Annotated in this window: 54 protein-coding genes and 5 pseudogenes (2 of these 59 running past the window's edge); 34 read left to right on the top strand and 25 right to left on the bottom strand. The window is 64.9% G+C overall.

What is annotated here, in order from left to right; genetic code table 11:
- From A2G96_RS30335 to A2G96_RS34205, 11 genes and pseudogenes are all read left to right on the top strand, one after another.
- Positions 1 to 775, top strand: the end of a protein-coding gene (locus A2G96_RS30335; protein ID WP_062803814.1) for an FAD-dependent oxidoreductase. The gene continues 1355 nt to the left of window position 1, outside the view; 775 of the gene's 2130 nt are visible here — the last part of the coding sequence; the start codon falls outside the window, past its left edge; the stop codon is at positions 773 to 775.
- Positions 772 to 1947 (top strand): acetyl-CoA C-acyltransferase, encoded by a 1176-nt coding sequence (locus A2G96_RS30330; RefSeq protein ID WP_062803813.1) that lies wholly within the window; start codon positions 772 to 774, stop codon positions 1945 to 1947. Before A2G96_RS30335 ends, A2G96_RS30330 begins: the two co-directional genes overlap by 4 nt.
- Before the next feature lie 45 nt (positions 1948 to 1992).
- Complete coding sequence (locus tag A2G96_RS30325) at positions 1993 to 3276, top strand: acyl-CoA dehydrogenase family protein (RefSeq protein ID WP_062803812.1); 1284 nt, start codon at positions 1993 to 1995, stop codon at positions 3274 to 3276.
- Between the two features lie 119 nt (positions 3277 to 3395).
- Positions 3396 to 4181: an SDR family NAD(P)-dependent oxidoreductase gene (locus A2G96_RS30320; protein WP_062803811.1), complete on the top strand. Its 786-nt coding sequence runs from the start codon at positions 3396 to 3398 to the stop codon at positions 4179 to 4181.
- 16 nt (positions 4182 to 4197) lie between these two features.
- A complete protein-coding gene (locus tag A2G96_RS30315; protein ID WP_082819190.1) occupies positions 4198 to 5001 on the top strand; it encodes an SDR family oxidoreductase in 804 nt (267 codons plus the stop codon).
- 51 nt (positions 5002 to 5052) lie between these two features.
- Positions 5053 to 6096 (top strand): NADP-dependent oxidoreductase, encoded by a 1044-nt coding sequence (locus A2G96_RS30310; protein ID WP_197672310.1) that lies wholly within the window; start codon positions 5053 to 5055, stop codon positions 6094 to 6096.
- 132 nt (positions 6097 to 6228) lie between these two features.
- A complete protein-coding gene (locus tag A2G96_RS30305) occupies positions 6229 to 6639 on the top strand; it encodes an acyl-CoA thioesterase (RefSeq protein WP_062803808.1) in 411 nt (136 codons plus the stop codon).
- 414 nt (positions 6640 to 7053) lie between these two features.
- A complete protein-coding gene (locus A2G96_RS30300; RefSeq protein WP_062803807.1) occupies positions 7054 to 8127 on the top strand; it encodes an aromatic ring-hydroxylating dioxygenase subunit alpha in 1074 nt (357 codons plus the stop codon).
- Complete coding sequence (locus A2G96_RS30295; protein ID WP_062803806.1) at positions 8124 to 9089, top strand: PDR/VanB family oxidoreductase; 966 nt, start codon at positions 8124 to 8126, stop codon at positions 9087 to 9089. The genes A2G96_RS30300 and A2G96_RS30295 overlap by 4 nt, the downstream gene beginning before the upstream one ends.
- Positions 9090 to 9139: 50 nt before the next feature.
- Positions 9140 to 9263, top strand: a pseudogene (locus A2G96_RS32920) (transposase); the annotation flags it as partial.
- 304 nt (positions 9264 to 9567) lie between these two features.
- Positions 9568 to 9771 (top strand): annotated as a pseudogene (locus A2G96_RS34205) (LysR family transcriptional regulator); the annotation flags it as partial.
- A 346-nt stretch (positions 9772 to 10117) separates the two neighbouring features.
- Here A2G96_RS34205 and A2G96_RS34200 read toward each other — a convergent pair.
- A pseudogene (locus tag A2G96_RS34200) lies at positions 10118 to 10255 on the bottom strand (4-hydroxybenzoate 3-monooxygenase); the annotation flags it as partial.
- Positions 10256 to 10268: 13 nt separating this feature from the next.
- Positions 10269 to 10640 carry a hypothetical protein gene (locus A2G96_RS30285; RefSeq protein ID WP_174549334.1) on the bottom strand — a complete coding sequence of 124 codons (372 nt, stop codon included), beginning with the start codon at positions 10638 to 10640 and terminating at the stop codon, positions 10269 to 10271.
- A gap of 270 nt (positions 10641 to 10910) precedes the next feature.
- On the opposite strand from A2G96_RS30285, the gene A2G96_RS30280 reads away from it, so the two are divergent.
- The 3 genes and pseudogenes from A2G96_RS30280 to A2G96_RS34480 all read left to right on the top strand — a co-directional run.
- On the top strand, positions 10911 to 11744 hold the full coding sequence (locus A2G96_RS30280; RefSeq protein WP_062803804.1) for a p-hydroxycinnamoyl CoA hydratase/lyase: 834 nt from the start codon (positions 10911 to 10913) through the stop codon (positions 11742 to 11744).
- Between the two features lie 68 nt (positions 11745 to 11812).
- Entirely contained in the window at positions 11813 to 13264 is a 1452-nt protein-coding gene (locus tag A2G96_RS30275) for an aldehyde dehydrogenase (protein ID WP_062804221.1), read from the top strand.
- 15 nt (positions 13265 to 13279) lie between these two features.
- Positions 13280 to 13501 (top strand): annotated as a pseudogene (locus tag A2G96_RS34480) (feruloyl-CoA synthase); the annotation flags it as partial.
- A gap of 17 nt (positions 13502 to 13518) precedes the next feature.
- On the opposite strand, the gene A2G96_RS30270 reads toward A2G96_RS34480, so the two are convergent.
- The 8 genes and pseudogenes from A2G96_RS30270 to A2G96_RS30235 form a co-directional block, all read right to left on the bottom strand.
- Positions 13519 to 14022: a MarR family winged helix-turn-helix transcriptional regulator gene (locus A2G96_RS30270; RefSeq protein WP_062803803.1), complete on the bottom strand. Its 504-nt coding sequence runs from the start codon at positions 14020 to 14022 to the stop codon at positions 13519 to 13521.
- 346 nt (positions 14023 to 14368) lie between these two features.
- Entirely contained in the window at positions 14369 to 14803 is a 435-nt protein-coding gene (locus A2G96_RS30265) for an HU family DNA-binding protein (RefSeq protein ID WP_062803802.1), read from the bottom strand.
- Positions 14804 to 15649: 846 nt separating this feature from the next.
- Positions 15650 to 16492, bottom strand: a pseudogene (locus A2G96_RS30260) (ISNCY family transposase); the annotation flags it as partial.
- A 141-nt stretch (positions 16493 to 16633) separates the two neighbouring features.
- Positions 16634 to 20083, bottom strand: a complete 3450-nt coding sequence (locus tag A2G96_RS30255; RefSeq protein WP_062803801.1) for an adenylate/guanylate cyclase domain-containing protein — start codon at positions 20081 to 20083, stop codon at positions 16634 to 16636.
- A 228-nt stretch (positions 20084 to 20311) separates the two neighbouring features.
- On the bottom strand, positions 20312 to 21019 hold the full coding sequence (pgl, locus tag A2G96_RS30250; RefSeq protein ID WP_231909705.1) for a 6-phosphogluconolactonase: 708 nt from the start codon (positions 21017 to 21019) through the stop codon (positions 20312 to 20314).
- Entirely contained in the window at positions 21012 to 21866 is an 855-nt protein-coding gene (locus tag A2G96_RS30245) for an SDR family NAD(P)-dependent oxidoreductase (RefSeq protein ID WP_062803799.1), read from the bottom strand. Before A2G96_RS30245 ends, pgl begins: the two co-directional genes overlap by 8 nt.
- 32 nt (positions 21867 to 21898) lie before the next feature.
- On the bottom strand, positions 21899 to 22726 hold the full coding sequence (locus tag A2G96_RS30240; RefSeq protein ID WP_062803798.1) for an SDR family NAD(P)-dependent oxidoreductase: 828 nt from the start codon (positions 22724 to 22726) through the stop codon (positions 21899 to 21901).
- 9 nt (positions 22727 to 22735) lie between these two features.
- On the bottom strand, positions 22736 to 23611 hold the full coding sequence (locus A2G96_RS30235; RefSeq protein ID WP_257734537.1) for an alpha/beta hydrolase: 876 nt from the start codon (positions 23609 to 23611) through the stop codon (positions 22736 to 22738).
- Between the two features lie 87 nt (positions 23612 to 23698).
- Between A2G96_RS30235 and A2G96_RS30230 the strand changes: the two genes are divergently transcribed.
- Entirely contained in the window at positions 23699 to 24316 is a 618-nt protein-coding gene (locus A2G96_RS30230; RefSeq protein WP_062804220.1) for a TetR/AcrR family transcriptional regulator, read from the top strand.
- A 613-nt stretch (positions 24317 to 24929) separates the two neighbouring features.
- On the opposite strand, the gene A2G96_RS30225 is transcribed toward A2G96_RS30230, so the two are convergent.
- The 3 genes from A2G96_RS30225 to A2G96_RS30215 all read right to left on the bottom strand — a co-directional run bounded on the left by A2G96_RS30225 (position 24930) and on the right by A2G96_RS30215 (position 25898).
- Positions 24930 to 25121: a type 2 periplasmic-binding domain-containing protein gene (locus tag A2G96_RS30225; RefSeq protein WP_231909703.1), complete on the bottom strand. Its 192-nt coding sequence runs from the start codon at positions 25119 to 25121 to the stop codon at positions 24930 to 24932.
- Between the two features lie 65 nt (positions 25122 to 25186).
- Positions 25187 to 25369, bottom strand: a complete 183-nt coding sequence (locus A2G96_RS34475) for a type 2 periplasmic-binding domain-containing protein (RefSeq protein ID WP_062803795.1) — start codon at positions 25367 to 25369, stop codon at positions 25187 to 25189.
- A gap of 136 nt (positions 25370 to 25505) precedes the next feature.
- Entirely contained in the window at positions 25506 to 25898 is a 393-nt protein-coding gene (locus tag A2G96_RS30215) for a MarR family winged helix-turn-helix transcriptional regulator (RefSeq protein WP_197672309.1), read from the bottom strand.
- A gap of 318 nt (positions 25899 to 26216) precedes the next feature.
- Here A2G96_RS30215 and A2G96_RS30210 point away from each other — a divergent pair, with 318 nt between their 5' ends.
- Positions 26217 to 27437 carry an ABC transporter substrate-binding protein gene (locus A2G96_RS30210; protein WP_062803793.1) on the top strand — a complete coding sequence of 407 codons (1221 nt, stop codon included), beginning with the start codon at positions 26217 to 26219 and terminating at the stop codon, positions 27435 to 27437.
- A gap of 43 nt (positions 27438 to 27480) precedes the next feature.
- The gene (locus A2G96_RS30205; RefSeq protein ID WP_062803792.1) at positions 27481 to 29103 is read left to right on the top strand and encodes a long-chain fatty acid--CoA ligase; all 1623 of its coding nucleotides are present in this window, start codon (positions 27481 to 27483) and stop codon (positions 29101 to 29103) included.
- A gap of 364 nt (positions 29104 to 29467) precedes the next feature.
- On the opposite strand, the gene A2G96_RS30200 is transcribed toward A2G96_RS30205, so the two are convergent.
- Positions 29468 to 29764: a hypothetical protein gene (locus A2G96_RS30200; RefSeq protein WP_062803791.1), complete on the bottom strand. Its 297-nt coding sequence runs from the start codon at positions 29762 to 29764 to the stop codon at positions 29468 to 29470.
- A 320-nt stretch (positions 29765 to 30084) separates the two neighbouring features.
- Here A2G96_RS30200 and A2G96_RS32910 point away from each other — a divergent pair, with 320 nt between their 5' ends.
- Complete coding sequence (locus A2G96_RS32910; RefSeq protein ID WP_082819154.1) at positions 30085 to 30474, top strand: GNAT family N-acetyltransferase; 390 nt, start codon at positions 30085 to 30087, stop codon at positions 30472 to 30474.
- Between the two features lie 5 nt (positions 30475 to 30479).
- On the opposite strand, the gene A2G96_RS30195 is transcribed toward A2G96_RS32910, so the two are convergent.
- The 4 genes from A2G96_RS30195 to A2G96_RS30190 all read right to left on the bottom strand — a co-directional run bounded on the left by A2G96_RS30195 (position 30480) and on the right by A2G96_RS30190 (position 33104).
- Positions 30480 to 30746, bottom strand: a complete 267-nt coding sequence (locus A2G96_RS30195; protein ID WP_062803790.1) for a hypothetical protein — start codon at positions 30744 to 30746, stop codon at positions 30480 to 30482.
- 144 nt (positions 30747 to 30890) lie between these two features.
- Positions 30891 to 31064 carry a hypothetical protein gene (locus A2G96_RS33775; RefSeq protein WP_154676094.1) on the bottom strand — a complete coding sequence of 58 codons (174 nt, stop codon included), beginning with the start codon at positions 31062 to 31064 and terminating at the stop codon, positions 30891 to 30893.
- A gap of 112 nt (positions 31065 to 31176) precedes the next feature.
- Positions 31177 to 31422, bottom strand: coding sequence for an amidase family protein (locus A2G96_RS34340; RefSeq protein ID WP_335340556.1), 246 nt, complete (start codon positions 31420 to 31422; stop codon positions 31177 to 31179).
- A gap of 527 nt (positions 31423 to 31949) precedes the next feature.
- Positions 31950 to 33104 (bottom strand): glycosyltransferase family 9 protein, encoded by a 1155-nt coding sequence (locus A2G96_RS30190; RefSeq protein WP_062803789.1) that lies wholly within the window; start codon positions 33102 to 33104, stop codon positions 31950 to 31952.
- A 378-nt stretch (positions 33105 to 33482) separates the two neighbouring features.
- Here A2G96_RS30190 and A2G96_RS30185 point away from each other — a divergent pair, with 378 nt between their 5' ends.
- From A2G96_RS30185 to A2G96_RS30170, 4 genes are all read left to right on the top strand, one after another.
- Complete coding sequence (locus A2G96_RS30185; RefSeq protein WP_062803788.1) at positions 33483 to 34157, top strand: alpha/beta hydrolase; 675 nt, start codon at positions 33483 to 33485, stop codon at positions 34155 to 34157.
- Positions 34158 to 34209: 52 nt separating this feature from the next.
- Positions 34210 to 35832, top strand: coding sequence for an ATP-binding protein (locus A2G96_RS30180; RefSeq protein WP_062803787.1), 1623 nt, complete (start codon positions 34210 to 34212; stop codon positions 35830 to 35832).
- A gap of 77 nt (positions 35833 to 35909) precedes the next feature.
- Complete coding sequence (locus A2G96_RS30175; RefSeq protein ID WP_062803786.1) at positions 35910 to 36503, top strand: sigma-70 family RNA polymerase sigma factor; 594 nt, start codon at positions 35910 to 35912, stop codon at positions 36501 to 36503.
- A 41-nt stretch (positions 36504 to 36544) separates the two neighbouring features.
- On the top strand, positions 36545 to 36760 hold the full coding sequence (locus A2G96_RS30170; RefSeq protein ID WP_062804219.1) for a zf-HC2 domain-containing protein: 216 nt from the start codon (positions 36545 to 36547) through the stop codon (positions 36758 to 36760).
- A 63-nt stretch (positions 36761 to 36823) separates the two neighbouring features.
- On the opposite strand, the gene A2G96_RS30165 is transcribed toward A2G96_RS30170, so the two are convergent.
- Together A2G96_RS30165 and A2G96_RS33610 are read right to left on the bottom strand one after the other, a co-directional pair.
- Entirely contained in the window at positions 36824 to 37204 is a 381-nt protein-coding gene (locus tag A2G96_RS30165) for a hypothetical protein (RefSeq protein ID WP_062803785.1), read from the bottom strand.
- A gap of 71 nt (positions 37205 to 37275) precedes the next feature.
- Positions 37276 to 37482 carry a hypothetical protein gene (locus A2G96_RS33610; protein ID WP_150124290.1) on the bottom strand — a complete coding sequence of 69 codons (207 nt, stop codon included), beginning with the start codon at positions 37480 to 37482 and terminating at the stop codon, positions 37276 to 37278.
- Between A2G96_RS33610 and czcI the strand changes: the two genes are divergently transcribed.
- From czcI to A2G96_RS30145, 4 genes are all read left to right on the top strand, one after another.
- A complete protein-coding gene (gene czcI / locus A2G96_RS30160) occupies positions 37481 to 37855 on the top strand; it encodes a cation efflux protein, CzcI family (RefSeq protein ID WP_062803784.1) in 375 nt (124 codons plus the stop codon). The genes A2G96_RS33610 and czcI overlap by 2 nt on opposite strands.
- Before the next feature lie 116 nt (positions 37856 to 37971).
- A complete protein-coding gene (locus A2G96_RS30155) occupies positions 37972 to 39189 on the top strand; it encodes a TolC family protein (protein ID WP_062803783.1) in 1218 nt (405 codons plus the stop codon).
- Between the two features lie 16 nt (positions 39190 to 39205).
- Positions 39206 to 40480 carry an efflux RND transporter periplasmic adaptor subunit gene (locus A2G96_RS30150; protein ID WP_062803782.1) on the top strand — a complete coding sequence of 425 codons (1275 nt, stop codon included), beginning with the start codon at positions 39206 to 39208 and terminating at the stop codon, positions 40478 to 40480.
- A gap of 13 nt (positions 40481 to 40493) precedes the next feature.
- On the top strand, positions 40494 to 43664 hold the full coding sequence (locus A2G96_RS30145; protein WP_062803781.1) for a CusA/CzcA family heavy metal efflux RND transporter: 3171 nt from the start codon (positions 40494 to 40496) through the stop codon (positions 43662 to 43664).
- 31 nt (positions 43665 to 43695) lie between these two features.
- Here the strand turns inward: A2G96_RS30145 and A2G96_RS30140 are convergent, their stop codons facing one another.
- Complete coding sequence (locus A2G96_RS30140; protein WP_062803780.1) at positions 43696 to 44091, bottom strand: META domain-containing protein; 396 nt, start codon at positions 44089 to 44091, stop codon at positions 43696 to 43698.
- 204 nt (positions 44092 to 44295) lie between these two features.
- Here A2G96_RS30140 and A2G96_RS30135 point away from each other — a divergent pair, with 204 nt between their 5' ends.
- Genes A2G96_RS30135 through A2G96_RS30125 form a run of 3 tightly spaced genes read left to right on the top strand, consistent with a single transcriptional unit; the run spans position 44296 to position 46589 of the window.
- Positions 44296 to 45450 (top strand): cytochrome P450 family protein, encoded by a 1155-nt coding sequence (locus A2G96_RS30135; RefSeq protein ID WP_062803779.1) that lies wholly within the window; start codon positions 44296 to 44298, stop codon positions 45448 to 45450.
- Between the two features lie 16 nt (positions 45451 to 45466).
- Complete coding sequence (locus A2G96_RS30130; RefSeq protein WP_062803778.1) at positions 45467 to 45823, top strand: antibiotic biosynthesis monooxygenase family protein; 357 nt, start codon at positions 45467 to 45469, stop codon at positions 45821 to 45823.
- A 10-nt stretch (positions 45824 to 45833) separates the two neighbouring features.
- On the top strand, positions 45834 to 46589 hold the full coding sequence (locus A2G96_RS30125) for a sulfite exporter TauE/SafE family protein (RefSeq protein WP_062803777.1): 756 nt from the start codon (positions 45834 to 45836) through the stop codon (positions 46587 to 46589).
- 117 nt (positions 46590 to 46706) lie between these two features.
- Here A2G96_RS30125 and A2G96_RS30120 read toward each other — a convergent pair whose 3' ends face one another.
- Positions 46707 to 47456 carry a carbonic anhydrase gene (locus A2G96_RS30120; RefSeq protein WP_062803776.1) on the bottom strand — a complete coding sequence of 250 codons (750 nt, stop codon included), beginning with the start codon at positions 47454 to 47456 and terminating at the stop codon, positions 46707 to 46709.
- A 287-nt stretch (positions 47457 to 47743) separates the two neighbouring features.
- Between A2G96_RS30120 and A2G96_RS30115 the strand changes: the two genes are divergently transcribed.
- Positions 47744 to 50263, top strand: a complete 2520-nt coding sequence (locus tag A2G96_RS30115; protein ID WP_062803775.1) for an esterase-like activity of phytase family protein — start codon at positions 47744 to 47746, stop codon at positions 50261 to 50263.
- Between the two features lie 54 nt (positions 50264 to 50317).
- Here the strand turns inward: A2G96_RS30115 and A2G96_RS30110 are convergent, their stop codons facing one another.
- Positions 50318 to 50515, bottom strand: a complete 198-nt coding sequence (locus A2G96_RS30110; RefSeq protein WP_062803774.1) for a DUF3606 domain-containing protein — start codon at positions 50513 to 50515, stop codon at positions 50318 to 50320.
- Positions 50516 to 50647: 132 nt separating this feature from the next.
- Between A2G96_RS30110 and A2G96_RS30105 the strand changes: the two genes are divergently transcribed.
- The 3 genes from A2G96_RS30105 to A2G96_RS30095 all read left to right on the top strand — a co-directional run bounded on the left by A2G96_RS30105 (position 50648) and on the right by A2G96_RS30095 (position 52442).
- Positions 50648 to 51745: an extracellular catalytic domain type 1 short-chain-length polyhydroxyalkanoate depolymerase gene (locus tag A2G96_RS30105; protein ID WP_062803773.1), complete on the top strand. Its 1098-nt coding sequence runs from the start codon at positions 50648 to 50650 to the stop codon at positions 51743 to 51745.
- A 68-nt stretch (positions 51746 to 51813) separates the two neighbouring features.
- A complete protein-coding gene (locus A2G96_RS30100) occupies positions 51814 to 52059 on the top strand; it encodes a type II toxin-antitoxin system Phd/YefM family antitoxin (RefSeq protein WP_012356952.1) in 246 nt (81 codons plus the stop codon).
- Positions 52056 to 52442 carry a type II toxin-antitoxin system VapC family toxin gene (locus A2G96_RS30095; protein ID WP_062803772.1) on the top strand — a complete coding sequence of 129 codons (387 nt, stop codon included), beginning with the start codon at positions 52056 to 52058 and terminating at the stop codon, positions 52440 to 52442. The genes A2G96_RS30100 and A2G96_RS30095 overlap by 4 nt, the downstream gene beginning before the upstream one ends.
- Positions 52443 to 52448: 6 nt before the next feature.
- Here the strand turns inward: A2G96_RS30095 and A2G96_RS30090 are convergent, their stop codons facing one another.
- Positions 52449 to 52757, bottom strand: a complete 309-nt coding sequence (locus tag A2G96_RS30090) for a 2Fe-2S iron-sulfur cluster-binding protein (protein WP_062803771.1) — start codon at positions 52755 to 52757, stop codon at positions 52449 to 52451.
- Positions 52750 to 53367 carry an IMPACT family protein gene (locus A2G96_RS30085; protein ID WP_062803770.1) on the bottom strand — a complete coding sequence of 206 codons (618 nt, stop codon included), beginning with the start codon at positions 53365 to 53367 and terminating at the stop codon, positions 52750 to 52752. Before A2G96_RS30085 ends, A2G96_RS30090 begins: the two co-directional genes overlap by 8 nt.
- A 268-nt stretch (positions 53368 to 53635) precedes the next feature.
- Here A2G96_RS30085 and A2G96_RS30080 point away from each other — a divergent pair, with 268 nt between their 5' ends.
- Positions 53636 to 55306, top strand: partial view of a PhoX family protein gene (locus tag A2G96_RS30080; RefSeq protein ID WP_062803769.1) — the 5' portion only. It continues 324 nt past the right edge of the window; 1671 of the gene's 1995 nt are visible here — the first part of the coding sequence; its start codon is at positions 53636 to 53638; its stop codon lies off the right edge, out of view.

The raw sequence follows: 55306 nt of genomic DNA, 5'->3' as shown, positions 1-55306 counted from the left end.
GGCGCCCGATGTGCTCACCACCGCGATGGCGCTGGGGCGCCGGCTGTCCAAGACGGCAGTGGTGGCACGGGTCTGCGAAGGCTTCATCGGCAACCGGATGCTGACGCCGTACCTCGTGCAGGCCGGCCTGCTGGTCGAAGAGGGCGCGCTGCCGCAGCAGGTCGACCGCGCGATAGAGCGCTGGGGCATGGCGATGGGGCCGTTCCGCATGGCCGACATGGCCGGGCTCGACCTGGGCGCCAAGATCCGCGCGCAGTACCTCGAACGCCATCCCGACGTGCCGTACTCCGAGCTCAACCAGATCCTGGTCGACATGGACCGGCCGGGCCAGAAGGCCGGACGCGGCTGGTACGACCATGTGCCTGGCCAGCGGGCGCCCGTGCCCAGCGCAGCCGTGCAGCAGGCCATCGAGGCGCATTCGCAGCGACTGGGCCTGGTGCGGCGTCGCATCGGCGATGACGAGATCGTCGATCGGCTGGTGCTCGCGCTGGTGAACGAAGGCGCCCTCCTGCTGGAGGAAGGCATTGCCCAGCGCGCCTCGGACATCGATGTCGTCTTCATCGCCGGCTACGGCTTCCCGCGCTGGCGCGGCGGCCCGATGTTCGCGGCCGAACAGCGGGGCCTAGAAGACGTCGTGGCCGCGATGAGGCGGCTCGGCGCCAGCGGGCCGGCCTACCAGCGCCGCGCGCAGGTCTGGCGTCCCGCACCTTGGCTGAGCCGAGCCGCCGAACGTCGGCTCGGCTGGTCCTCTCTCACCGAAGCGAGCCCAGCATGATAGAAGCAGTCATCGTCTCCACGGCGCGCACGGGCCTGGCGAAATCGTACAGGGGCGGATTCAACCTGACCCATCCCGTCACCCTGGGCGGGCACGTCGTTCAGCACGCGATCGAGCGGGCAGGCATCGCACCGGGTGACGTCCAGGACGTGATCTTCGGCAGCTCCTTTCTGGAAGGGGCCGGCGGCCTCAACATGGCGCGGCAGGTCGCGTTGCGCGCGGGTTGTCCCGTCACCACTTCGGGCCTGACCGTCAATCGGTTTTGCTCCACCGGCTTGCAGAACATCGCGCTGGCTGCGCAACGGGTGATCGCGGGCGAGGGCGACATCTACGTGGCCGGAGGCGTCGAGTCGATCACGATGGTGCAGTCGCAGGCCAACCTGTTCAACCTGAAGGAAGCCTGGGTCGAAGCGCACAGGCCCCAGGTCTACTGGGGCATGTTGGAGACCGCCGAAGTGGTCGCCAAGCGCTACGGTATCTCACGCGAGCGGCAGGATGAGTACGGCTTGCGCAGCCAGGTGCAGGCGGCACGTGCGCAGGCCGAAGGCCGGTTCGCCGAGGAGATCGTCCCGCTGGCGACGCGCATGGCCGTGGTGGAAGCCGACGGCCGCATCGCCACGCGGGCCGTCACCGTCGATCGCGACGAAGGCATCCGCGGCGACTCGACGATCGAGGGCCTTGCTGCCCTGCGCGCCGTCCGCCCCGGCGGCGTGGTGACCGCCGGCAACGCCAGCCAGCTCTCCGACGGTGCCTCGGCCTGCGTGGTGATGAGCGCGCAGGCCGCGAAGCGGCGCGGTGTGCAGCCGCTGGGCATCTTCCGCGGCTTCCAGGTCGCGGGGTGCGAGCCCGACGAGATGGGGATCGGCCCGGTCTTCGCCGTGCCCAAGCTGCTGGCCAAGGCCGGCCTGGGCGTCGACGACATCGGGTTGTGGGAGCTGAACGAGGCGTTCGCCGTGCAGGTCCTGTATTGCCGCGACCGGCTCGGCATCCCGGATGACCGCTTGAACGTCGACGGCGGCGCCATCGCCGTGGGCCATCCGTATGGCATGAGCGGCTCCCGCCTGGTCGGACACGCCCTGATCGAAGGCCGCCGGCGCGGCGTGCGCTACGTGGTCGTGACCATGTGTATCGGCGGTGGCATGGGGGCCGCAGGCTTATTCGAGGTTCTGTAGGACGACCGGCGCTGGCGAAATTTGCCAAGTCAAAAGGAGACGAAAATGCTGAAACTCAAAACTGAACTGCACTTGCCGGACGTTTGTCTGACCGGTTTCGAAACGCCGCTGTCTGAAGAGGAGCGCGCCGTTTTGGATACGCTTCATCGGTTTGCCAAGGAAGTGCTCCGCCCCATGGGCACGGCGCTGGACAAGATGACCGCGGAGCAGGCCATTGCCCCAGGATCGCCTTTTTACTCGGTTTTTGCAGAGTTCGCGAAGCTCGGCGTAGATCCCGCGCTGTTCGCTTCGCTACCAGCCGAGACGGCGTTGCGCATGGAATCGATGATCGCCGAGGAGCTCGGATGGGGCGACAGCGGGCTTGCTGTGTCGCTGGGCGTCGCCAACTTCCCTATGCAAATGGCTGTTGCGGCCGGCAAGCAGGAACTGGTAGAGCTGTGTGCCGGACGCATCGGGTGCTGGCTGGGAACGCAGCCCGACCGCGGCAGCGACTTCCAAGTGTTGGACATTGAACGCGATTGGCCCAAAGGCACGCCGGGTAATCAAGGCAACCTCTGGGCGAAGGTGGGCGACGACGAGATCGTGATCAACGGACAAAGCTCGGCCTGGGTCTCCAACGGCGCCGTTGCGCAAGTGGCGATCGCCTATATGGGCGCGGACTATGGCGATGGACGGCTCGACAAGAATGGCCGGCCGCACGGTGTCGGGGTGATCATCCCTCTCGACCTTCCCGGGGTCTCGCGCGGCAAGCCGCTTGAAAAAATCGGCCTGCGCGCGCTTCCTCAAGGGGAAATCTATTTTGACAACGTTCGTGTGCCAAAACGCTTTGCCGTCGCGTTGAAAGACGAGTTCTACGGCAATTTTGCTTCGGTGTGGTCTTACGCCGGAGCACACATGTCGCCCATATTCGTGGGCGTCGCCCGCGCGGCGTTCGAGATGGCGCTGCAGTACTGCCATGAGCGTAAGCAGGGCGGAAGGCTGCTGATCGATCATCAACTGACCCGTTATCGTCTCGGCGACATGCTGCGCCGGGTTGAAATGGCTCGCGCGACGTCTCGGCGCTCACTCGCGTTTGCACGCCTTTCGGAGCGGACCCACCCCTATGTCACCGCAGCCAACAAGGTGACGGTAACCGAAGAGGCGATGAAAGTGGTCCACGAGGCGCTGCAGCTTTTCGGCGGGGTGGGCACGACACGCGAATATCCCATCGAGAAGCTGTTCCGCGACACCCGCCCCTCCCTTATCGCGGATGGCGAGAGCTACACGGTGACCATGCGCTTTGGGCTTCTTTGTCAGCAGCTCTATGCGGAGGGTTGGTGCAATCCCTGATCCATCGAAATGCTGCGTAGGTACTCAAGCGCCTGGGTCTTACCTGCTGATCAGGCAGATCGCGGTCCTCTCAGGAACGCGTAAAAAAGATTGCAATGGCAGACACAAAGGAGACAAGCATGAAGTTGAGCAACAAGGTCGCACTGGTCACCGGTGCCGGCTCCGGCATCGGCCGCGGCACGGCACTGCGCCTGGCGGCCGAAGGCGCAAGCGTCGTCGTCGCCGATGTGCAACGCGCCAGCGCCGAGCAGACCGCGGCGCTGCTGCGCGAGCAGGGCGGGCGCGCCAGCGTCGAAGTGTTCGACGTGACCGACGACGCCGGCTGGGCCGCCGCGATCGCGCGTTCGGAGCAGGCCTTCGGTGCGATCCACATCGTATGCAACATCGCCGGCATCACGTCGCCGGTGGACTTCGAGGAACTGTCGCTAGAGAAGTGGAACCGCGAGCTGGCGGTGAACCTCACTGGCGTGTTCCTCGGCTGCCAACACGGCGTGCGTGCCATCCGGCGCAGTGCGCAGGCGGGCGCCATCGTCAACCTGGGCTCGGTGTCGGGGCTGCGCGGCGTGCCGAGCACGGTGGGCTACTGCGCATGCAAGGGGGGCGTCAGGGCGCTGACGCAGGCCGTGGCCATGCACTGCGCCCAGAAAGGCTACCCGATCCGCTGCAACGCCATTCTTCCGTCGTATGTCGACACCTCGATGTTCGACCCGGCCGTGCCGCTGTTTGGCGATCGCGCGACCATGCTCAACGCGTTCGCCCAGGACATCCCCATGGGACGTGTGGCAACGCCCGATGACGTTGCGCGTGCCGTCGTATTCCTCGTGGGCGACGACAGCGCAATGATCACCGGCACCGAGCTGATCGTCGATGGCGGGCACACCGCCCGACTCCCCACTCATTTTTGATCTTCAAAGTATGAACATGAACAAGATCGATGAAGGTACAGGCCGCGTGGCCGGCAAGACGGCGCTCATCACTGGCGGCGCCGCGGGCATCGGCGAAGCGATCGTGCGCATGATGTGCGCGCAAGGCGCGTCGGTGTTCATTACCGATATCGACGACGCCCGCGGCGAACAACTGGCGCGCGACACCGGTGCCCGCTACTGCCACCATGACGTGACGAAGGAGAGCGACTGGGCGCACGTTATGGCCACCATCGGTGCGGCCGGGCCGCTGCACATCCTGGTCAACAACGCCGGCATCGGCTCGGTGAACGGCATCGCCGATCCCGAGCACACGTCGCTCGCGGAGTGGCGCGAGATGCTGCGCATCAACGGCGAAGGGGTGTTCCTGGGCTGCCGCTACGGCATCGAGGCGATGAAGGCCCACGGCGGTGCGATCGTCAACATGTCGTCGATCGCGGCGCTCACGCCGATGCCGCAGCTGGCGCCGTATGGCTTCTCGAAGGCCGGCGTCGCGCAGTACACGCGTTCGGTGGCTTCGTACTGCCTGCAGTCGGGCTACCGCATCCGCTGCAACTCGGTGCATCCCGGGATGATGCAGACACGGATGCTCGAAGGGCTGTTCTCGACGTTGTCGCCCCAGGTCGGGGCCCCACCGGAAGCCCTGCGTGAGGCCTTCCTGTCGCGCATCCCGATGCGCGAGTTCGGTACCGCCGACGACGTCGCCTACGCGGTGCTGTACCTGTCCAGCGATGAAGCGCGATACGTGACTGGCACACGGCTCGTAGTGGACGGCGGCATCGAACTGACGCACGCCCCCTGAGGCACGCGGACCCAGAACAGAACGAACCCGATCAACACCCAGGAGATGAACGTGACCCGGAACTTGAACCAACCCGTTAACCGCCAATGGCTCATGAGCCGACGCCCCGTCGGTGACCTGTCCCCTGAAGACTTCCAGTACAAGGAAGGCCCGGTGCCCGAGCCGGGCGATGGCGAAGTGCTGCTGCGCACGCTGTACTTCGGCTTCGACGCGACCCAGCGGCTCTGGATGACCGAGGATGGTGGCTACATGCCGCCGCAAGCGCCCGGCACGCCGGTGCGCACGATGGGCATTGGCCAGGTCGTGACCTCGCGCCACCCGGATTACAAAGAAGGTGACCTGGTCGACGGCTTCATGACCTGGGAGGACTACCTCGTTGTGCGGCCGGAGAGCGGCCCGTGGCCGCTGCGCGTGCTGCCCAAGGCGAACTACCCCTTGTCGTGGAACCTCGGCATGTTCGGTGTGGGCGGGCTCACGGCGTACTTTGGCACGGCAGACGTGCTGCGCGTGCAGCAGGGGGACACCGTGGTGGTCTCGGCCGCCACCGGGGCCACCGGGTTTGTGGTCGGCGGAATCGCCAAGGCCCTCGGCGCGAAGAAGGTGATCGGCTTTGCCGGCGGCGCCGACAAGTGCCGCTGGATCGTCGAAAGCGGCCATTACGACGCGGCAATCGACTACAAGTCGGACGACATCGCCGTGCGGCTGCGCGAATTGTGCCCGGACGGCGTCGACGCCTACTATGACAACGTCGGTGGCGACATTCTCGACGAGATGTTCCTGCACATGAAGCCGCGCGGGCGCATGGTGATTTGCGGCGCGATGTCGCAGGGCTATGCGGACCTAAATTTCCAGGGGCCGAAGAACTACGGCCAGATCGTCACGAAGATGCTTCGCGTCGAAGGCGTGCATCTGTTCTACTTCGCCGACCGCATTGAACAGGGCGCGAAGCAGCTCGCCGAGTGGGTGCAGCAGGGCAAGCTTCGCGTCGAGGAGGACGTGCACGAAGGCTTCGAGAAAGCCCCTGCGCTCCTGATGTCGGTCTTCACGGGCAAGAACCCCGGCAAGCTCATCTTGAAGGCGGGCGACCCGGTATGAAGCATCGGGACGTCGGAGACCGAGTCTGTGTCGTGCTGCTGATCCTGGTCATCGCGGCGGGAGTGTTCGCTCTCGTCTCGATCGTCGGCAGCATGCCATGGTCGGATCTCGGCCGTATCCATTGAATGACCAATGAAAGAAGTCGTTTATACGATCAAGGTGGAGTTCGGTGACTGCGACCCCGCGGGCATTGTCTGGTTTCCGAACTTCTTTCGCTGGATCGATGCGTCCTCGCAGCACTTCTTCCTGGAGTGCGGCGTACCGCCCTGGCGCGAAATGGAGCGGACACTGGGTGTCATCGGAACACCTCTGGTGGATACACGCGCCACGTTCGTGAATGCCGCCAGCTACGGAGACACGCTGCGGATTCATACGTCCCTCACGGAACTTCGCGGCAAGAGCTTCGTGCAGCACCATCGCGTGATGCGCGGCGGCGATCTTGTCATGCAGTGCGAGGAGGTCCGCGTCTTCGCGCGGCGGCGCGAGGACGGCGGGATCGCGGCGGTGCCAGTGCCGCCCGGGATTCGCGCCGCTTTGGGCTGAGCAGTGGACGCCGAACTCGTAGAGGAAAGTAAGTCTGTGACAAACGTGCCGGTAAATGTATGGCTCTCGTTCGTAGCCGCCCGTGGCCTCCAGCACCAGCAGCACCACGCGCTTGCGCGCAAGCCAGCGCACGAGGTTGGCGTGACCGGCGTCGTTGATAGTGAAGCTGTGCGTCGTGGCATCCGAGCAACTGCCTGCTGAAGTTTGGATCAACCGACAGATATAAGGAGACAAATGATATTTTCGAATGGCGCCTGCGCCCCCGCCGATGCCGGCGAAATCACCGACAAGGGCTACATCAACTAGCGCGCCGTGCTTGCGCTGCGCGCAGACGACGTGAGCAGCCTCCATGCCGCCAAGCTACCGGCCGAGGTCATTCTTCCCACCCCCTTGCCCTTAGGAGGCTTCTTTGTCATGAGCACCTTCCTTCGCAACGTTTGGTATGTCGCCGCCTGGGACCACGAGGTCCCCGTCAATCGTCCGCTAGCCCGCACCATCCTGGGCGAGCGGCTCGTGCTGTTTCGCAATGACACCGGTGAGCCCCAGGCGCTGTTCGACCAGTGCCCGCATCGCTTCGCGCCGCTGAGCCGTGGCACGGTCGTCGACGGGTGCCTGCGCTGCCCATACCACGGGCTCGAGTTCAGGGGCGATGGCGCCTGCAGCCGCAACCCGCACGGCAACGGCGCAATCCCCAAGGCCGCACAGGTGCGCAGCTACCCGGTGGTGGAGCGATGGAGCGTGCTCTGGATCTGGATGGGCGAGCCGGGCCAGGCCGATCCGGAACTGATCCCTGAATTCCGAAGCATGGATCCTGAGACCCGGTGGGTCGGCAAGGACTACCTGCTGGCGCGCGCCGAATACCAGCTTGAAACGGACAACATCCTCGACCTGAGCCACATCGAGTTCCTGCACCCGGGCACGCTGGGCAGCGACGCCGTCAAGCAGGCGCAGACCGATGTGCAGCAGGAGGGCAATACGGTGTTCTCGCGGCGGCTGACGCGCAACGAGATCGTGACGCCCTCGCTGGCGCGGCGTTACGGCATCCCCGAAGACCAGCCGGTGGACCGTTGGCTCGATACGCGATGGAACGCACCGGCCGTGATGGAACTCTGGGTCGGCGTCGCGCCTGCGGGATCCCCCGATCCGCGCGCCGTAGGCAAGCAGGTGCCCTTCACCCATCTCTTCACGCCTGAGACGGCGAGCACCACGCATTACTGGTTCGCCACAAGCTATCCGCGGCGCATGGGCGAGGAAGGCCGGCTCCGGGCCGAAGCCGATGTCCAATACCTGCGCGAGCCCTTCGAGAACGAGGACCTTCCGATGCTCGAGGCGCAGCAGGCCGCCATCGGTGACTGTGATTTCTGGTCCATGAAGCCCATCCTCCTGCCCTCGGATGCAGCCGCCGTGCGCGCGCGGCGCGTGCTGACAGCGATGCTCAAAGCAGAAGAGCAATTCGCTCCGGAGCTACTGGGTGGAGGTGCCGCATGACGCAGCTGCTGAAGGTGCGCGTGGCACGAAAATCCATGCTGGCCGAGGCGATCTGCGGTTTCGATCTCGTGCCGTTGGTGAGAGAGTCCCTGCCGCCTTTCACGCCGGGTGCCCACATCGACGTGCACCTCCCCGGCGGCATCATCCGCCAATACTCGCTTTGCAACGACAGCGCAACGCCCGACCTGTACCGCATCGCCGTGTTGCGCGAAGCAGAAGGGCGCGGTGGCTCGGCGGCGATGCACGAGATCGTGCAGGAAGGTGACGTCCTCACGATTGGAGCGCCGCGCAATCACTTTCCCCTGGCGTCCGGTACCGGCAGCAGCATCCTCGTGGCCGGAGGCATCGGCATCACGCCACTGCTGGCAATGGTCCAAGAGCTCGCCAGCGCCAGGCGCGGCTTCGAGCTCCACTATTGCACGCGCAACGAAGCTCGAACGGCCTTCCGGGAGCTGCTCATGGAATCACGCTTCGCCGGCGGCGTGCATATCCACCGTGACGATGGCCCGGCCGACCAGCGCTTCGACCCGGCACAGGTGCTACAGCAGGCGCCGGGCGATGCCCATCTCTACGTTTGCGGGCCGGGCGGCTTTATCCAGTGGGTCTTGGACACGGCCACCCAGTGCGGCTGGTCGGAGGATCGGCTGCACAGGGAGTACTTCTCTGCCGCGGCGGTGTCCCGGACCGGATCCGACGCGGCATTCGACGTGGTGCTGGCCAGCAGCGGCAAGGTGGTTCGCGTCGCTGTGGGCCAGACCATCGTTCACGCGCTCACTACGGCGGGCGTGGAGGTGGCAACGTCGTGCGAGCAGGGTGTCTGCGGCACCTGTGTCACCCGGGTGCTCGATGGTGTTCCTGATCATCGTGACCTCTTCCTGACGCCGGATGAACAGGCGGCGAATGACCAGTTGACGCCTTGCTGCTCCCGCTCCAAGTCACCACGGCTGGTGCTCGATCTTTGACCTGTTCCACGCCTGTGTTGTCGGGCAGCTTGACGTGCTCCAGCGAACTCTGGGCGGGACTCGTGCCCAGGCAGACGAGCTCAGGTGGCAAGGTGAACCTGCACGGCATATCGAAGCGCGGCGACACGTACCTGCGCACGCTGTTGATTCACGGTGCACGGAGTGTACTAAGCCAGCAAACAGATAAGTATTCTGCGAACCAAAATATGCGCGATGAAATGGACGCCATGCAAAGGAACCGCGATGAAGCCGCGGCGTTGGCGAATGCCGAAGACGCCTCGGTCTGGCGTTGGTTTTCGGCGCTTCTTGAGGACCGCCGTGTGCGGTGGCGGTACATGTTTGGCTATTGGATAGTGTGCGTTGATCGGATGCGCGTGGCCTCTGAATTGACCTTCTACGATGCGATCAGGGTAGCCAAGGATGTGGCGGAGCATCGGGTTACCGGCGAAAAACGGCAACGTGTCCGCATTGGCGATTCCTGAGCGTTGCCAGGAACCGCGGCTTTCGCAAGGCGGCAGCGGAACTCGGGGTAACTCCGTCGGCCATCAGCCGGGCCGTGCGCGTTCTCGAACAGCGCATTGGCGCTGGGCTCTTCACGCGCACCACGCGCAGCGTTGGCCTGAACGGAGCCGGTCAGATTTTGGTGTGTCGAGGTCATGAGACGATTACGGAAATAACGTCCTATGACCGATGCAACAGTGACCAAGAAGAGCAAGAACCCAAAGGCGCCGAAGTGTGCCGACGCCGGAGCTGATTTTCGCTATGGGCGAGAACAGTTACAGCGCCGGGATTCAGGCTGCCGCTGCAATGCTTGCGGTAGTCGATCCTCCCAGTGCGGTGTTCTTGCCGCATCGTCTCGTCGTGCGGCAGTCAGCCTAAACGACGGCCCCATACCGCAAACTCGCGCCCGCTTCCCCGATTGCAGGGTTTTGGAGCAGGCGGCCTCGACAGCCTGCGGCGCATTCCGGCTCGCCGCACGAAAACACCGTTTGCGCTCACACAACCCGTGTGCAGGTTGCCGGCGATTCTCAAACCGGCACAGTGCCTGTGTAATTTTCCGCAAGCGCTGCAGACGCCGCTCGTGACGTCGTGACGTGTTCGTGTTCAGCGAGCTGCAAACGCTGCTCGAATGGCGATGCATCGTCGATACGATGCATCATCGAGGTCCGACGGGTCCACCTATTCGCTGTCGATGAAGCGCGACATCATGTCGAAATAGCTCGCATCGCGCGGAAACAGAAGGTCGGCCGGCTTGCTGTTGGCGTCGAGGACCCAGATACTGATGGCGGGCAGCGCCCACAGATAGGCTTGCGTCGCGCGCTGGAAGAGCAATTCGTCCTGCAACATGCGCGAGTTTTCTGGCATCGGATAGTCCTTCACGAATGGCGCGTCGGCGAGAGGGTCGTGGCGGGAGCCGGCTGTGCGATCGCGGCGCCGGAAAGCCACAACGCAAGCGCGGCCATTGCGATCGGCGTTGAGTGTGCCCGTCTTCCCCAATGTCTGGTGTGCAGCAGCGTCGAGCGGCTTCGGATCGACCTTGTTTCTGCCCATTCTCCATGGGCCAAGAAGGGCAGTTTCCGCGCTGCCGTCGCGACTTTATCTCGACGGCTCAACCTTCACCGTCCAGCCTTTGTCTCGCCAGCAGATAAGTGCTCCTTCTTCTCATTCAATCCGGTTTCCGCAGAGTCGGCATGTTTCCTTTGCGTTCGACCTAGTCGGATCGGGGTTTACGCGCGGCAAGGATATTTCGCTTGATGTATCAGGTAGATTGATATTAGACTGATGTTCATGCCGAAGCCGGACTACCAAGGAGAGACAGAGATGGCAGATTACGAAGGGCGCTGGAAGGCGGTGAAAGTCAGTGTTGAAAAGGGCATTGCCTGGGTCACATTCAACCGGCCTGAGAAGCGCAACGCGATGAACCCGACGCTGAACGCCGAGATGGTGCAGGTGCTGGAAGCGCTGGAGTTGGATGCCGACGCCAAGGTGCTGGTGCTGACCGGCGCCGGTGACGCCTGGACCGCGGGCATGGATCTGAAGGAATACTTCCGTGAAGTGGATGCCGGCCCCGAGATCCTGCAGGAGAAGATCCGCCGCGATGCCTCGCAGTGGCAATGGCGACTCCTGCGCATGTACAGCAAGCCGACCATCGCGATGGTCAACGGCTGGTGCTTCGGCGGCGGCTTCTCGCCGCTGGTGGCCTGCGACTTGGCGATTGCCGCCGACGAGGCCGTCTTCGGCCTGTCGGAAATCAACTGGGGCATTCCGCCCGGCAACCTGGTCAGCAAGGCGATGGCCGATACGGTCGGTCACCGCAAGGCGCTGCACTACATCATGACGGGCGACACCTTCACCGGCAGCGAGGCCGCGGCGATGGGCCTGGTCAACGAGAGCGTGCCGCGCGCCCAACTGCGCGAGCACACGATCGCGCTGGCCGCGAAGCTGCTCGAGAAGAACCCGGTGGTGCTGCGCGCGGCCAAGATCGGCTTCAAGCGCAGCCGCGAGCTGACGTGGGAGCAGAACGAGGACTACCTGTACGCGAAGCTCGACCAGGCGCAGCTGCGCGATCCCGAGCACGGTCGCGAGCAGGGCCTCAAGCAGTTCCTCGACGACAAGTCGATCAAGCCCGGCCTGCAGGCCTACAAGCGCGCCTGAGCGGCGGCGCCGCCTACCACCCCGATTGAGCCGGCGGCCTCAAGAGCCGCCGCCAGGAGACAATGCTGATGAACGAACTGACCATGCTGATTGGCGGGCAGGACCGGCGCGCCGCCGATGGCGCCACCTTCGAGCGCCGCAATCCGCTGAGCAATGCCGTGGTGTCGCGCGCCCCGGCAGCCACGCTCGCGGATGCGGATGCTGCCGTCGACGCGGCCGCGGCCGCCTTTCCGGCCTGGGCCGCGCTGCCGCCGGGCGAGCGCCGCCGCCGGCTGCTGAAGGCCGCGGACCTGATGGACCAGCGTACGGAAGACTTCATCCGCATCGGCGTGGCCGAGACCGGGGCGATGCCGAGCTGGTACGGCTTCAACGTGATGCTTGCGGCCAATATGCTGCGCGAGGCCGCCGCGATGACGACGCGCATCGACGGCAGCGTGATCCCGTCGGACGTGCCGGGCAATCTCGCCATGGCCGTGCGCCAGCCGTGCGGCGTGGTGCTCGGCATCGCGCCGTGGAACGCGCCGGTGATTCTCGGTACGCGCGCGCTGGCGATGCCGCTCGCGTGCGGCAACACGGTGGTGCTCAAGGCGTCCGAGGCGTGCCCCGGCGTGCATCGCCTGATCGGCACGGTGCTGCAGGAGGCGGGGCTCGGCGATGGCGTGGTCAACGTGGTCACGAACGCACCCGAGGATGCGGCGCAGGTGGTCGAGCGGCTGATCGCGCATCCGGCCGTGCGCCGCGTCAACTTCACCGGCTCCACGCACGTGGGCCGCATCATCGCGCAGCACGCGGCCCGGCACCTGAAGCCGGCGCTGCTGGAGCTCGGCGGCAAGGCGCCGCTGCTGGTGCTCGACGATGCGGACCTCGATGCGGCAGTCGATGCCGTGGCCTTCGGCGCCTTCTTCAATCAGGGCCAGATCTGCATGTCGACCGAGCGCGTGATCGCTGACCGCAGAATCGCCGACCGCTTCGTCGAGAAGCTGTCCGCGAAGGCGAAGACGTTGCGGGCCGGCGACCCCACCGATCCGTCCAGCGTGCTCGGTGCGCTGATCGGCAAGGACGCCGCGCAGCGCATCGCCGCGTTGGTCGAGGATGCCCGCGCGCAGGGCGCGCGCCTGCCCGTGGGCTTGCATGCCGATGGCGCGATCCTGCAGCCGGTCATCGTCGACGGCATCGCGCCGGGCATGAAGCTCTACCGCGAGGAATCGTTCGGCCCGGTGGTGACGGTGGCGCGCGTGGACGGCGACGACGAGGCGGTGCGCATGGCCAACGACAGCGAGTATGGCCTTTCTGCGTCGGTGTTCAGCCGCGATGTGTCGCGCGCATTGTCGGTGGCCCAGCGGATCGAATCGGGCATCTGCCACATCAACGGCCCCACCGTGCATGACGAGGCGCAGATGCCGTTCGGCGGCGTCAAGGCGAGCGGCTATGGACGCTTCGGCGGCCAGGCGGCGGTGGCCGAGTTCACGGAGCTGCGCTGGATCACGATCCAGAACACCCCGCGCCACTATCCGGTCTGAGCCGGCTGGCGTGGAATCGTCACCCGTGACGGCAATCTGCCCGGCCGCGCCGCGACGTCGTTCGACGCGCTGGCACAGACGCGTCCGTGAGTGTTGACGCAGCCAACGCGGCGGTCGGTCCCGCCACGATCGCCAAATTCCTCTTCACGTCCGGCTCCACGCGGTTGCCCAAGGCGGTGACGACCACGCACCGCATGCTGTGCAGCAACTCAGCAGATGCTGCGCCAGGCGATGCCGGCAATCGATGCTGTCTTTCAGCGCAGGTTACGCGCGCACTTCTGCAGCAGTTCGTGCAACATGACTGCATGCGCGGCGTCGATTCCCTCCAGCATCTCGCGCTCCATCGCTGCAACCGTGTCGTCGCATTGCCGCAGCAAATTACGTGCGCTTTCGGTGAGGCTGAGCAGTACGATACGCCCGTGCAAGGGGTCCGGCTGGCGCACGATCCAGCCACGCGCTTCCATCGTCTTGACCACCTCATTGGCTGACTGAGGCGAGATGAGCGAGCGCTCGGCCAATTGCGCGTTGGAAGTCGGGCCTCGCGCGTGCAAGACGGAGAGCGCCGTGAACTGCGGTAGGGTCAGCCCGTGCGGGGCCAGCAACTCGCCCAGGCGGCGCTTGACGATTCGGTCGGTACGTCCGATTAGGTATGGCAACCGACTAGGCAATGCCGCGGATCTTTGCGCTTTCGATGGCGACCCCTCCCTCGTCTTCTCGGCCGTCTGCGCCCGGGGTGCCTTCATGGTCTGGCGTCTCATTCTTGTGACCTGTCCTGTCTCAGTGCGGGAGGGCATGCTTCCCCTTCCCAGAGGGGCAGGCACGGCAATCGTGTAGGGGTTTCCAAGCCGTAGATGATAAGCTATTTGCAGGTAGGCTGATATTAAATCGACTCAATGGACTTACCAGGATCGACTGGGCCTCACGCTCGAATACGACGTCGACGCGCTATGCGCGCGCGCCGTACCCTTCGAATGCCTGCCGCCCGATGGCCGGATGGCCTGGAAGCAGGCCGCCACACCACAACCGTCGCTGTTCTGATGTGTTGAATGCAAAAAAGCCCCGGAATCGCGAGATTCCGGGGCCTTTTCTTTTCTCGACCTGCGATTACAGCGCGGCGTCCTTCAGCTTTTTGAGCGGGCGAACCTTCACCTTCACGCTGGCCGGCTTGGCAGCGAACCACTGCTCCTGACCAGTGAACGGGTTCTTGCCAAAGCGCTTCTTCGTGGCGGGCACCTGGATGGCCGAAACCTTGAACAGGCCCGGCAGGGTGAACTCGCCAGCACCCTTCTTGTGGATGGCGCTAACGATGGTGTTCTCCAGGTGAGCCAGCACCGTCTGGACAGTCTTCTTGTCCAGTTGGGTCTGCTCGACCAGGTGGGCCTGCAGGCTCGACTTGTTGAAGGTGTCCTTGATCGGCTTCGCGACCGGAGCGCCGTTGGTCGCGGCCTTCTTGGCGGGGGCGGCTTTCTTTGCCGGCGCAGCCTTCTTCGCTGCGGTCTTCGTTGCAGTCTTTGCTACGGGTTTCGCTTTCGTGGCCATAGTCGTATAGGTTAGATGTGCGCGTCTTCCGAGCGGGTATGGCGGGGTTGCGCACCGGCGAAGAATAGCAAAAGCGGCCACGCATGCAAGCGGATTTTTGCCTCAACCCGCCTTCGAACGCGCGGCGCGGCGGATGCGGGCAGCCGCGGCCCGCGGGCTGGGGTCGATCGCACGCCAATAGATGGCTTTGGCCGCTTCCAGTGGGATGCTCATGGTCTGTCTCCGTCTTCCGATTCGATGGTTGCCGCGATGCGGTCGCAAGTTCGCTGGCTGGCCAGCCCGAGCGTTCGGCTGACGGTCTCCCGGGACAGGCCTGCGAGCAGCTGGCGCCGGCAAAAGCGCAATACCTCTTGCAGCAACTCGTGCCGCCGCTCTGGTGGAAAGCTCAGGTTGCCGACCTTCGCCCAGGCGCGGTAGCCGGCGTAGGTGAGGGGCCAGCAGCTGCGCCGGCTTGTCGTGGCTCACCCCGCTCAGTTCGTTGGCCAGGCGCTGCAGTTCGCGATCAAAGTCTGTCATGCCGGCACCTCCGTCAAACCAGACCGCAGATTGTTCACGGCGATCCAGCGTGGGCAGGCCTTGGTGCGCCCGCCGAGGACCTCTTCAACGACGACATCCGCGGTTGGCCCGCTCGGTCCCTCAAAAAGCGCCAGGACCTGAGCCTTGCGGACGGGCAGATGCGGTGCGGCACGGTAAACCACGTTGACGGTGGCGCCTGCTTCGATCCAGCCGTAGCGACGATAGAGCGGGGTGCCGTTGGGATGCTGGCCGATCCGATCGCAAAGCGCTGGTGCGAGGCCGTCGAGGAAGGCGCCGAGGTGGGAGCGCTGCGTGCCGATGCCGCCGGTGGTTTCCTGAAGCGCCGGTGCTGATGCCGCGAAGCCGTAGTTCCTTCACGAGCCGGTCCTGCAGCGTGCCGTTCATCCGTTCGACCCGGCCCTTGGCCTGGCTCGAATTGGCGCACAGGCTATCGATATTCAGCTCGTACAGCGCGCGCCCGAACTGGGTGTAGCCGTCGCCGCCGGTGGCACTGGGCCGGTTGACCAGGAACACACTGGCCTTGTCGCTATAGAACGCGATCGGCTTGCCGTGGCACTCAAGGTAAGCCCGTGTCGCCTCGAAATACGCAAAAGCGGATTCAGTCGGCACGAAGCGCAATGCCATCAGCCGGCTGGTGGCGTCATCGACAAAGACCAGCAGCGTGCAGGCCGGCGCCCGGTCCTCGAACCACGCGTGGTCGGATCCGTCGATCTGCACCAGCTCGCCCAGGCAGGCGCGGCGGTTCCTCGGCTGGTGCACCTTGGGCGGACGCTGCTTACGCGGCACCCAGAAGCCGGCGTCGATCATGAGCCGGCGCACCGTCTCCTTGGCCAGATCGATGCCATGGCGCTCGCGCAGCTTCTCGGCGGCCAGCGTCGGGGCGAAGTCGGCATAGTTGTCGCGGATCAGCCCGAGCACCCGCGCTGCAAGGCCTGGTGGTGTCCGGTTGCTGGCTGGCTCACCCTGGTGGCGATTCAGTAGGCCTGCGGCGCCGTGTTGCTGGTAGCGCCGCAGCAGGCGCAGGGTCTGTCGGGGCGTTAGTCCCAGCCTGGATGCGGCAATCCCGGTCTTGAGATGGCCGTCTGCCAGCGCTTGAACGACCTTGAGCCGGTCGATCTGCCGCATCGTCATGGTAATGGCTCCTGCTGGCATGACGGGCTCCCGCGCGCTGGAAGCCGTCAAGCTTACGCCAGCCAAACTCGGACATTTGAACTTACCCAGAACCGGACATTACCGCTTAGCTGCCTAAAAAATAGAATTGCTGGGCAGCAGATGCCCGGGCCTTTCCGTTCCTCAGTCGAGCTCGGCGAGCAGCGCACTGGCTTCCTGCAGATCCAGCGTGTCGAAGCCTTCGCTGAACCAGTCATAGCACTCGGCCAGCACCTGGAGGGCCTCAATTCGCCTGCCGTGCTGCTGCCACAGCCGGCTCAAAGCCACCACCGCTCGCAGTTCCAGAGATCGTGCGCCCTGGCGGCGAGCAATCGTGATTGCCTGGAGGAAACAGGCTTCTGCTTCGCGTCGGCGGTTGTCCCGCTCGTCTGCGCCATCGCCCTCACCCAAGCAGCTCGGCTCCAGCAGCGTCAGCTCCCCCTTGAGTCGGTGCAGTTCGGCTTCGTACAAGCGCTCCTTGGTTCGGTCCGCCGCGGCCAATGCCTCGGTCAGCGCTGCAAGCCCTGATTTAGCTTGCCCTGCTCGTGCGCAGGCATCGGCCAACAGCGCCAGGAAATAAGTCCGCCAAAGTTCGGCCCCGGTGGCGCGGTAGGCGCTCAAGCCCCGCTGAATCATCTCTATGCCCTCTGGTGCACGTCCTTGCTCAGCCAGCGCCCAGCCCGAGAAGATGGTTCCACAAGCCAACCCGAACGGTAAGCCATACTCGGTTGCGAGGGCGAGGAGTGCCTGCGCCAGATCGCGTACCGGGTGCACTTCGCGGCAGAGCTGACGGAGCGCAGTGGCAAAAAGCAGGGCATCAGCCGAGTCGGGGGGATTGGCTGGGGTCTGGGCCAAGGTGAGCGCCTCCAGGCTGCGCGCGCGGGCTTGATCGGGATAGCCGAGAAGCCACAGGTCTGTGGCTAAGAGGGCCAACCCGTGCACACCGGGTTCCACGCCATAAACGAAGGCGTGCGACTGGTGCTCCCGCGGGTCGTAGAGGACAAGGGCCTGCTCCAACTGCGCGCGGGCGGGGTTCAGCTCGCCACAACAGAGCAAGCTGTTCGCTAGCGCCCGATGCGCTTGTACAAGCAATGCGGGATCCTGTGCCTTTTCGGCCAGCGCAAGCAGTTGCTCCGCCAACTCGCGCGCGGCCGCTAGTTCGGCGCGGACGATGTAAAACGTGTGCAGCCCCAGCAGGGCGGGGAAGAGCTGGATCGCCTCTCCGAGCTGTCGAGACAGAACCAGGGCGCGCGCGTAAGTCGCCTCCACTTCCGGGGCAGCGAAGCCCTTGGTGGCCATCCTGGCGGGGCCGAGACTGATTTGGAGTGCGAGTTCCTGTCGTGCGCGCTCGGGACCATCAGGCAGTTTTGCGAGCATGTCCAGGGCCATGGTGAGATGGGTGACTGCTTCAGCATCGGCGGAGCGTTGCACTGCCTGGCGCCCGGCGCAGTGCAGGTATTCCACCGCCTTCGGCGTGTTGCCGCTGCGGCTGAAATGATGTGCCAGCTCGCTGCAGTGCTCCTCGCGCTGGGCGCCAAACAGGGCCTCGATCGCCTGGGCCGTGCGCTCATGCAGCGCACGACGCCGCTCGCTCAGCAGGGAGCCGTAGGTCACCTCCTGGGTCAGTGCATGCTTGAAGCTGTACTCCACCTCCGGAAACGCCGGCTGCTCGTAGAGGAATTCGCCGGCTTGCAGCCGTGCCAGCAGGCTCTTCGTTGTGTCCTCCGGCTGCTCGACGACGCGCGTGAGCAGGCTCCATGGGAATACCTTGCCGATCACCGACAGGGTCTGCAGCAGCGCTTTCTCGGCCGGCTGCAGGCGGTCGATGCGGGCGGCGAGCACTCCCTGCACGGTGGTCGGGATGTGCAGCTTGCCCGGGATCTGCTCGAGACGGTAATGCCCGCGCTCGCCGTGCAGCACCTGCCCCTCGACCAGCGCCTGCACCACTTCTTCGATAAAGAATGGATTGCCTTGGGTCTGCTCCAGGATCAGGTGCTCGAGCTGGGCAAGTCCGGAGGCATCGCCCAGCAGGGCATTCAGCAGTTCCCGGGCTTCGGCTTCGCCCAGAGGGTCCAGGCGCAGCTCGGTGTAGTAGCTCTGGTGGCCCCATTCATGCCGGTACTCGGGCCGGCAATTGACCAGCAGCAGGATGCGGGCGCTGGCGACGCTTTCGCCAAGAAAGTCCAGGAAGGCCTCGGTCTCACTGTCGAGCCACTGCAGATCCTCGACGATCAGCTCCAGCGGCTGGGCCTGGCTCTCGCGTATCAGCAGCCGCTTGATCGCGTCGAAGGTGCGCTGCTGGCGAATCTGGGCATCCATCTGCGCGAGCGCCGAGTTCGGCTCGGCGGCCCCCAGCAGGTGGAACAGATAAGGCAGGCTATCTTCCAGCGCGCGGTCCAGCGTCAGGACCTTGCCGGTAAGCTTCTCGCGCCGCCGGCGCTCATCGTCCTGAACCGTGATCTCGCAGTAGTTCCGCAGCAGTTCGATCAGCGGCAGATACGGATAGGCCTTGCCGTGCGAAACCGAGAAGGTTTCCAGCACCAGGCAATGACGCGGCGCGAGCTGCTTGAACTCGAGGCATAGCCGCGACTTGCCGACCCCCGGCTCGCCGACCACGCCGACGATCTGACCGTGTCCGGCCTGCGCCCGCGCCCGCGCCTCGCGCAACTGCTTGAGCTCGCGAGCGCGGCCGACAAAGCGCGCCAGCCCGCGACTGGCCGACACCTGCAGCCGGGTGCGTAGCGGGCCGAGGCCGAGGACTTCGAAGACCGCGATCGGCTCGGGCAGCCCCTTGATCGGTGTTGCGCCGAGTGGCTTGAACGCGAAATAGCCTTCGGTCAGGTTGTAGGTGTGTGCGCTCGCGACGATCGAGCCGGGCATGGCGATGCTCTCCATGCGCGAAGCAATGTGGATGGAATTGCCAATGGGGTCATAGTCGGTATGCAAATCATTGATGCGGATCGTGCGCACCACCACTTCGCCGGTATTGATGCCGACGCGGATCGGCAGTGCGATCCCCTGGGCGAGACGCACCTTGTCGGCGTACTGGCGCATCGCTTCCTGCATGCGCAGCGCCGCCAGTAAGGCCCGCTGCGGATGATCTTCATTCGCGACTGGCGCGCCGAACAGCGCCAGGATGCCATCGCCCATCGACTTGGCCACATAGCCTTCATAGTGATGCACGGCCTCCATCATCAGCGCCAGCACCGGGTCGATCAGGCGGCGCGCGTCTTCGGGATCGAGGTCATGGATCAGCGCGGTCGAGCCGGCCATGTCGGCGAACAGCGCGGTGACCGTCTTGCGCTCGCCGTCCACTGCGCCGCGGGCTTCCATCTCCGCCTGTGCCGCGCGGATCCGCTCGGCCAGATAGGGAGGTGTGTAGTCAATGGGGGCGCTTGGCGCAGGTGCCAGGTGAGGGAGGTCAGGGGGCGTCGCGGTAAGCGGCGTCAGCGGCGCGCCGCATTCGCTGCAGAATTTGGCGCTTGCATTCGCCTCTTGCCCGCATGTCGGACAGACGCGCACAAGCCCGGCGCCACATTCCTCGCAGAACTTGGCGCCTGCCGGATTCTCCAAGCCGCAGCTTGCGCAGCGCATAGAGCTTGCCCCCTTTCGGGGCCTGCAAGACGTAACGATTAAATCTTAGATCAGAGTGCGGGGAGGACTCGTCAGACCGGCTGCAGCGCGCGTGCGCGCAGGCCGGTCGGACGGGACTGGCGGTTGCCGTGCGTGAAGTGTAGTAAGAGTGGTACGGCGCAAGATTCTGAAGTACGACATACACCAGGGATCCGGAAACCTCTGAAGCAGCCAGAAACCCACCCGCGGCTACTTCTCCCAATAGACATCGACCGGCGTCCTGTTTTGGTGCAGGAGATAGCTCACTGGTAACACCGGCGTGAGCTCCAGAGCCGCAGCATCGAAGACCTGCTTTTTCCATACTCCGCTAAATCCCAAAATGATTCGGCGAGCCCCCAACAGCGCACTGAGGTTTAGGCTCACTCGCCTGTGAGGCGCGGCGCGCGGGCTTAGGGAGAGATAACCTGGGTCCTTTTCCGCCGAAAGCGCGGCCTTCAGTTCGGGAGCGTCCGCGAACAACGATGCGATGTGGCCGTCCTCGCCCATGCCAAGCATCACAATATCCGGCTGTCGGTAGCTGCGATTGAGTTCAGCAACTACGGCGGAGGTATGGATCTCATCGATTTCAAAACAATACGGTGGCACTGGTGGGAGAAATTCCGCTTTTGCCGCAGCGTTTCGCAGCAGGATGTCACAGACCGAGCTCGCGTTGCTGTCCGCATGATTAAGCGGCACCATGCGCTCGTCCGCCAGGATCACTCTCACGCGGTCCCAGCCGAGTTGCTGTTGCCGCAAGGCAGCGAAGACAGGTACTGAAGAGCGGTCCCTAGACACGGCCAGACAGGCATGCCCGTTGACACCCAAGGTCCTCTCAATTTCGCATGCAATGGCTTGCACAAGCGCTGTGACGTAGTCATTTCCGCCGTTTATCTCGATCACCTGTTCTCGGTCATGCACGTAACGCCCTCTCTTCCAGCCGGCGAATCAAGGACTGCATCTTTCGATGACGACCGATATGCCAGTCGGTGACAATAGCGAACAGGCCCCGCAGCCAGGAGAGTGGCACCCATCGCCGCGGAATCATGATGCGCGGCTTGCGACATTTCAGACCCAGGACGACACCCTGTGCGATCTCTTCGGGTTGCACGGGATGCCTCAAGAAGGCGGGGAAGCCTTGCTCAGTCATCTGTGTAGCGAGGTCATGCCCTCCAAAGGCCACCTTGGCGATCGGGGTGGCAACCCAGCCAGGGTAGACGACACTAGCTGTGGCTCCCGTGCCGCCCAGTTCGGCACGGAGAGAGCGTGTCAGCATCTCGACGGCGGCCTTGGACGCCGCATAGGGTGCGTTGACCATGCCATTCATGAAGGAATAGACTGACGAAGTCACCACGATCTGTCCTTGGTTGCGCACAACCTCGGGCAACGCAGCCTTTATCGTTCTCCAAACGCCAAGGAAGTCCACCTCGATGATGCGTTCGAACTCGGCTTCATCGCATGTATAAACAGTCGCCGGATTGCCTCGCCACGAAATGCCAGCGTTGGCAAATGCAACGTCCAGGCGACCAAACCGAGATATCGAGCGTTGAATGACCTCCTTTGTTGCAGTCATGTCCGTCACATCCAGCGCCAGTGCCAGAACGCGCTTTGAGTCGAACGAGGCGGCGATCAGATCGACACTCTCCTGTGTGACATCGGTTAGAACCAGCCTCGCTCCCGCCTCATAAAGGGCTCGCGCAGTTGCCGCGCCGATTCCGCCCGCGGCGCCTGTAATCAGCACTACCTTGCCGTGCAGATCGTATGCCATTCAGATCTCCGTTAAACGTCTTGAACAAGCGCTCAGCGTCGCACTGTCAGTGCGATCGCTTCCTTGATGTCCGATTGCTTGAAACCGAGCGCTTCCACGAATGACCGGAATAAGCCGGGAGCCTTCGCGACCAGCGTGTTCTGTTTGGGCAGCACGACCATGTCGCTACGACGTTCAATGCCGCGCAGAATCCCGGCGACAACGTCTTCAAGAGAGATCATTTTCCAGAGACCTCCCTGATTGCCGTTCCAAAGCTTCACTCCCGCCTTATCAGAGTGGATCGCTTCCATCATTGGAGTCTGGAAGAACGTAGGATGCACGCTGCCTACACCAACGCCCAAATGACGAACCTCTAGTCGGATGCTGTTGCACATCGCCCAGACCCCCGCCTTGCTCGCCGTGTAGTGAGCTTGCAGGGGCGAGTGGACGAAGGCCGCCATGGAAGAAACGGCCATCAGGTATCCCCTGCGCTGCATTACATGCGGCAGACCGGCATGGAAGGTGCGCCATACACCGGTCAGGTTGATGTCGATTGCACGCTCGAATTTCCCGGGGGTGGCGGAAATCAGCGGCTCTACATAGTCAATGCCAGCGTTTGCCACAATGATGTCGAGGCCACCGAAATGCTGCGCCGCCGCGCTCATCGCCCGGTTGATACTGTCCAGCGAGCGCACATCCACTTCATGGGCAAAAGCTCCATCACCCAGTGCCCTAACTTGGGCCTCGAGCGCAGCGCGATCGATGTCGAACAAGGCGACGTTGGCGCCCTTTGCGACCAAGGCACTAGCAACGGCAGCGCCCAAGCCACCGGTAGAGCCTGTGATAGCGACCACACGGCCGTGAAAGTTGTATCTAGCCATGGCAAGTCCTCAGTTCAGGGGAACAGTGCGACGCAGAAAGCTGATCTGGTCGTGAACGACACGCTCGAAGGCCTCGCCGACATAGATATCGAAATGGCCGTAGGGGTAGCACTTGATTTCGCCCTTCGGCGCCCGCAGGGCGTGGCGGAGGGTGGTGTAGGTCGGAGCGACGGTATCTGGATCGCAGATGCAAAAGAGCACCGGACAGGTAATCCGCGGCGTCTTATGGCCTGGGAAGTACCGGATGATTTGGAGCGCAAAGCGCGCGGCGACGAAATTGGGAAAGGTCGCGGCCGAGTGCTTGGGTACCAGTTGCAGGTAACCCGACTCGGCATCGGGCGCCGCCATGAGCGCCGTCGCGCCCGGCTTGCCCACCAGCGCTACCGTCACGGGGGCTGCTCCCAGCCAGGCACCCAACTGGTCACGCATGGCCCTCGCGGTTACCTTGATGTAGGTCCACGGGGGCACGGCAAAGCTGGAGGCCATGCCATCGGTGAATGGGCACTGCGAAATGACTGCCGTCACCTGGTGGTTATCGGCGGCCGTGGTCAGCACATGGCCGCCACCAAATGACGTGCCCCAGATCACCAGCCGGCTGCCATCCACGTCGGCGCGCATCCGGGCAAAGGCGATCGCCGCTTTCCAGTCCTGCAACTGCTTGGTCACGTCCAGCAGTTGCCGCGGCTCGCCCTCGCTACCACCAAAATGCCGGTAGTCGAAGACCAGGCAGGCATATCCAGCCTCGCAGAAGCGCTGGGCAAAGGCGTCCAGCCGCATTTCCCGGGTCCCCCCCAGGCCATGGGCCATGACAACCACCGGAGCTGGACGGGTGCCCTCAGGCAGGTAAAGCCATGCGACGCATTCGCATCCCTCGGAGGGGAACATCACATCAAGCCGCCGCATTATGTCTCCATGGAGTTATATCCAACACTGGAGTACACTCTAAGTATGGGAAGTGGTAAAGTCAACTCCATGAATACCCCAACCCTGACACGCACCCAACGGCGGGCGGCCGATATGCGCCGGAACCTGATCGATATCGCTGAGGAACTCCTGATTGAGGGAGGCGTCGCCGCAGTCACGGCCGAAGAGGTTGCCCGACGAGCAGACGTCTCTCTGCAAACGGTCTACAACCGTGTTGGCAGAAAGCCGGCGCTGCTGATGGCCATTGCTGAGCGGGCCATGGAGGAAAACCGGGCATACATAGACGAGGCTTATGACGGTGCCGGCACACCTGAGGAGCGTGCCCAGCGGATATTCAGCGCCTATGTGCGCTTCGCCTTTGAGCGTCCAGAGCAGTTCCGCATCCTGGCTAACCCCCCCGAAGAACCGGAGGCCATTACACGAATCGCATCGATGACCCGAGACCAGAATTCCAAGCTCGCTGCCATCATTCGGGATGGCATAGCGGCCGGCTACATCAATCCAGGCCTCAACCCTGAAAACACCGCCAATGCGCTCTGGGCCATGATGGATGGGGTTCTTTGCCTGGCACTGCGGAAAGATGCGATGCGGCCGGAATCCGTGAGTCCAGAGGCATTGATCGCCGCGGCATGGAGCCTGCTTGAACTCGGCATTAGAATGCGATGAGACGATTGCGGGTGGGAATTACACGCAGTCCCGCATTGCGCCGTCCCACTTGCCCCAGCCTGTAGAGCCAGCGGTTTTTTTGCAACGCTGGACAGGGAAATCCATTCCTTCACGTCACGCGGAGGCGTAGGTTTGGATTCCGCCCTGGCACAACAGGGCGTGTGCCGCCTGACTTGTGTGAAAGTCGGATGCGCCCAAGGGCTGCTGTTCTAGTTGTGGTGCGAACGCTCGCAGCACACACGGCGTGACGCCGCCGCACTCGCATGCCCAGTACGCCAGCGCGGGCTCCCCCGGCACGGGGTCTGCAGTCCCATTGGCGTTACCGCGCGGAGACACGCCGCCAAGGCGGCAACCGTCCGCTATGGCCGACCATCTGCCGGAGCGAATGTTAACGCGGATGACCGTTTGACCCGTATAGCCACCATCGAGATGACGAAGCCTCGAACGCGCAATTGGGCCGCACTGAGACGAATTCCCGTTCTTTCGGCAATGACCGCTTCACATAAAACATCAGACGCATCAAAGCGTACGTGAGCAGGCAAGACCCGGCCACAAGCAGACATCCGGTCATACGCTCCTTACGGGACAATCCGCTCACCCAAGACGCCGTCGGCTAGGAAGTCCAGAAACCGCCGCATGGCCGGCACCATGCCAGGCCGCGAAGAAACACAGCTAGCACTTTCATCCCCAGTGGCGCCCATCCGGGAAGCACTGGTACAAGTAAGCCCGAGCGCATTTCATCGCCGTAGAGGTAGTCCAGCAGCACGGTCATGCCGGTGCCTTGCAACGCGGCGAACTTCAGCATAAGCATGTCATCGGCCGTGTAGACCGACCGGTGCTGCAGATCAAATGCTTCCCCGTTGGGATTGACTAGGCGCAAACTGGCGCGTCCATCGCCATTGTCGGCAAGCGATGCAAGTCTTCTGGCGACACTGGCTTCCCGACGCGATCGAGCAGTTCGGGGCTCGCAACCAGCACAGCCAGGGTCGGCCCCAAGTTCTTGACCACTAGGCTGCCGCTATCGTCGAGGCTGGCGCGCACGCGCAATGCCACATCGACTCCTCCCTGCACTGGGTCGACCACACGATTGGTTACCTGCAGCTCAACTCACCCCTAGGGATGCGCCGCAATGAAGCGCGGCAGGACAGATTTGTCAAGTGCAGTTGACCAGTTTAAAGTCGGCACCGATTTAAAGTTCGTCCCGGCTGCTCTCATTCTCGGACCAGTTCTTGCTGAGGATCCTTTTCAATTCTTGGAGATCCTTTTTCCCGATATAGCGGGCCAGCTCGTCTTCGATCTGCTCGAAGGCGCAGGCGGCGCTATCTGACATTGCCCATCCCTTTTGAGTGAAGCGGAGCAGCTTTACGCGGCCGTCCTCTTCGCTTGGCACGAATTCGACCAACCCGCGCTTGGCAGCCTCAATGGCCAGCTGATGAACGGCCTGCCGTGATATACCAAGTTCGCGCGCGATCTCAGATATGCCAACGGGGCGGCCCCGTAGGTGGGCAAATAAGCGATTCATTGCCGGCGTGAAAAATCCATACCCGCTGGCATGCGCACGCTCCAACACCCTCTTTTCCATCCACTCCGTCCTCGCCATGAGCAAGTGACGTAGAAGCTCTCTATGCTGTTTCATAACGACATAATGTAAATCATTTGCAACCTTTCAAAGCTTACGCGCAAATCTGACCGGAAATTAAACCGTGATCGGAACGAACAGGTCGCACCAATACCCAAACAGGTTGATTGCCTCTGCATTGTATCTGCTGATATGCCTCGCCAACGCAGGTCTTCCGAAAAATAGTCAAGTGTTCTTGACAAGAATCGCCAGGCGCTCGTATATTGGCTCACGTTGGCATCATAGAACTTGCTCAGGCTCACTATAACCAGGAGACATTCAATGAAATTGGCCAAACTCTTTACAGCGCTCGCATCCATCGGTTTTGCTTCGCTCTGTCATGCGCAGGCGAACAATACCGTATCAGATGATGTAGTAAAGATCGGAGTCCTCACTGATTTGTCGGGCGTGTACTCTGCAGGGGCGGGAAAAGGGAGCGTTACCGCCGTTCAGATGGCCGTACAGGATTTCGGAGGCAAAGTTCTGGGCAAGCCTATCGAGGTTGTGAGCGCCGATCACCTGAACAAGGCTGATACTGGCGCAGCCAAGGCACGCGAGTGGTTCGACATCGGCAAGGTCGACATGGTCATTGATCTGGCGAATTCGGCCGTAGCCGTTGCGGTTCAGAAGCTAGGCGCGGAGAAAAAGCGGATTACGATCAGCACTGCCGGCGGCACCGTCGCGCTCACTCAGCGAGAATGCTCCCCTTATGGCATAAGCTATGCATACGACACCTACGCGCTTGCCACCGCTGCCGCAAATGCACTCGTCAAGGAAGGTGGCAAAAACTGGTTCTTCCTGACTGCAGCCTACAACTTCGGACACACGCTTGAAAAGGACGCACGCGCGATCGTCGAGAAGCTAGGGGGCAAGGTCGTCGGTTCGATCAAGCATCCATTGAATGCCTCCGACTTTTCCTCCTTCATGGTGACCGCGCAGGCCGCCAAGCCGGACGTACTTGTATTGGCCAACGCCGGCGGCGACTTTAGCAATGCGGTCCGCTCGGCCCACGAATTCGGTCTTGTCAAGAATGGTAAGCCGACTATTGCAGGCATGGTCGTCCTGATCACGGAAGTTAAGGCTTTAGGGCTGGATACTGCTCAAGGCGTGAACTATACCGATCCGTTCTACTGGGATTATGACAAGGAAACACGCGATTGGTCACAGCGTTTCTACAAGCTCAACAACACAATGCCTACCTTCGCCCATGCTGCCGACTATTCGGCCACTATGCAATATCTGAAGGCAATTGAAGCGACGGGAACGGACAATCCGGATGCGGTGATGAAACAGCTGCGCGCGACAAAATTCACGGACTTCTTCCTGCGCAATGCTTACCTACGCGAAGATGGCCGGATGATCCGGGATATGTACTTGGCCGAGATCAAGAAGCCGTCCGAATCGAGATCGGAATGGGACTTGGTTAAGATCAAGCGCGTCATTTCTGGAGAGGAGGCCTTCATGCCGCTGGCACAAAGCACTTGCCCACTCGTGAAAAAGTAAAGTTTACAGCGTCGCGTGATATGAACCAACAGTGGAGATTAGTATGCGCAGCACGATGATGCAGATGCCGTTGACGGTCAATCAGATCCTTGAGCGCGGCAACCAGATTTTCGGGAACCGTGAGATAGTATCGCGCCGTCCGGACAAGTCCTTGCATAGAACCAATTACGCGGCGCTGTACCGGCGCAGTCGGCAACTGGCTGCGGCACTATTGGAAGCTGGCATTAAGCCAGGTGACCGCGTGGCAACATTGATGTGGAACCATGCCTTCCATCTCGAAGCGTATTTCGGCATTCCGGCCGCTGGCGCGGTGCTGCATACTCTGAATCTGCGTCTGGCTCCGGAAGACATTGCCTACATCATCAACGATGCGCAGGACCGCATCCTAATCGTCGACGATGTTTTGATTCCACTAATGGAGAAAGTCAAGCCGAAAGTGAAGCTTGAGCGCATCATCGTGGTACCCACCACCGGCGCACCGGTGCCGGAATCCTACGACAATTACGAGCGCTTCATCGATCGCGATGCCTTCAACTACCGCTATCCCGAACTGGACGAGAATGCTGCCTGCGGCATGTGTTACACCTCTGGCACTACCGGCCGCCCCAAGGGCGTGGTGTACTCGCACCGCTCCACGGTACTGCATGCGCTGGGCGTGGCGTTGCCGGACTGCCTGAACTTGTCGGTAATGGATGCTGTGCTAGCGGTCACGCCAATGTTCCACGCCAATTCCTGGGGCGTGCCTTACGCGGCGGTGATGGTGGGCGCCGCCCAGGTTTATCCGGGTCAGCACATGGGCGCGATTGATCTGCTGGACCTGATGGAAAACGAAGGGGTCACGCTGGCCATGGGCGTGCCAACCATCTGGCTCACCATCCTGCAGGCACTTGAAGCGGAGCCCACGCGCTGGAAATTGAAGAAAGGTATGCGCATGATGGTCGGTGGTTCAGCCGCACCGCCGGCGATGATCACTGCCTTCGAGAAATATGACCTGTCGATCAAGCATGGCTGGGGCATGACCGAGCTGTCGCCGGTCGGCACGCTGTCCTGGCTCAAGCCAGAACATTTGGGATTGCCGTTGGAGGAGCAGCATCGGATCAGAGCGCTGCAGGGCCTGCCACTTCCTCTGGTGGAACTGCGTGTCATGGGCGAAGAAAAAGCACTGCCCTGGGACGGCAAGTCAGTAGGCGAATTGCAAGCGCGTGGCCCATGGGTGACCGGCGGGTACTACAACTCGCCGACCGATCCTGACAAATTTACAGTCGATGGCTGGCTACGCACCGGTGATGTCGCTTCGATCAGCCCGGGGGGCCACATGCGCATCTCGGACCGCACTAAGGACCTGATCAAATCCGGGGGCGAGTGGATCAGCTCGGTGGATATCGAAAACGCCATCATGTCGCACCCGGCGGTCGCCGAAGCCGCAGTGATCGCGGTCAAGCATCCCAAGTGGGATGAGCGTCCCCTTGCGGCAGTGGTAGTCAAGCAAGGGAAGAGCGTCACCGAAGAGGAACTGCGCCGGCACCTCGAAGTCCATTTCGCGAAATGGCAGATTCCCGATGACTGGGCGTTCATTGATGCCGTCCCGCGTACTTCGACCGGCAAATTCTTGAAAACCAAGCTTCGGGAAGACTTCAAGAGCTGGATATCAAGAACGCCAGGCTAAGCGAGACCTCAAGATGAAGTTCAACAATCTAGTCAAGATCGATGTATCCGACCACTAACGGCTCCATCATCTAGCGCTGGTGGCGCCGAGTATCGGGATGGTTGCTCCGCGACGCACACATTAGGGCTAATCAATACGCAATATTTGGACAGTCCGCAAAAAACACAGGTCAGGCGCTCTGTACCATGAGCTCTCGCGGCTGCTAGGCCCGCTAGGGATGCGTGGCTTGGGATGGATGGATGCTAGTGTCCAGCGCAATGGGGTGATATCCGGGTCGCTGTCGCCTACCGCGCCTTCCTACGTTGGACCACGCCGGGCGAGCGGTGAGTCCGTCCGCCACGCCCGCGCTCGCGCGAAGGCGTTGCTACTGGGCTTGCTCCATGTCGTCAAGCTTGGCTCGAAGTGTTTCGACGATCCAACAGACAAAACTTTCCCATCCTTCCCGGGTAATGGCTAAACCCTTGGCACGCTCTACCAGAACGCAGGTTGAGAGATCCCGGTCTGTAAGCTCAGGCCGGAGCAGTAGCCAACGAGCAAGGATGCTCTCCAGCTCGTACGGGACGTCGTGCAGGTAAAGATAGGAGCCGACTTCAGTCTCGACGTAAGGAAGCCCGGCCGGCAGCCACGCCGACAAAAGCCGCATTTTCTGTTGCAGTGACATAGCAGATGTGGCCAAGACCCCTTCCGTTCCCATCTGTGATGGTAAAGCGGATTTTGGTGGCCAGGCCGAATGTTGGCCGAAGTGACCGCAGAGGGACGCACACTATCGCCAGAGCGCTACCACCGCATGGGTGATAGCAAAGGCGTGGCGTCCTGGCCACTCCGAGGACACGGATTTCTTCCCGAGCGGGAAGATTTACGTGACAAAGCCTGCGTCCCGCGGGCAAAACTTCCCGCTCGGGAAGATGAAGGCCGCCTTCGAGCTTCAGCTGACGAACGCCTTGACGTAAAGCGGAGCGGGAAAGTGTCCCCCTCGAGGCAGTGAAAGAAGTATTGGCAGCATGCGGCCTGTCACTTCCCGAAGGCAGTGAAGCCACACCGCTTCAGCATGTCGCAGGCGTTGGGGATAAGGTGGTCGGCTGTGCGTGCGGCGAACAGCATGGCCAGACTTTCGTCATTCACGCGGTTGCGGTGCTACCGAAATACCGCGGTCACCAGCTGGCCACACACATCGTCAGCGCGCTGCTGATGCGAGCTCGTTCGCACGGCTGCTCTAAGGCCATCGTCTTGACCGACGAGCATCCTGGCTTCTTTGCTCGCTACGGCTTCACACTAACCCCAGCGGACAGCATCGTTAGAGAGATGCTGTTGTCGCGGGATTTTCTTCGTAGGTTTGGCGCGCACACGCACTATATGTGTCGACGGCTGTGACCACCTTAATGGTCAGGATTCCAGTGGACGAATTTCTTCTTCGGATGTGAATCTATCTTGTAGACGATGTCGGCCGCGGCCACAACGCCGCTGATGTCGTGGCCATCTCGATACCCGACTATCGCGACTTTATTGCCCGCCACCGGTGTCAGTACAAGGCCGTGGAGCAGTAGATGAGATTGGCAAAACAAGCGGTACCTATGTCGAATCCTCAGCGTGACATAGGCAAGCACCCCCAACACGACGCCAGCAATAATGGCCGTACGTTCCATGGCTCCTCCTGACTGCCGGCTTTGTTAGCCGCTAACCGTCAGTCTAGTCGAACAGAATGGAGAGCCAGCGGCTCGTTGCTGAGTAGCGACAGCCACTTGCTATTTGTGGCAACAGGCCCCAGAGGTCAGCGCGTTGCTATTCACTCAAGCGTTGTCTAACTGCGCGAGCAGGTCATCATCTGACCAGTAAGCTTCCGGCGGCGCGGCACGATGCCGTTCGATAGCGATGCCGCCATAGTCCGCGTAGGCCGCGGTGCGACAATGGCTTAGCAAAAAGGCACGGTATTCGTCAACTCGCCGCCTGTTTTCCGGGTTCATTCGACTTCTCCTGTAGTTTCGGAGCGCCCAACCATGCGTGCGAGCTGGCGCTGTAGCTGTCTAAATGCGGTCTGAACCATTAGGTCACATACGGCAACCGAATCTTCGGGGATCAAATAGGATGCCGGCGCGACAAGTGGTCAAGAGGCAGGAGCACTGCGAGAGTCCGAGCCAGCACGTTTGCTGAGCGAGCGAACCAGCCCACCGTGTCGAAGCTCGGCGCCAGCGGGAAGCCGGCCGTTCCTTCTAGAATGCCGTGAGTAGGGCGCATGCCCCAGATGCCGCAATTGCTGGCAGGCAATCGGGCTGAGCCACCGCAGTTGGTCGCGAGCCCGATATTGGTATCGCTATTGGCCACGGCGACTGCGGACCTGAAGAGGACCCACCAGGCAGCCGTTGGGGACTGGCCGGATGGGTCGGGGTGCCATAGTGCTTGTTGACTCCCGTCAGACTAAAGTTCGCCGGTGACTGTCTTGCCCTCCCACCAGGCCCCGGCGGCGAGGAGCGAAGGCCTGTCAAGCTCCACCGCTGTGGCGGAGCTTCGCTTTGGTCATTCAGTCTGAGAGCCCGGCAGTCGCTTTCTAACGGGCTGGGACTGTCTGTTCGCGTACGAGGCGGTGCCGGCTGGTCAAGAACTCCAAATATGTGTAAGAAGTTAATTTCCAGCCGGCGCACTTCTCGTAAGAACTTTGGTAGTGCGGTCCTACCGATGGCAACGAAGAATCAAAGACTTACGAGGCATTTCGTCCAAAGTTAATTTGCACGACTCACCAGTCCCCATGCGGCCTCGCAACACTCGCCCCGGTTTGACCGGCTGCCGGAGGTCCGGAATTGACAAGGCCAGACGGAAAGGTCTGGTCTCGATGCCGCGGAATCAGTTCGCCCTTAATGGAGCGCCAGTTCTGGTCTTGGCGCCACCCGAGGGGCCAGCTTCGGATATTTTGGATCGGCACCGCTCATCGAGCCGATGACGCAGCCTAGTACCTCGTCGACCTCAATAAGCGCCATCGGATGCATGCGTTCCACCTCGGTAAGCGCCCGGGAGTCGATCGCCGCGCGCAATACCTTGTGCAAGGCCTTGTCCTGATAGGGCCCGGTTTTTGTTGGACTCGCGGTGGCGAAGAGGCTGACGGTCCTTACCTTGAGCGCAATAGCCAAATGGAGCGGGCCTGTATCGCCGGTGACAAGCACCTTCATCCCCTGAATCACGGAAAGCAGCGTGGGCAGCGAGGTTCGACCGACGTAGCTGACCACACGTTGCCTTTCCTGCGGCGTCAGCCCGGCCATGACCTCGTCCGCCAGGCCTTTTTCCTTGTCGGATCCGATCAGCGCGATCACGGCGTCGTCCGCTTCCGCCAGCAGCCCTTTGGCCAGCTTGACGAAATGTCCGATCGGCCAACACCGGATCGGCTGTGATGCGCCTAACTGGAAACCGATAACACGGTGTCCTGGCGATACTGCAACGGCAGGACGGACGGGCGCGAACATTTCAGTGTCGCTTGTGTCGCAGCCCAAATGACCAACCAGGTCGAGCTTGCTTTGAATCAGGTGCCCTTCGTCACGCGTCCAGGTAGCGGCATCGAGCCACCGTTCCTGGCCGGGCGGTTCACCATCGTAGATGTTCTTGAACAGGCAGGAACAACCGGCGAAAACCGCCGCGATCAAATCATAAGGCGCCTTGGAGTGCAGGATGACCGCCAGCTGCGGCTTGCGCTTGCGCAGCCGCCAGATGGTGGCTACGAGGCTCTTGGCCTTATGGTCCCAGAACACGATATCGTTGACGTATCGGCATGCGCTGACCAGGTCCCGATTCCTTGGATTGGCCACCAGCGTAATACCGGCGTCCGGATATCTCGCGCGTAACGCCCGGATGGCAGGGGTATTCAACATGAAGTCGCCCAGGGCCGTAGTCGAGAACACAACGATCCGGCTGAATTGCTGCTCGTGGACGGGCGGCCGTGCAGCTTTGGTGCCGGTACCAAGAAGGCGATAGGCCCTGATGCAAAAATTGGCCAGCCGCATCTTCCACTGCTTTGACATGCTTGTTGCTCTCTACTGATTGGCTTCCCGCTGTTTGGAACAGGTTCGATGCGGTAGTGCCTGCTTCTCAATGAGATTGAGGTAAGTTCCCGCGAAATTCGGTAATTGGATCTGCGCGCGGATAAACGGGGTTCGGGCGCCTGGTTCCAATGCTGGCAATCCCAGCCAGGCCGGATAGGGGAAAAGGCCGAAAAAATTGCCGCAAGTCTACCGAAACTATCGGCTTCTTTTGACCAGCCTTAAGGGGTACAGCTTCGGTCGCGATGAACAACGGGACGCCGGCAGCGGCAAAGCGTCGCGGCTACGTTCCCTGCAGGTCCCGGTGGCGCAAATCCGTCTTCGTATGTAATATACAAAATATCACAAACCGGAATTGCCATGCTCGATCCATCGCTGTTCGGCCGGCTGTCCTTTACGCCGGCGGAGGCTGAGCATCCGCCGCTGCCGCCGGGACGCCATCCCATCACGTTGGCGGAGGGGCGCCACGCAGTTTTGCTCGTTCCTGAAGGCATCGAAGCCGACGCGCCAGTGCCCCTGATGGTCATGTTCCACGGCGCCGGCGGCTTCCCCGAGAAAGTCCTGCCGCATCTTGAAGCCCATGCGCAGCGGCACCGCTTCCTGGTGCTGGCGCCGCATTCGCTCTATCCCACCTGGGACATCGTCATCGGCGGCAACGGGCCGGACCTGCAGCGGCTGCATCAGGCCCTGGCCGCGGTGACCTCGCGCTACCGGATCGATCCGCGGCGGCTGGCCTTTGCCGGATTCTCGGATGGCGCCAGCTATGCGCTGTCGCTTGGCCTTACCAACGGCGATATCGCCAGCCACGTGATCGCGTTCTCCGGCGGCTTCATGTCGGTGTTCATGCAGACCGGTATTCCGAAGGTATTTGTCGCGCATGGGTTCGCCGATGAGCAATTGCCGGTTGCCAGCGGGCGCGCGCATGCGGCCAGGCTGCGCGCCGCGGGCTATGACGTGGAATACGTCGAGTTCGACGGGCCGCATGTCATCCACGCGCCGGTGGTCGAGCGCGCGATCGATTTCTTCCTGCAGTGAAACCCTGGCCGCTGGCCGGGCGCGGCCACGCCATTGAACGGGAGTGCGGTACATGGATTTCGAGATTCCGGAGGCGCTGATCCATCCCCTGCTGGCGATGATCAAAACCGGTTCGCCGCTGGCCCGGCAGCTGCAGCAGCATGGCGTGTGCCACGGCAATATGCTGGTGTCGAGCAAGCTGTTCGACGCGCACGCGCTCAGTTCGCTCTATACGCTCAGCAAGACCCAGAACGAGCGCGCGCTGATGTTCCAGATGCTGGCCCTGGACAACATCTACAACGCGCCGCAGGCACGCGTGATTCCTGGCCTGGACCAGCTGGTGGCGGGGCTGGCAGCCTACCTGTCGCGCGATGCCATCGACGGCTGGCTGTACCAGCGCAACCGCGACGGCGTGCTGCTGCCCTGGCTGGTGCGCCGCATGCGTTATGTCTTGCCCGAGCAGGGCATGGCCTACGTGGTGGTGGACCTGCTCGCCAATACGATGCAGTCGGCCAACTCGGCGCTGACCGACCACCACCTGCGCCGCTCGGGCATGACCACGTCGATGGTGATCACGCGCGACGATATCGCCAACCGCACCATCCCGGAGCTGCTGGCCGAATTCGGCTTCTACAAGGAGTGCGCGGAGTTCCGACAGGAATATGAACAGCACGCGCAGCGCTTCGTGCGCTGCCAGCGCGGCTTCGGCGCGCAGTTCGTCGCGACGCGCGCGGCGTTCGCGGTCGATGCCAAGGGCGCGGCGGAGCTGATCCCGATTGCCGATGCCGCCGGCGCGCGCTGCGTGAACGACGAGGAGCGGCTGGAACGCCGTTTCGAGATGACCTCCGACCCGTCGTTCTGGCGGGAGGCGGGCATCATGGAAGGCTTCGAGCGCGTGCCGCTGCATGGCTACGTGCACCTGTTCCACCTGGAGTGGCACCGCAATATCTGGGTCCACGTGCAGCACCTGGCCGAGTACCGCTACCAGCCCGCGCTGCGCGACAAGCTGGTGCTGCCCGCGCACCACCGCGACCTGATCGACATCCTGACCTCGCACATGGACATGCTGGCGCCGGACTTCGTGCCGGGCAAGTCCGGCGGCACCACCATCCTGTGCCAGGGCGCGCCCGGCCTGGGCAAGACGCTGACCGCCGAGGTCTATGCCGAGGTGGTCGGCAAGCCGCTGTACCGCGTGCACTCCGGGCAGCTGGGCACCACCGCGGCGTCGGTGGGAGCGACGCTGATGACCATCCTGCGGCGCGCCATGCGCTGGAATGCGATCCTGCTGCTGGACGAGGCCGACGTCTATATCCGCCGCCGCGACAACGACCTCGAGCACAACGCCATCGTCGCCGAGTTCCTGCGCACGCTGGAGTACTTCAGCGGCCTGCTGTTCATGACCACCAACCGCATCGGCGATGTCGACGATGCCATCCTGTCGCGCTGCATCGCCACCATCCACTACACCACGCCGTGCCGCGAGGATGCCGTGCGGCTGTGGCGGCTGCAGGCGGCGCAGTTCGGCGCGGAACTGGACGATGCGCTGATCGATGCGCTGACAAACGCCTATCCCGCGGCGAGCGGGCGCGACATCAAGGAACTGCTGAAGCTGGCAACGCGCTATGGCAAGGCCAAGGGGATTGCGCTGTCGATGGAGGTGTTCCGCCTGTGCGGGCAGTTTCGCGGGATCGGCTGACCACTGCAGCATACCGGCGAAGGGGAGGGCCCGGGTATGATGGCGCATCCGTCCAGGCAACCCGCCCCTGATACCCGATGAGCCTCGACCCCGCCGAACTGCAGGCGCTACGCCCCTACCTGTTGCGCTTCGCGCGCCTGCAGTTGCGCGACGAGGCGGTGGCCGAGGATGCCGTCTCGGAAACGCTGCTGGCCGCGCTCGAGCATCCGGAGCGCTTTGCCGGCCAGTCGGCGCTGCGTACCTACCTGGTCGGCATCCTGAAGCACAAGATCATCGACGCGCTGCGCAGCGGCAAGCGCGAGGTCAGGCTGGCGCTGGCCGCCGACGGCGATGGCCAGCCGCAGTCCGACGACGACGCCTTCGACGCCCTGTTCACGCGCAACGGCCACTACCAGGACCCGCCCTCCGACTGGGGCGATCCGGAGCGGGCGTTCGAGCGCCGCGAGTTCTTCGAGATCCTGCAGTTATGCGTGGACCGCCTGCCGGCGCGCACCGGCCGCATCTTCATGATGCGGGAATGGCTGGAGCTGGACACCGAAGAAATCTGTCAGCATTTGCAGATCAGCGCGACCAATGCCTGGGCGATGCTTTACCGGGCCCGCATGCGCCTGCGCGAATGCCTGGAACTGCACTGGTTCGGCCAGCGCGGCCGGCCCGGCAAGGCGGGTTGAGCCCGCAACGCGTCCACGCCAGCGAACCGCCACCGATCAAAATGCCGGAAACCCCACCCTCCCGCCCGCCGCGCAGGCTGCTGCCGGACTGCGAAGAGGTCCATCACCTGACCATGAAGAGCCTGGACCTGCCGCTGTCCTGGACGGAGCGGCTGCGCGTGCGCTCGCACCTGGCGATCTGCGATGCCTGTACCCGCTTCAGCGCGCAGATGCGCACGCTGCGCGAGGCCATGCACAGGCTGGGGCGCGAGGAATGATAAAAGGCCAGCGCTGGCGCTGGCCTTCTTGCTGGTTCGCTCGCTGACGCGGGCGTCGGCCACTCAGGCGCGGGCGCCTTCGCCGTAGGGGTCGAACTTGCCGGTGCGGCTGCCTTCGGTAAAGGTGTCGAAGCCGCGGGCAGGCGATGCCGACACGCCGCTGCGGTCCAGGCCGGCCACGGTGCGGGCGCCGTCGGTGAAGGGGTCGGCCTTGCCGGTCCGGGCGCCGTCGGTGAACGGATCAGCCTTGCCGGCGCGGGCACCGTCGGTGAAGGCGTCGTGGCTGCGGAATTCATAACCATACTTGTCGCCCGGCACGGTGCTGCGGAAGCTGTAGCCGTACTTGTCGCCGGGCAGGGCTTCGGCGGCGGTGGAGGCCTGGGCGGCGCCCAGCGCGGCCACGGTCAGCAGCAGGGCGGAAGCGAGGCGGGTGGTCTTGGTCATGGTGGTTCTCCGTTAGCTTGTTGAATTTGTCAGAAGGCGTTGCTTTGTGTGCGTGCCGTTCATGTACGGAACTATAGGAGTCCATCCGCAAGCCAAGCGGGTGCTTTGCCGGATGAGTTATTCAAAAATACTGAATAAGCGATCAGGGTGGCGCGCGCCAATGCCATGACGCAAATGTAATGACCCCGTTGCCCGAATCCCCGCCGCGCCTCGGTTAAACTTGCGGCTCGCTGCCGGCGCCCGGTCGTCATGCGTGCAGCGCCGATCTGACGATTCATGCAACGGCTCCTCCTCGTCCTCTTCGCACTCGTCCTGCCGCTCCAGTTCGCCTGGGCGGGAGCGGCCGCGTATTGTGGGCACGAGGTCGTGGCGTCGGCCAAGGCGCATTTCGGCCACCACGAGCACCGGCACCAGGCCGGCACCGGCAAGCAGGAGCAGCAAGCCGATCCTGCGCAGGACAAGGCCAGGCTGAACCTGGCCGATCCCGATTGCGGCGTCTGCCATATCGCCTCGCTGCCGTTCGCGCCGGCCGATGCGCAGGACGTGCCTGCGCTGCGCCGGGTGGAACTGGCGCCGCCGGTGCCGCAGCCCAGCTTCTCCTCGCACAGCGCGCGGGCGCCCGACCGCCCGCAGTGGCCGCGTCTCGCCTAGCCGGCGAGACGACGCTTCCGCGCTATCCCGATCCCTTGCGATCGCTTGCTGGCGTCATGACCGCATGACGCCGGGCGTCTCGCCGAATTTCCCCGGTTTTCTTCTGGTGCAATTCGATGCGAAGACTTTTGCTGCCGCTCGGGCTGGCGGCCGTGCTATCCAGCCCTTTCTCCGGCGTCGCGCAGACGCCGTCCCAGACCCTGACCCTAGATGCCGCGCTGGCGCTGGCTGAGGCCGGCAGCTTTACGCTGTCCGCCGCCGGCAAGGAACTGGACGCCACCGAAGGTGACCTGATCCAGTCGCGCGTGATACCCAATCCGGAACTGGCGGTGTCGATGGAAGACACGCGCAAGGCCTCGCGCTCGACCACCGGGCAGGTCAACCTGCCGATCGAACTCGGCGGCAAGCGCGCCGCGCGCATCGGCCTGGCCGAGCGCGGGCGCGAGCTGGCGCAGGCCGAGCTGGGCAGCACCCGGGCCGAGCTGCGCGCCGCGGTGATCGCGCGCTTCTTCGGCGTGCTGGTGGCGCAGGAGCGCGTCCGGCTGGCCGAGGGCTCGGTCGGCATCGCCAGCCGGGCTGCCGATGTCGCGGGCCGGCGCGTGGCCGCCGGCAAGGTGGCGCCGCTGGAAGCCACGCGCGCCAGGGTGGAGCAGGCCAATGCCGAGCTGGAGCTGGCCGAGGCCACCGGCGCGCTGCAGTCCGCGCGGCAGTCGCTGGCGGCGCTGTGGGGCGACAGCGTGCCGCGCTTCGCGCAGGCGCAGGGCGATCTCGATGCGTTGCCGTCGCGGCCCGGGCCGGCCGCGTTGCAGGCGGCGCTGGAACACTCGCCGCTGCTCGAAGCCAGCCGCCTGGCGGCGGAGCGCAGCCGTGCCGAAGTGGCGGTGCAGCGCAGCCGCCAGTATCCCGACGTGACCGTAAGCCTGGGTGCCAAGCGCGACAACGAGGCCAACCGCAACATGGCGGTGCTGGGCGTGGCGATTCCGCTGCCGCTGTTCGACCGCAACCAGGGCAACCTGTACGCGGCGCTGCGCCGTGCCGACGGCGCGCAGGACGCGCACGCCGCCACGCGCGTGCGCCTGCGGGGCGAACTGCAGCAGGCTTCGACGCAGCTGTCGGTGTCGCGCGCCGCGGCGCAGACGCTGCAGGCCTCGGTGCTGCCCGCGGCCGAGCAGGCCTACGCCGCCGCCTCGCGCGGGTTCGAGGCCGGCAAGTTCAATTTCCTCGACGTGCTGGATGCCCAGCGCACGCTGTTCCAGGCGCGCATCCGCTACCTGGACGTGCTGGCCCGCACCTATGACGCGGCCGCCAGCATCGACCGCATCCTCGGACACTGATACGGAAGCTGCAGACATGGCAATGAGCAAGCAACAACGGGCCGCGGTGGTGGCCATCCTGGTCGCGGGGCTGCTGGGTGGCGCGGCGATCCTGTTCACCGGCAAGGGCGGCAGCGCCACCGGCGACGCCGCGCACGGGCATGCCGAACATGGCGATGAACACGGGCACGAGCACGGCAAGGAGGGGGGCAAGGCGGAGGGCAAGGCCGGTGCGCATGCCAACGCGAGCGCGCCGGCGGCGCAGCCGCAAGCCGAAGGCAAGCCGCACGTGATCGCGCTGACGCCCGCGCAGATCGAGCAGGCCGGCATCGGCACGGCCACCGCCGCCCCCGCGGCGCTGCGCAGCAGCGTCGATTTCCCCGGCGAAATCCGCTTCAACGACGACCGCACCGCGCACGTGGTGCCGCGCGTGGCGGGCGTGGCGCAGGCGGTGCCGGCCAACCTGGGCCAGGCGGTGCGCAAGGGCGAGGTGCTGGCGTTGATTGCCAGCACCACGGTGGCGGAGCAGCGCAGCGAACTGCTGGCCGCGCAGAAGCGCGAGGCGCTGGCGCAGGCCACCTACGCGCGCGAGAAGACGCTGTGGCAGGAGAAGATCTCCGCCGAGCAGGACTACCAGCAGGCGCGCACCGCGCTGGAAGAGGCGCAGATCGCGGTGCAGAACGCGCGCCAGAAGCTCACCGCGATCGGCGCCGCCGAACGCGGCGGGGCGCTGAACCAGTTCGCGCTGCGCGCGCCGTTCGACGGCATCGTGGTCGAGAAGCACCTGTCGCTGGGCGAAGCGGTCAAGGAAGACGCCAGCGTCTTCACGGTCTCGGACCTGACTTCGGTATGGGCGGAGTTCGTGGTGTCCGCGCGCGACCTGGACCGCGTGCGCGTGGGCGAGGCGGTCACGGTGCGCTCCAGCGCCTCCGCCACGCAGGCCGAAGGCAAGGTGTCGTATGTCGGCGCCTTGCTGGGCGAGCAGACCCGCACCGCCAAGGCGCGCGTGACGCTCGCCAACCCGGGCACGGCGTGGCGCCCCGGGCTGTTCGTCACGGTCAGCGTGCTGGGCGCGCCGGTGCAGGTGCCGGTGACGGTCGCGGCGGACGCGGTGCAGCAGGTCGATGGCCAGAGCGTGGTGTTCGTCGCGGTGCCGGACGGGTTTGCGGTGCAGCCGGTCAAGACCGGGCGCACCGACGGCAAGCTGGTTGAGGTGACCCAGGGCCTGCAGGCCGGCGCGCGCTACGCCGCGGCCAACAGCTTTATCCTCAAGTCCGAGCTGGGCAAAGCCAGCGCCGGGCATGAGCACTGAGCGGGAGGCGCGCATGTTCGAACGCCTGATCCGCTTTGCCATTGCGCAGCGCTGGCTGGTGCTGCTGGCGGTGCTGGGCATGGCCGCGCTCGGCCTGTACAGCTATACCCGGCTGCCGATCGACGCGGTGCCCGACATCACCAACGTGCAGGTGCAGATCAACACCGCCGCCCCGGGCTATTCGCCGCTGGAGACCGAGCAGCGCATCACGTACCCAGTCGAGACCGTGATGGCGGGCCTGCCCGGGCTGGAGCAGACCCGCTCGCTGTCGCGCTATGGGCTGTCGCAGGTGACGGTGATCTTCCGCGATGGCACCGATATCCACTTTGCGCGCCAGCTGGTCAACCAGCGCATCCAGGAAGCGCGCGACCAGCTGCCGCCCGGCATCACGCCGGCGATGGGACCGATCTCGACCGGGCTGGGCGAGATCTACCTGTGGACGGTCGAAGCCGACCCGGGCGCGCGCAAGCCCGATGGCACCGCCTACACGCTGTCCGACCTGCGCGAGATCCAGGACTGGGTGATCCGGCCGCAGCTGCGCAACGTGCCGGGCGTGACCGAGGTCAACGCCATCGGCGGCCATGCGCGCGCCTACGTGGTCGCGCCCGACCTGGCGCGCATGGCCTCGTACGGGCTGGCGCTGGCCGATGTGGTCGGCGCGCTGGAGAAGAACAACGACAACGTCGGCGCGGGCTATATCGAGCGCCGCGGCGAGCAGTACCTGGTGCGCGTGCCGGGCCAGGTGCGCTCGCTCGACGAAATCGGCGACGTGATCGTCGGCAGCGCGCAGGGCCAGCCGATCCGCGTGCGCGACGTGGCCACGGTGCAGACCGGCGGCGAGCTGCGCACCGGCGCGGCCACCGAGAACGGCCGCGAGGTGGTGCTGGGCACGGTGTTCATGCTGATCGGCGAGAACAGCCGCGCGGTGTCGCAGGCGGTCGACCGCAAGATGGCCGAGATCAACCGCACGCTGCCGGCGGGGGTGAAGGCCGTCACCGTGTACGACCGCACCACGCTGGTCGACAAGGCCATCGCCACGGTCAAGAAGAACCTGCTCGAAGGCGCGGTGCTGGTGATCGCCATCCTGTTCCTGTTTTTGGGCAACCTGCGCGCGGCGCTGATCACGGCGCTGGTGATCCCGCTGTCGATGCTGTTCACCTTTACCGGCATGGTTCACTACCGCATCAGCGCCAACCTGATGAGCCTGGGCGCGCTGGACTTCGGCATCATCGTCGACGGCGCGGTGGTGATCGTCGAGAACTGCGTGCGCCGGCTGGCGCATGCACAGGCCAGCCGGGGCCGCGCGCTGACGCGCGACGAACGCCTGCACGAAGTCTTTGCCGCCGCGCGCGAGGCGCGCCGGCCGCTGCTGTACGGCCAGCTGATCATCATGGTGGTGTACCTGCCGATCTTTGCGCTCACCGGGGTCGAGGGCAAGATGTTCCACCCGATGGCCTTTACCGTGGTGCTGGCGCTGCTGGGGGCGATGGTGCTGTCGGTAACCTTCGTGCCCGCGGCGGTGGCGCTGTTTATCGGCGAGCGCGTGGCCGAGCGCGAGAACCGGCTGATGGCGTGGGCGCGGCGCCGCTATGCGGTGCTGCTCGAGCGCGTGCTGGCGTCGACGCCGGTGGTGCTGGCCGGCGCCGGCGTGGCCGTGGTGTTGTGCCTGGCGATTGCCACGCGCCTGGGCAGCGAATTCGTGCCCAGCCTCAACGAGGGCGACCTCGCGGTGCAGGCACTGCGAATACCCGGCACCAGCCTGACGCAATCGGTGGCGATGCAGCAGCAGGTGGAAACCGCGCTGAAGGCCAAATTCCCGGAGATCGAGCGCATCTTTGCCCGCACCGGCACCGCGGAGATTGCCTCGGACCCGATGCCGCCGAATATCTCCGACGGCTACATCATGCTCAAGCCCGAATCGCAATGGCCCGAGCCGCGCCGCACGCGCGATGCGCTGATCGCCGCGATCCGCGCCGAAGTGGGCAAGCTGCCGGGCAACAACTACGAGTTCTCGCAACCGATCCAGCTGCGCTTCAACGAGCTGATTTCGGGCGTGCGCTCGGACGTGGCGGTCAAGGTGTTCGGCGACGACAACGCCGTGCTGGAGCAGACCGCCAACCGCATCGCCGCGGTGCTGCAGGGCATTCCCGGCGCGGCCGAGGTCAAGGTCGAGCAGACCACCGGCCTGCCGATGCTGACGGTGCAGATCGACCGCAACCAGGCCGCGCGCTACGGGCTGAACCTGAGCGATATCCAGGACGCGGTGTCGATCGGCATCGGCGGCAAGGTCTCCGGTACCTTCTTCAGCGGCGACCGGCGCTTCGATATCGTGGTGCGCCTGCCCGAGTCCGTGCGTGCCGACGTCGACGCGCTGCGGCGGCTGCCGGTGGCGCTTCCGAAGGATGCCGGTGCGCGCACCAGCTACATCCCGCTGAGCGAAGTTGCCAGCGTGGAGATGGCGCCGGGCCCCAACCAGGTCTCGCGCGAAAACGGCAAGCGCCGCATCGTGGTCAGCGCCAATGTGCGCGGGCGCGATATCGGCAGCTTCGTGCCCGAGGCCGAGGCCGCCATCCGCGCGCGCGTGGCGATCCCCGCCGGCTACTGGACCAGCTGGGGCGGCACCTTCGAGCAATTGCAGTCCGCCACCGCGCGGCTGCGCGTGGTGGTGCCGCTGGCGTTGGGGCTGGTGTTCGTGCTGCTGTTCGCCATGTTCGGCAACGTCAAGGACGGGCTGCTGGTCTTCACCGGCATTCCGTTCGCGCTGACCGGCGGCATCCTGGCGCTGTGGCTGCGCGGCATCCCGTTGTCGATCTCGGCGGCGGTGGGCTTTATCGCGCTGTGCGGGGTCGCGGTGCTCAACGGGCTGGTGATGCTGTCGTTTATCCGCTCGCTGCGCGAAGCCGGGCATGGGCTGGACCACGCCATCCGCGAAGGCGCATTGACGCGCCTGCGCCCGGTGCTGATGACGGCGCTGGTGGCCTCGCTCGGCTTCGTGCCGATGGCGCTGGCCACCGGCACCGGCGCCGAGGTGCAGCGGCCGCTGGCGACGGTGGTGATCGGCGGCATCTTGTCGTCGACGGCGCTGACGCTGCTGGTGCTGCCGGTGCTGTACCGGCTCGCGCATCGCAACGATGCGCCGGCGGCAGCGCGCGCCGATGGGCAGGTGGCGCAGATGGAGGCGTGACGACCGCGGCCCGGCAGCCTGTTCTGGGGAGCTATTGCGGCGTGCCGGGCAGTGCGCCGGGCGTCAGCACGCTCATTCCCGAGACCCCGCTCGAGGTGGTGCGGCGCTGGCTCATCAGCACACCGTTCGGGTCGAACTCGAACAGCACCGTCGAAGCGCGGATCGCGCCGCCGGCGAACAACGGCCCGATGAAGGGGATGAAGCTCTCGGGGTGGGGCTGTGAGGTGGCGAACGAGTAGACCAGGATGGTCGAGCCGTCGCGCAGCGTCGCTTGCGACGAGGGCGGGCCGAGCTGTGTGGTGACCTCGTCGAGCGTGGAAAAGCCAGGCAGGAAGTTCGACAAGTGCTCGGGCTTCACGTCGACGCCGGTGGAAACGCATGCCGCCAACATGAGGCCGGCCACAACCAGTGCGTGAACACGCTTCATGTCGTCACCGCCGTACTTGGTATGGCGCTGCCGCGCGAGGCGCCCGGCACGCCGTGATCAAAGCATACAACCAATCGCCGGGCCGCAGCGCCCTGCATTCGACGCTTCACGACACCGTGAAGCTTCCGGCCCGGCCGCGGCGGCATGATGCCGATGTGCGCCCGACATTGCGGCGCAGCCAGCCCACATGCGATTCGCGCCGCCATGCCAGAGACCATCACCGCCTCCTTCGCCGGGATCGACCCGCTCAGCGCCGTCACGCATCCCGACCCCTATCCCTACTACCGTGAACTGGCCGCCACCCGGCCCTTCTTTCGCGAGCCTCGCCTGGGGCTGTGGGTGGCCGCCGGGCCGCGCGAAGTAGCAGCCGTGCTGGCGCATCCCGACTGCCGCGTGCGCCCGCCCGCGCAGCCGGTGCCGCCGGCGCTGGCCGGCACCGCCGCCGGAGACCTGTTCGGCCGGCTGGTCCGGATGAACGATGGCGCCGCGCATGCGCCCCTGAAGGCGCTGCTGATGCCGATGCTGGCGGCGGTGGATCCGGACGTCGCGGTGCAACACGCCGCCGCGATGGCGCAGGTACTGGATGCAGGCGAGACATCGCACGCGGCCATGCCGGCCGCGTCGGTCAACCGCTGGCTTTTTGCCTTGCCGGCCGTCAGCGTGGCAGCCGTGCTTGGTCTTCCGATGGCGAGCGACCGCGGCACGGCGGTCGAGGTTGCGCAGCAGGTGGCCGCCTTCGCCGCCGCCCAGTCGCCGCTGGCGGACACGGACACCGTGCGCGCCGGCGCCGAGGCAGCGCGGTGGCTGGGCACATGGGTGGCCTCGTCGCTCGCCAACAGCGAAGCGACTGATGGCCCGCTGCCGGCGCTGCAACGCGCGGCACAGGCGGCCGGCATCGAGGCGCAGGCGGTCGCCGCCAATATCATCGGCCTGCTGGTCCAGGCTTGCGAAGCGACTGCCGGGCTCGCGGGCAATACTCTGCTGTTGCTGGGCCGCAATCCATCGGCCGGCGGCATGCCGTTGCAAGGCGTGGTGGCGCGCGTCGCGCAGGACGACCCGCCGGTGCAGAACACGCGCCGGTTTCTTGCTGCCGATACCGAGCTTTGCCGCCACGTGGTCAACGCCGGCGACACGGTGCTGGTGCTGCTGGCCGCGGCTTCGACCAGCGGCCTTGCCGACGACGCGCGCGCATGGACCTTCGGCCATGGCCGCCATGCTTGCCCCGGTGACCGGCTGGCGCAGGCGCTGGCTGCGGCGACGGTGTCGGCGCTGTGCGCGCGCGGCGCCGATCCAGCTGCGCTGGCGCGCGCATTCCGCTATCGTCCGTCGCTGAACGCGCGCATTCCGCATTTCCTTTGATCTCACGGAGACAACCATGATCGCCGTCATCTTCGAAGTCGAGCCCGCGCCGGGCCGGCAGGACACCTACCTCGACATCGCCGCGCACCTGCGTCCGCAACTCGAGGCCATCGATGGCTTTATCTCGGTCGAGCGCTTCCAGAGCCTGACCAACCCCAACAAGCTGCTGTCGCTGTCGTTCTTCCGCGACGAGGCCGCGGTGATCGCCTGGCGCAATACGCTGGCGCATCGCCAGGCGCAGGCCGCCGGGCGCGGCGGCGTGTTTGCCGGCTACCGGCCGCGTGTGGCGCACGTGCTGCGGGACTACGGGCTCGATGCGCGCGAGCAGGCTCCGGCGGACAGCCGCGCGGTGCACGACCGCGACGCGGACTGAGGACGCCGCGATGACGATGGAATCGATTGGCACGCAGGCCGTGTTTATCGGCCTGACCTTCCTGCTGGCGGGGTTCGTCAAGGGCGTCGTTGGCCTGGGCTTGCCCACGGTCGCGGTGGGCATGCTGGGACTGGTGATGCCGCCCGCGCAGGCCGCGGCGCTGCTGGTGGCGCCGTCGATGGTGACCAACGTGGTGCAGCTGTTCAGCGGCCCGCGCTTCGGATTGCTGGTGCAACGCCTGTGGCCGATGCTGGCGGCGATCTGCGCCGGCACCTGGCTGTGCGCGGCCCTGGTGCCGGCCGGCATGATGACGCACGCGACCTCTGCGCTGGGCGTGGCGCTGGTGCTGTACGCGGTGGTAGGCCTGGCGGCGGTAAAGCTGACGGTGCCCGCCGGCGCGGAACGCTGGCTCGGGCCGCTGGTCGGGCTGGTCACCGGCGGCATCACCGCGGTCACGGGCGTGTTCGTGATTCCGGCCGTGCCCTACCTGCAGGGGCTGGGGCTGGACAAGGAGAGCCTGGTGCAGGCGCTGGGCCTGTCGTTCACGGTGTCGACCATCGCGCTGGCGGTCAGCCTGGCGCTGGGCGGGGCGCTGCTGCATATGCCGGTGCTTGGGGCGTCGGCGCTGGCGCTGGTGCCTGCGCTGGGCGGGATGTTCCTGGGGCAGTGGCTGCGCCACCGGATCAGTGCGGAGCGTTTTCGGAAGCTGTTTTTTTGCGGGTTGCTGGTGTTGGGTGGGGAATTGGCGATGCGGGGGTTGGGCTGAGGGATGAAGGGTCGCTACGGGATGTTCGCAAGCTGAGGGTTTGCTCCCCTCTCCCGCAAGCAAGCGGGAGAGGGAGTACCCAAGCGGTGCTGGAAGTTTCTCTGCCTTGCAAATATCTCAGCGACTTGCCCGCACCGTCCTGCCATTCAGCGGCTGCACCGGCCGCGCGTTCATCGGATAGAGCTTCCGGAACGCCGCCAATTGCGCCGGCGACACTTCCACCGGGGTCTTCAGCACCTGCCAGCGCACGTCCTCGCTGCATGGCGGCGTCGTCAGCGAACCGGTGAAGGACCAATAAGCCTGCTGCGCCGGCAGCAGCGCCGCAACGTCCAGCGGCGCAGCCAGGTCACGCGATTCGCCGGCGTTGGCCGGCAGGCTGGCGAAGACCGGCTTGAGCGCGGCGTTCTCGCGGCCCGACTTGAACAGCACGGCCACCACCGCCAGCTTGCCTTCAGCGTTCTGGTGCACCAGGTGCGCCACCAGCGGATAGGTCTTGCCGTTGACCTTCTCTTCGCTGGGCGTATGGAAGTGGAACTGCAACAGCTTGTACGGCATGCCGTCCAGTTCGATCTGCCCCGCCGCCGGCAGGTTGACCTGCACGGTATGGCCGTTGTTGACCACGGTGCCGGGCGCCGCGGCGTAGCCGAAGCCGATCGGCTTCAGGTCGGCGGGGCGCGCCTTGCCGGTGCGTATGTCGATGGGCGACTGGTGCTTGCCCAGCGCGCAGGTCTGGTAGGCCTGGTCCAGCTCGGCCCAGTGGCTGGTGCCGGTGGGGCCGGTGTAGCTCCAGTGCGCTTCGTTGCCGGCCCATGCGGCCGGTGCGAGCAAGGCGGCGCAGAGGGTGAAAAGCGGCAGCTTGGTGTTCATGTGTCGATGCGTCCTCGTGTTGATAAACCCCTTGTTTTCCGACGTGGTGTTATCGATCTGTCCCAGTCTTGAGTGCCGGGTCCGGGCCCGGGCCGGAAATCATGCAGCAAAACTGCCGGCGGGCGAATAAGGCATTGCTGAATTCCGGTCTGCACTGCGCTTAACGCGAGTAAGGGCTGCATGCCGCTGCGCGATTGATGCGTGTCGCTCATGCTGTCACGCAAGCGACATCAAGCCGACATATCGGCCTACCACCATGACGGATTGCCCAACTCCTGGAACCTGCAATGCGCCTGAGCGTCTTCCCTTCGCGCCGGACCCGCGCGGCACTGGCCAGCGCCGCGGTGGCGGCTTTGCTGCTGGCGGCATGCGGCGGCGACGATAACGACAGCGGCAACGGCAACGGCACGCCCGCGGTCACCGCCCCCACGCTGGTGGGCCGCGCCGTGCTGCCCGCCGCCACCTTTGCCAGCGGGCCGCAGTCGGGGCGCTATGTCACCGGCGACCTCAACGGGCAGACCGCGCCGTTCGCGTCGCAGCCGGTGCAGGGCTTCTCGGCGGTGCTGCGCAACCCGGACGGCAGCTTTATGGTGATGGCCGACAACGGCTACGGTTCGCTGGAGAACTCGGCCGACTTCAACCTGCGCGTCTACACGGTGGCGCCCGCGTTCAAGACCGCGGCCGGCGGCGCGGGCAGCGTCGCGGTGCGCAGCTTTATCGAGCTGAAGGATCCCAACAAGCATGTCAAGTTCGCGATCGCGAACCAGTTCACCAGCGAGCGCGTGCTGACCGGTGCCGACTTCGATATCGAGAGCATGCAGCGCGGCAGCGACGGCACGCTGTGGTTCGGCGATGAGTTCGGCCCGTTCCTGCTGCATACCGATGCCAACGGCGTGCTGCTGGAAGCGCCGATCCCGCTGCCGGATTTCGAGAACGCCGGCAAGGAGATCCGCTCGCCGCAGAACCCGTTCAACGAAGAGGCCACGCCGGTGCGCATCATGAACGCGGTGCGCGCGCATGCCTTCGCGCATGGCGGCACCCGCGCGCCGGTGTTCGCGCCGTATTACGTGCAGCTCAAGTACGACGTCAACGGCGTCAAGTCGAGCCCCGACGCGCACTACGCGCGCGGCGGCAATCCGCAGCCGGGTCTGGTGCCGGCAGTGTCCGACACGCTCGACGTGGCCTCGGTCAAGGCCGCCGGCTACAGCGTGGTGACCTGGACCGTCAACGACAGCGCCAGGATGACCGAGCTGCTGAAGGCCGGCGTCAACGGCATCATCTCGGACCGTCCCGACCTGCTCTACGCGGCCGTCGCCGCCTTCGATGCCAACGGTGACGGCAAGGCCGGCGATTACCTGACGGCCGATGGCCTGATCGATGCCGCCAGGTTCGACGCGCAGGGCCACCGGGGCGCGCGCGACCTGCGCCCGGAGAACACCCTGCCGGCGATGGAGGCCGCGCTGGACAACCTGATGACCACGCTGGAGACCGATGTCGGCATCACCGCCGACGGCGTCGCGGTGCTCAAGCACGATCCCTATATCGAATCGGTCAAGTGCCGCCGCGCCGACGGCGCGCCCTACGGCACCGCCGACGAAGTGCTGATCAAGAACCTGACCGCGGCGCAGATCCAGTCCACCTACATCTGCGACAAGCTGTTCCGCGGCCCCAGCCAGCGCAACGATCTGGCGCTGTCGCCGGTGTCGGCGGCGGTGGCGGCCGGCAAGGGCTACGCCAGCCCGTACGTGGTGCCGCGCGCGCAGGACGTGTTCGACCTGGTCAGCGCCTATGTCGCGTACTACAGCACCGGCGCCGGCCAGGGCCATCCGCAGGCGGCGCAGCGCGTGAAGAACGCGCAGGCGGTGCGCTTCAACCTGGAGACCAAGCTCAACCCGCGCAGCGACAAGGATGGCAAGGGCAACGTCTACAAGGACCGCACCGTCGGCGCCGAGCCGATGGCCGACACGCTGGCGGGCGTGATCAGTGCCGCCGGCATGGCCCAGCGCGCCGATATCCAGAGCTTCGATTTCCGCACGCTGCTGCGCGTGCAGGAGAAGTTCCCGGCGATCCGCACGGTGTACCTGTTCGGCGACTTCCCCATCTATGGCGACGCGGCCAACAGCGACGACGGCACCAACATGCAGGACGAGGCCGGCGCCAACACGCCGTGGATGGCGGGCCTGTACTGGCCGTACCGCGCCACCGTGACGTCGAACCCCATGCGCGCGAGGCGCTCGGGCGGCTTCGAGGGCATGGCGATCAGCCCGGATGGCAACAAGCTCTATCCGCTGCTGGAACTGCCGCTGGCCGGTCACGACGGCAAGACGCTGCTGATCTCGGAGTTCGATATCGCCACGCGCCGGTACACCGGGGTGCAATACAAGTACCGGCTCGACGACAAGGGCACCAATATCGGCGATTTCATCCTGTTCAACGCCAGCGAGGGCATTGTGATCGAGCGCGACGGCTCGCAGGGCGACCTGAACGGCTTCAAGAAGCTGTTCCAGGTGACGCTGGGCAAGCCGGGCGACTATGTCGCCAAGTCCGAACTGGCCAACCTGATGGCGCTGCGCGACCCGTCCGGCATCAGCGCCGGCGGTGCCCCGGGCGACGTGGCGCTGGGCGATCCGTTCGGCATGCCGTTCAATACGATCGAAGACGTGCTGGTGCTGGACGCGACCACGCTGCTGGTGATCGACGACAACAACTTCCCGTTCAGTGTGGGGCGGCATGTCGGCAGCAAGATGCCGGATGACAGCGAATTCATCCAGATCCGGCTGCCCAGGGCGCTCAACCTGGGCGGCTAGGACGCCAGGCCGCGCAAGACGTTGCGTGCTGGCATCCCCGCCGGGGTGGGGATGTCAGCCGGAGCGGGCGCCCGCGTGCTGCTGTTCGAGCTGCGCGCGCACCGCCGAGATATGATCGCCGGCGTGGTCGACGGCGTTTTCCAGTTCGCTGGTGCTGCAGCCGAGCTCCCTGCACCAGTACTGCACTTCGAGCGGATCCATCAGGTTGATGCGGCCCGGATCCAGGGGCCTGAACTCGCTCACATCGCTCATGCTTGCCTCCGGTTCGTGTCTGGGCGCGACACGGTCCTTGCATTGTAGGCAGACATCCGGCGCGCGTTGCATGCAAGTTGCGACGGCCGCAGCGCATATCATGTGGCGGTGATCCCTTGCACAGGAAGCCGCATGCCCCGCTCACCCGGCGCGAAACTCTGGTCCACGCTGAACAAGACCGCGTCCCGCCATGCGCGCCAGATGCAGCGCGCCGTCAACAAGAACCTGACCAAGCCGATGACCGAGGCCATCGTGCGCAACGCGGTGAAGCAATCCGCTGCAGTCACGGCCGCGACGCAGCGCGCCTTGTCCGGCGTGGTGTCGCCGGTGCCGGCGCCGCAGAGCCGTGGCAGCGGACGCTGGGAAGAGGGCAGCTGGGGCGCGCCGCTGGCACCGCGCCGCTACCGCGTGTTCGTGCCGGCCGGCGCCACCGCGTCGCGGCGCGCGCCGATGCTGGTGCTGCTGCACGGCTGCGGCCAGGACGCCGCCAGCTTTGCCGCGGTCACGCGCGCCGCTGCGGTGGCGCGCGAATCCGGCTGGGTGGTGTTGCTGCCCGAGCAGAGTTCGCAGGCCAATGCGCAGCGTTGCTGGAACTGGTTCCGGCCCGCCGCGCAGGGCGCCGTGGAAGCCGGGCTGCTGATGACGCTGATCGACCAGGCCTGCCGCCGCCATCCGGTGGCGGCGGACCGCATCAGCGTATTGGGCCTGTCTGCCGGCGGCGCGATGGCGCTGATGCTGGGGCTGCGCTATCCGTCGCGCTTCGCCGCGGTGGGCTCGCACTCCGGCGCCGTGCCGTGGAGCGCCAGCAATGCCGCGCAGGCCGCGCGCGCCATGCGCGGGCAGCGCGGGCCCGACGCCAAGACCATGCAGGCGCTGCGCTTCGGCCTGGCGGGACGCCGCCCGCCGCCGTTGCTGCTGCTGCACGGCGATGCCGACCACATGGTCGATTTCAGCAACGCCACCGCCGCCGCCGGCATGTGGCTGCACCTGCAGCCCGAAGGCACCCCGCCGCTGGCCGGCGTGCCGTCCCGGCGCATCCAGCGCGGCATGCGCCACGCCATCGATGTGTTCGACTGGTACGAGGGCAGCTCGCCCTACCTGCGGCTGGTGCGCGTGGAAGGCCTGGGCCACGCGTGGAGCGGCGGCGCCGGCGGGCACGCGTTCTCGGACCCGGCGGGGCCGGATGGGTTGAAGCTGGCGTTGCGGTTTTTTCTGGCGGTTGGGGTTTAGAGGAACGGCGATTGCCGCAGGAGGATGAATGGACTAAACTAAGTGGACTTAGTTTAGTGAGGCGCGTCATGCAAACCATCAACATCCACGAGGCCAAAACCCATCTCTCGCGGCTGGTCGACCAGGCGGCCAACGGCGAGCCTTTTGTGATCGCCAAGGCAGGCAAGCCCCTTGTAAAAGTCGTGGCGCTGCATGTGCCGGAGAAAGCGCAGGTCAAGCGGTTGGGATTCATGGCCGGACAGGGGCAGGTGCCCGATGATTTCGATCGCATGGGCCAGCGCGAGATTGAAGCCATGTTTGGCGGCGAGTCATGAAACTCCTGCTGGATACGCACCTGCTGCTGTGGATGGCACTGACGCCTGAGCGCATCTCGCCAGACGCGCAGGCGCTATTGAATGCCGACGACACAGTGCTGATTTTCAGCGCCGCCAGCCTGTGGGAGATCGCCATCAAGCAAGGGCTTGGCCGTGCGGACTTCCAGATCAACGCCCGGGTTTTTCGCAGAGGCTTGCTTGATAACGGCTACAGTGAGCTGCCGATCCGCAGTGATCATGCGGTGGCGATTGATTGCCTTCCGCCGATTCACAAGGACCCGTTTGACCGGCTGCTTGTCGCCCAGGCAACCGTGGAAGGCCTGACGCTGCTGACCTCGGACCCGCTTGTTGGCCAATACCCCGGGCCCATTCGGCTGGTCTGATCGCAGCTAGCCGAGACTGACCGGCTCAAACACCACATCACTCTCCGGACAAGCCACGCACGGCAATATCAGCCCCTCGTCCTTCTCGTCCGGACTCAGCCCAGGCCATTCGATCCGGTAACGGATCGTCCCCGCGTGCAGCCGGCTGGCGCAGGCGCGGCAGGTGCCGTTGCGGCATGAATTGGGCAGCGCCACGCCTTCGAGCAAGGCCGCCTCCAGCAGGCTCAGCGCCGTCGGCGCGGTGAAGCGCGCATGGCCCGGCAGCACTTGTGCGGTGAATTCGGCGCTTTGGTCCGAAGGCTCGATGTCAGCCATGGCTGTCGTCCTGCGCCTGCGGAAACTGCGCGCGGCCGTGGGTGGCGTCGCGCAGGGCGTCGCGCGCGGCGTCGAGCTGGGTCGCGGGCATGCGCAGCACCAGCGTGGCAAGCGCGCCGTAGCCGGTCTCGGCCAGCGTGCAGCCAGCGGGGGCCTCGTAGTCCAGCCAGCGGCGCACGCGCGGCTCGTCGGCATAGTCGACCGCGACGGCCAGCGTGCCGTAGGCGATGCGCTCGACCCGTTCGGCGCATTTCAGGGCCGCGGCGATGGCATCGGTGTAAGCGCGCACCAACCCGCCGGCCCCCAGCTTGACGCCACCGTAGTAGCGCACCACCGCCGCCAGCACGCCGTCGAGGTCGTGGTGGCGCAGTACCTCCAGGATCGGCCGCCCCGCAGTGCCCGAGGGTTCGCCGTCGTCGGACATGCCCGAGGCGCCGCCGGCCAGCAGCGCCCAGCACACGTGGGTGGCGGTGGGATGCTCGGCGCGCAGCGCCTGCAGCGCGGCCATGGCGGCGTCGCGGTCGGCAACCGGCAGCGCCAGCGCCAGGAAGCGGCTCTTGCGGATCTCGATCTCGGCGTGGACGGGGGTGGCTAGCGTGTAGGTGGGCAAGGGCAAGCGGCGCGGAACGGGTACGGAAATCCGCGCCGGCCGGGCCGCGGATGCAAGGCGGCAGTGTACCGCAGCGGACCCGGCTGACCCGAAGCCCGCAACGCTTTGTGTTGCATCGTCAACCTGGTGTCATAAACGGGGCCTACGATCCGCCCCGGACGTGCGCGATGACGCCCGCCGCCGCCTGTGCAACAGGTGCCTGGTTCCGCCCCCGGGACTGGCGCAAACATGCAGTGAACCATCCCTTTCCTTTCCCCGGATCGAAAACATGCTTGAACAACCCAATGCTGGCCGTCGCAAGGCCCTGAAGCTATTGGCCGGCGCGCCCATGCTGCCGCTCGGTTTTGCCTCCACCAGCCTGCTGGCAGGCTGCGGCGGCGGCGATGACGCCGCGCCGGCGCCGGCCCCGGCGCCCGCCCCCGGCCCGGCCGCCACCTTCACCAGCGCAGAGTTCGTGCCGATGAGCGCGCCGACGCTGGCCACGCCCGAGGCCATGGCGACCACCACGGTCGGCTCCAGCCTCAAGGTCTCCTTCAGCGACGGCAGCAGCCAGACCTACAAGCTGGCCTACCAGCCCTTCTTCGTCACCGGCGACACGCTGCCCGATGGCAAGGGCGGCACCGTCGTGGCGGGCGGCTACTACGACATCAACAACCAGCCGATCATCGATACCTCGGTCGCCGGCAAGGAACGCCAGTTCTTCTCCGATGCACCGGACGGCAGCTCGCTGCTGACGCTGGCCAACCCGACCGTGCCGGGCGTCAAGGGCAACACCGTGTTCGCGGTGGTGCAGTTCGAATACACCACGCGCAATCAGGGCAATGCCAGCATGTACGGGCTGCTGCCGTCGCCGATCGCGGTGCTGACGCTGGACCAGGACCCGGCCACCGGCAAGCTGACCCCGGTCAGGTACCACAACGTCGACACCTCGGGCGTCAACGGTCTGTGGATCACCTGCGGTGCCAGCCTGTCGCCGTGGAACACGCACCTGTCGAGCGAGGAATACGAGACCGACCTGATGGATGCCAACGCGGTCACGCAGCTGCAGGGCTACAGCCGCAACCTGTACGGCGACCCGGCCCGCGCCAACGCCTACAACTACGGCCACCTGCCGGAAGTCACGGTGCACCCGGACGGCACCGGCACCATCAAGAAGCACTATTGCCTGGGCCGCATCTCGCACGAGCTGGTGCAGGTCATGCCGGACGAGCGCACCGTGCTGATGGGCGACGATGCCACCAACGGCGGCCTGTTCCTGTTTATCGCCGACCAGCCGCGCGACCTGTCCGCCGGCACGCTGTACGTGGCCAAGTGGCACCAGACCTCGGGCACCGGCCCGGGCAGCGCCACGCTGTCGTGGATCCGCCTGGGCCACGCCACCAGCGCCGAGATCCGCGCGCTGGTCGACGGCGGCATCCGGCTGGCCGACATCATGGACGTCAAGACCGCCGACCCGGCCGACGCCAGCTACACCCGCATCCTCTACAATGGCAAGCCCAACTGGGTGAAGCTGGTGCCGGGCATGGAAAAGGCCGCGGCGTTCCTGGAAACGCACCGCTATGCCGCGCTGGTCGGCGGCAGCCTGGGCTTTACCAAGATGGAAGGCACCACCGTCAACATCCAGGACAAGAAGGCCTATTCGGCGATGTCGCGCATCGAATCGAGCATGCTGGCGGGCAATGCTGCCAATGCCGGCGATATCCAGGTGGAAGGCCCGTACTCCGGCGCGGTCTATGAACTGAACCTGAAGGGCGGCCAGGCTGACAAGAGCGGCACGGCGATGGCGAGCGAATGGGTGCCGGTCGATATGGCCGCGGTGCCGGCGCTGATCAGCGAAGACCTGGGCGGCGGCAAGATGAAGCAGCAGGATGCGCTGGGCAACTTTGCCAACCCCGACAAGGTGGCCACGCCGGACAACCTGAAGTTCTCGGAAAAGCTG

It is taken from the genome of Cupriavidus nantongensis, from assembly GCF_001598055.1.
Taxonomy (GTDB): Bacteria; Pseudomonadota; Gammaproteobacteria; order Burkholderiales; family Burkholderiaceae; genus Cupriavidus; species Cupriavidus nantongensis.
The sequence above is the reverse complement of the archived record's forward strand: the minus strand, read 5'-3'. Positions and strand labels throughout refer to the sequence as shown.

Bases quoted from the DNA above. Each gene is read 5' to 3' on its own strand.
- A2G96_RS30330 (WP_062803813.1), top strand. From the start codon at position 772: ATGATAGAAGCAGTCATCGTCTCCACGGCGCGCACGGGCCTGGCGAAA.
- A2G96_RS30325 (WP_062803812.1), top strand. From the start codon at position 1,993: ATGCTGAAACTCAAAACTGAACTGCACTTGCCGGACGTTTGTCTGACC.
- A2G96_RS30320 (WP_062803811.1), top strand. From the start codon at position 3,396: ATGAAGTTGAGCAACAAGGTCGCACTGGTCACCGGTGCCGGCTCCGGC.
- A2G96_RS30315 (WP_082819190.1), top strand. From the start codon at position 4,198: ATGAACAAGATCGATGAAGGTACAGGCCGCGTGGCCGGCAAGACGGCG.
- A2G96_RS30305 (WP_062803808.1), top strand. From the start codon at position 6,229: ATGAAAGAAGTCGTTTATACGATCAAGGTGGAGTTCGGTGACTGCGAC.
- A2G96_RS30300 (WP_062803807.1), top strand. From the start codon at position 7,054: ATGAGCACCTTCCTTCGCAACGTTTGGTATGTCGCCGCCTGGGACCAC.
- A2G96_RS30295 (WP_062803806.1), top strand. From the start codon at position 8,124: ATGACGCAGCTGCTGAAGGTGCGCGTGGCACGAAAATCCATGCTGGCC.
- A2G96_RS30285 (WP_174549334.1), bottom strand. From the start codon at position 10,640: ATGGGCAGAAACAAGGTCGATCCGAAGCCGCTCGACGCTGCTGCACAC.
- A2G96_RS30280 (WP_062803804.1), top strand. From the start codon at position 10,911: ATGGCAGATTACGAAGGGCGCTGGAAGGCGGTGAAAGTCAGTGTTGAA.
- A2G96_RS30275 (WP_062804221.1), top strand. From the start codon at position 11,813: ATGAACGAACTGACCATGCTGATTGGCGGGCAGGACCGGCGCGCCGCC.
- A2G96_RS30270 (WP_062803803.1), bottom strand. From the start codon at position 14,022: ATGAGACGCCAGACCATGAAGGCACCCCGGGCGCAGACGGCCGAGAAG.
- A2G96_RS30265 (WP_062803802.1), bottom strand. From the start codon at position 14,803: ATGGCCACGAAAGCGAAACCCGTAGCAAAGACTGCAACGAAGACCGCA.
- A2G96_RS30255 (WP_062803801.1), bottom strand. From the start codon at position 20,083: ATGCGCTGCGCAAGCTGCGGCTTGGAGAATCCGGCAGGCGCCAAGTTC.
- A2G96_RS30245 (WP_062803799.1), bottom strand. From the start codon at position 21,866: ATGGCATACGATCTGCACGGCAAGGTAGTGCTGATTACAGGCGCCGCG.
- A2G96_RS30240 (WP_062803798.1), bottom strand. From the start codon at position 22,726: ATGGCTAGATACAACTTTCACGGCCGTGTGGTCGCTATCACAGGCTCT.
- A2G96_RS30235 (WP_257734537.1), bottom strand. From the start codon at position 23,611: ATGTTCCCCTCCGAGGGATGCGAATGCGTCGCATGGCTTTACCTGCCT.
- A2G96_RS30230 (WP_062804220.1), top strand. From the start codon at position 23,699: ATGAATACCCCAACCCTGACACGCACCCAACGGCGGGCGGCCGATATG.
- A2G96_RS30225 (WP_231909703.1), bottom strand. From the start codon at position 25,121: ATGCTGAAGTTCGCCGCGTTGCAAGGCACCGGCATGACCGTGCTGCTG.
- A2G96_RS30215 (WP_197672309.1), bottom strand. From the start codon at position 25,898: ATGGAAAAGAGGGTGTTGGAGCGTGCGCATGCCAGCGGGTATGGATTT.
- A2G96_RS30210 (WP_062803793.1), top strand. From the start codon at position 26,217: ATGAAATTGGCCAAACTCTTTACAGCGCTCGCATCCATCGGTTTTGCT.
- A2G96_RS30205 (WP_062803792.1), top strand. From the start codon at position 27,481: ATGCGCAGCACGATGATGCAGATGCCGTTGACGGTCAATCAGATCCTT.
- A2G96_RS30200 (WP_062803791.1), bottom strand. From the start codon at position 29,764: ATGTCACTGCAACAGAAAATGCGGCTTTTGTCGGCGTGGCTGCCGGCC.
- A2G96_RS30195 (WP_062803790.1), bottom strand. From the start codon at position 30,746: ATGGAACGTACGGCCATTATTGCTGGCGTCGTGTTGGGGGTGCTTGCC.
- A2G96_RS33775 (WP_154676094.1), bottom strand. From the start codon at position 31,064: ATGAACCCGGAAAACAGGCGGCGAGTTGACGAATACCGTGCCTTTTTG.
- A2G96_RS30190 (WP_062803789.1), bottom strand. From the start codon at position 33,104: ATGTCAAAGCAGTGGAAGATGCGGCTGGCCAATTTTTGCATCAGGGCC.
- A2G96_RS30185 (WP_062803788.1), top strand. From the start codon at position 33,483: ATGCTCGATCCATCGCTGTTCGGCCGGCTGTCCTTTACGCCGGCGGAG.
- A2G96_RS30180 (WP_062803787.1), top strand. From the start codon at position 34,210: ATGGATTTCGAGATTCCGGAGGCGCTGATCCATCCCCTGCTGGCGATG.
- A2G96_RS30175 (WP_062803786.1), top strand. From the start codon at position 35,910: ATGAGCCTCGACCCCGCCGAACTGCAGGCGCTACGCCCCTACCTGTTG.
- A2G96_RS30170 (WP_062804219.1), top strand. From the start codon at position 36,545: ATGCCGGAAACCCCACCCTCCCGCCCGCCGCGCAGGCTGCTGCCGGAC.
- A2G96_RS30165 (WP_062803785.1), bottom strand. From the start codon at position 37,204: ATGACCAAGACCACCCGCCTCGCTTCCGCCCTGCTGCTGACCGTGGCC.
- czcI (WP_062803784.1), top strand. From the start codon at position 37,481: ATGCAACGGCTCCTCCTCGTCCTCTTCGCACTCGTCCTGCCGCTCCAG.
- A2G96_RS33610 (WP_150124290.1), bottom strand. From the start codon at position 37,482: ATGAATCGTCAGATCGGCGCTGCACGCATGACGACCGGGCGCCGGCAG.
- A2G96_RS30155 (WP_062803783.1), top strand. From the start codon at position 37,972: ATGCGAAGACTTTTGCTGCCGCTCGGGCTGGCGGCCGTGCTATCCAGC.
- A2G96_RS30150 (WP_062803782.1), top strand. From the start codon at position 39,206: ATGGCAATGAGCAAGCAACAACGGGCCGCGGTGGTGGCCATCCTGGTC.
- A2G96_RS30145 (WP_062803781.1), top strand. From the start codon at position 40,494: ATGTTCGAACGCCTGATCCGCTTTGCCATTGCGCAGCGCTGGCTGGTG.
- A2G96_RS30140 (WP_062803780.1), bottom strand. From the start codon at position 44,091: ATGAAGCGTGTTCACGCACTGGTTGTGGCCGGCCTCATGTTGGCGGCA.
- A2G96_RS30135 (WP_062803779.1), top strand. From the start codon at position 44,296: ATGCCAGAGACCATCACCGCCTCCTTCGCCGGGATCGACCCGCTCAGC.
- A2G96_RS30130 (WP_062803778.1), top strand. From the start codon at position 45,467: ATGATCGCCGTCATCTTCGAAGTCGAGCCCGCGCCGGGCCGGCAGGAC.
- A2G96_RS30125 (WP_062803777.1), top strand. From the start codon at position 45,834: ATGACGATGGAATCGATTGGCACGCAGGCCGTGTTTATCGGCCTGACC.
- A2G96_RS30120 (WP_062803776.1), bottom strand. From the start codon at position 47,456: ATGAACACCAAGCTGCCGCTTTTCACCCTCTGCGCCGCCTTGCTCGCA.
- A2G96_RS30115 (WP_062803775.1), top strand. From the start codon at position 47,744: ATGCGCCTGAGCGTCTTCCCTTCGCGCCGGACCCGCGCGGCACTGGCC.
- A2G96_RS30110 (WP_062803774.1), bottom strand. From the start codon at position 50,515: ATGAGCGATGTGAGCGAGTTCAGGCCCCTGGATCCGGGCCGCATCAAC.
- A2G96_RS30105 (WP_062803773.1), top strand. From the start codon at position 50,648: ATGCCCCGCTCACCCGGCGCGAAACTCTGGTCCACGCTGAACAAGACC.
- A2G96_RS30100 (WP_012356952.1), top strand. From the start codon at position 51,814: ATGCAAACCATCAACATCCACGAGGCCAAAACCCATCTCTCGCGGCTG.
- A2G96_RS30095 (WP_062803772.1), top strand. From the start codon at position 52,056: ATGAAACTCCTGCTGGATACGCACCTGCTGCTGTGGATGGCACTGACG.
- A2G96_RS30090 (WP_062803771.1), bottom strand. From the start codon at position 52,757: ATGGCTGACATCGAGCCTTCGGACCAAAGCGCCGAATTCACCGCACAA.